Origin of the sequence: Cohnella faecalis, from assembly GCF_003570905.1 — a bacterium.
Lineage (GTDB): Bacteria > Bacillota > Bacilli > Paenibacillales > Paenibacillaceae > Cohnella > Cohnella faecalis.
Window position 1 is genome coordinate 1 of sequence record NZ_QXJM01000015.1, and the last position, 57,671, is coordinate 57,671.

Annotated in this window: 53 protein-coding genes and 4 pseudogenes (1 of these 57 running past the window's edge); 13 read left to right on the forward strand and 44 right to left on the reverse strand. The window is 53.8% G+C overall.

From position 1 onward, the window contains the following. From D3H35_RS33360 to D3H35_RS33385, 10 genes and pseudogenes are all read left to right on the forward strand, one after another. The coding region (locus D3H35_RS33360) for a dihydroxy-acid dehydratase domain-containing protein (RefSeq protein WP_267901331.1) at positions 1-607 on the forward strand (607 nt) is incomplete at its 5' end. Then, complete coding sequence (locus D3H35_RS33365; protein WP_199728451.1) at positions 604-996, forward strand: dihydroxy-acid dehydratase domain-containing protein; 393 nt, start codon at positions 604-606, stop codon at positions 994-996. The genes D3H35_RS33360 and D3H35_RS33365, both read left to right, overlap by 4 nt. Further along, positions 977-1,275, forward strand: a pseudogene (locus D3H35_RS35305) (dihydroxy-acid dehydratase domain-containing protein); the annotation flags it as partial. The gene D3H35_RS33365 and the pseudogene D3H35_RS35305, both read left to right, overlap by 20 nt. A gap of 102 nt (positions 1,276-1,377) precedes the next feature. Then, positions 1,378-2,010 carry a hypothetical protein gene (locus D3H35_RS35310; RefSeq protein ID WP_459178242.1) on the forward strand — a complete coding sequence of 211 codons (633 nt, stop codon included), beginning with the start codon at positions 1,378-1,380 and terminating at the stop codon, positions 2,008-2,010. A 23-nt stretch (positions 2,011-2,033) separates the two neighbouring features. Then, positions 2,034-3,211: pseudogene (locus D3H35_RS01870) on the forward strand (M20 metallopeptidase family protein). Between the two features lie 78 nt (positions 3,212-3,289). Beyond that, positions 3,290-4,204, forward strand: coding sequence for a GerAB/ArcD/ProY family transporter (locus D3H35_RS01875; protein ID WP_233567707.1), 915 nt, complete (start codon positions 3,290-3,292; stop codon positions 4,202-4,204). After that, positions 4,147-4,383: a hypothetical protein gene (locus D3H35_RS31885; protein ID WP_233567708.1), complete on the forward strand. Its 237-nt coding sequence runs from the start codon at positions 4,147-4,149 to the stop codon at positions 4,381-4,383. Before D3H35_RS01875 ends, D3H35_RS31885 begins: the two co-directional genes overlap by 58 nt. Beyond that, a complete protein-coding gene (locus tag D3H35_RS33375; protein ID WP_267901332.1) occupies positions 4,380-4,838 on the forward strand; it encodes a spore germination protein in 459 nt (152 codons plus the stop codon). The genes D3H35_RS31885 and D3H35_RS33375 overlap by 4 nt, the downstream gene beginning before the upstream one ends. Position 4,839: 1 nt before the next feature. Next, positions 4,840-5,417: pseudogene (locus D3H35_RS33380) on the forward strand (spore germination protein). After that, the gene (locus D3H35_RS33385; protein WP_267901333.1) at positions 5,392-5,859 is read left to right on the forward strand and encodes a spore germination protein; all 468 of its coding nucleotides are present in this window, start codon (positions 5,392-5,394) and stop codon (positions 5,857-5,859) included. Before D3H35_RS33380 ends, D3H35_RS33385 begins: the two are co-directional and overlap by 26 nt. 397 nt (positions 5,860-6,256) lie before the next feature. On the opposite strand, the gene D3H35_RS35315 is transcribed toward D3H35_RS33385, so the two are convergent. The 24 genes and pseudogenes from D3H35_RS35315 to D3H35_RS02000 form a co-directional block, all read right to left on the reverse strand. Continuing rightward, positions 6,257-6,679: a spore germination protein gene (locus tag D3H35_RS35315; RefSeq protein ID WP_158593902.1), complete on the reverse strand. Its 423-nt coding sequence runs from the start codon at positions 6,677-6,679 to the stop codon at positions 6,257-6,259. After that, complete coding sequence (locus D3H35_RS01890; RefSeq protein WP_119147526.1) at positions 6,676-7,713, reverse strand: spore germination protein; 1,038 nt, start codon at positions 7,711-7,713, stop codon at positions 6,676-6,678. The genes D3H35_RS35315 and D3H35_RS01890 overlap by 4 nt, the downstream gene beginning before the upstream one ends. After that, positions 7,667-8,803, reverse strand: a complete 1,137-nt coding sequence (locus D3H35_RS01895) for an endospore germination permease (RefSeq protein WP_233567709.1) — start codon at positions 8,801-8,803, stop codon at positions 7,667-7,669. The genes D3H35_RS01890 and D3H35_RS01895 overlap by 47 nt, the downstream gene beginning before the upstream one ends. 78 nt (positions 8,804-8,881) lie before the next feature. After that, entirely contained in the window at positions 8,882-10,084 is a 1,203-nt protein-coding gene (locus D3H35_RS01900; protein WP_119147527.1) for a M20 metallopeptidase family protein, read from the reverse strand. Beyond that, the gene (locus D3H35_RS01905; protein ID WP_119147528.1) at positions 10,084-11,847 is read right to left on the reverse strand and encodes an IlvD/Edd family dehydratase; all 1,764 of its coding nucleotides are present in this window, start codon (positions 11,845-11,847) and stop codon (positions 10,084-10,086) included. The genes D3H35_RS01900 and D3H35_RS01905 overlap by 1 nt, the downstream gene beginning before the upstream one ends. 30 nt (positions 11,848-11,877) lie before the next feature. Beyond that, on the reverse strand, positions 11,878-12,723 hold the full coding sequence (locus D3H35_RS01910) for an amidohydrolase family protein (protein WP_119147529.1): 846 nt from the start codon (positions 12,721-12,723) through the stop codon (positions 11,878-11,880). Between the two features lie 15 nt (positions 12,724-12,738). Continuing rightward, on the reverse strand, positions 12,739-13,635 hold the full coding sequence (locus D3H35_RS01915) for a fumarylacetoacetate hydrolase family protein (protein WP_119147530.1): 897 nt from the start codon (positions 13,633-13,635) through the stop codon (positions 12,739-12,741). Between the two features lie 724 nt (positions 13,636-14,359). Next, positions 14,360-15,121, reverse strand: a complete 762-nt coding sequence (locus D3H35_RS01920; RefSeq protein ID WP_119147531.1) for an SDR family NAD(P)-dependent oxidoreductase — start codon at positions 15,119-15,121, stop codon at positions 14,360-14,362. 39 nt (positions 15,122-15,160) lie between these two features. Continuing rightward, positions 15,161-15,817: an RraA family protein gene (locus D3H35_RS01925; RefSeq protein ID WP_119147532.1), complete on the reverse strand. Its 657-nt coding sequence runs from the start codon at positions 15,815-15,817 to the stop codon at positions 15,161-15,163. Positions 15,818-15,840: 23 nt separating this feature from the next. Further along, a complete protein-coding gene (locus D3H35_RS01930) occupies positions 15,841-16,848 on the reverse strand; it encodes a Gfo/Idh/MocA family protein (protein ID WP_119147533.1) in 1,008 nt (335 codons plus the stop codon). Beyond that, positions 16,845-17,849 (reverse strand): Gfo/Idh/MocA family protein, encoded by a 1,005-nt coding sequence (locus tag D3H35_RS01935; protein ID WP_233567710.1) that lies wholly within the window; start codon positions 17,847-17,849, stop codon positions 16,845-16,847. The genes D3H35_RS01930 and D3H35_RS01935 overlap by 4 nt, the downstream gene beginning before the upstream one ends. Beyond that, positions 17,846-19,150, reverse strand: coding sequence for a hypothetical protein (locus D3H35_RS01940; RefSeq protein ID WP_119147534.1), 1,305 nt, complete (start codon positions 19,148-19,150; stop codon positions 17,846-17,848). Before D3H35_RS01940 ends, D3H35_RS01935 begins: the two co-directional genes overlap by 4 nt. Positions 19,151-19,179: 29 nt before the next feature. Beyond that, positions 19,180-19,935 carry a hypothetical protein gene (locus tag D3H35_RS01945; RefSeq protein WP_119147535.1) on the reverse strand — a complete coding sequence of 252 codons (756 nt, stop codon included), beginning with the start codon at positions 19,933-19,935 and terminating at the stop codon, positions 19,180-19,182. A 93-nt stretch (positions 19,936-20,028) separates the two neighbouring features. Beyond that, positions 20,029-21,747, reverse strand: a complete 1,719-nt coding sequence (locus tag D3H35_RS01950; protein WP_119147536.1) for a type 2 periplasmic-binding domain-containing protein — start codon at positions 21,745-21,747, stop codon at positions 20,029-20,031. Between the two features lie 59 nt (positions 21,748-21,806). Beyond that, positions 21,807-22,703 carry a carbohydrate ABC transporter permease gene (locus D3H35_RS01955; RefSeq protein ID WP_325049987.1) on the reverse strand — a complete coding sequence of 299 codons (897 nt, stop codon included), beginning with the start codon at positions 22,701-22,703 and terminating at the stop codon, positions 21,807-21,809. Between the two features lie 24 nt (positions 22,704-22,727). Beyond that, entirely contained in the window at positions 22,728-23,678 is a 951-nt protein-coding gene (locus tag D3H35_RS01960; protein ID WP_119147537.1) for an ABC transporter permease, read from the reverse strand. Positions 23,679-23,709: 31 nt separating this feature from the next. Next, positions 23,710-24,699, reverse strand: a complete 990-nt coding sequence (locus D3H35_RS01965) for a zinc-dependent alcohol dehydrogenase (RefSeq protein WP_119147538.1) — start codon at positions 24,697-24,699, stop codon at positions 23,710-23,712. Positions 24,700-25,031: 332 nt separating this feature from the next. Beyond that, positions 25,032-26,447: an extracellular solute-binding protein gene (locus D3H35_RS01970; RefSeq protein ID WP_119147539.1), complete on the reverse strand. Its 1,416-nt coding sequence runs from the start codon at positions 26,445-26,447 to the stop codon at positions 25,032-25,034. A 555-nt stretch (positions 26,448-27,002) separates the two neighbouring features. Continuing rightward, positions 27,003-27,476: a translation initiation factor IF-3 gene (gene infC / locus D3H35_RS01975; RefSeq protein WP_119147580.1), complete on the reverse strand. Its 474-nt coding sequence runs from the start codon at positions 27,474-27,476 to the stop codon at positions 27,003-27,005. A 63-nt stretch (positions 27,477-27,539) separates the two neighbouring features. Then, positions 27,540-28,814: a methyl-accepting chemotaxis protein gene (locus D3H35_RS01980; RefSeq protein WP_119147540.1), complete on the reverse strand. Its 1,275-nt coding sequence runs from the start codon at positions 28,812-28,814 to the stop codon at positions 27,540-27,542. Between the two features lie 23 nt (positions 28,815-28,837). After that, a pseudogene (locus tag D3H35_RS01985) lies at positions 28,838-30,506 on the reverse strand (cbb3-type cytochrome c oxidase subunit I). 22 nt (positions 30,507-30,528) lie between these two features. Next, entirely contained in the window at positions 30,529-30,999 is a 471-nt protein-coding gene (locus tag D3H35_RS01990; RefSeq protein ID WP_119147541.1) for a cytochrome c oxidase subunit II, read from the reverse strand. Between the two features lie 6 nt (positions 31,000-31,005). After that, positions 31,006-31,143 (reverse strand): cytochrome c oxidase subunit 2A, encoded by a 138-nt coding sequence (locus D3H35_RS01995; RefSeq protein ID WP_119147542.1) that lies wholly within the window; start codon positions 31,141-31,143, stop codon positions 31,006-31,008. A 61-nt stretch (positions 31,144-31,204) separates the two neighbouring features. Continuing rightward, positions 31,205-31,618, reverse strand: coding sequence for a cupredoxin domain-containing protein (locus D3H35_RS02000; RefSeq protein ID WP_119147543.1), 414 nt, complete (start codon positions 31,616-31,618; stop codon positions 31,205-31,207). A gap of 212 nt (positions 31,619-31,830) precedes the next feature. Between D3H35_RS02000 and D3H35_RS02005 the strand changes: the two genes are divergently transcribed. Then, on the forward strand, positions 31,831-32,379 hold the full coding sequence (locus D3H35_RS02005; RefSeq protein ID WP_119147544.1) for a hypothetical protein: 549 nt from the start codon (positions 31,831-31,833) through the stop codon (positions 32,377-32,379). Positions 32,380-32,413: 34 nt separating this feature from the next. Here D3H35_RS02005 and D3H35_RS02010 read toward each other — a convergent pair whose 3' ends face one another. The 11 genes from D3H35_RS02010 to D3H35_RS02060 form a co-directional block, all read right to left on the reverse strand. Further along, positions 32,414-32,848 (reverse strand): Fur family transcriptional regulator, encoded by a 435-nt coding sequence (locus D3H35_RS02010; protein ID WP_119147545.1) that lies wholly within the window; start codon positions 32,846-32,848, stop codon positions 32,414-32,416. Between the two features lie 202 nt (positions 32,849-33,050). Beyond that, positions 33,051-33,530, reverse strand: coding sequence for a DinB family protein (locus tag D3H35_RS02015; RefSeq protein ID WP_119147546.1), 480 nt, complete (start codon positions 33,528-33,530; stop codon positions 33,051-33,053). Between the two features lies 1 nt (position 33,531). Further along, entirely contained in the window at positions 33,532-34,713 is a 1,182-nt protein-coding gene (locus D3H35_RS02020; protein WP_119147547.1) for a CaiB/BaiF CoA transferase family protein, read from the reverse strand. A 42-nt stretch (positions 34,714-34,755) separates the two neighbouring features. Continuing rightward, positions 34,756-35,343, reverse strand: coding sequence for a cysteine dioxygenase family protein (locus D3H35_RS02025; protein ID WP_119147548.1), 588 nt, complete (start codon positions 35,341-35,343; stop codon positions 34,756-34,758). 25 nt (positions 35,344-35,368) lie between these two features. Then, positions 35,369-36,088: a CoA-transferase gene (locus D3H35_RS02030; RefSeq protein WP_119147549.1), complete on the reverse strand. Its 720-nt coding sequence runs from the start codon at positions 36,086-36,088 to the stop codon at positions 35,369-35,371. Positions 36,089-36,102: 14 nt separating this feature from the next. Beyond that, positions 36,103-36,957: a CoA transferase subunit A gene (locus D3H35_RS02035; RefSeq protein WP_158593903.1), complete on the reverse strand. Its 855-nt coding sequence runs from the start codon at positions 36,955-36,957 to the stop codon at positions 36,103-36,105. 41 nt (positions 36,958-36,998) lie between these two features. Beyond that, positions 36,999-39,056, reverse strand: coding sequence for an ABC transporter ATP-binding protein (locus D3H35_RS02040; RefSeq protein WP_119147551.1), 2,058 nt, complete (start codon positions 39,054-39,056; stop codon positions 36,999-37,001). A 5-nt stretch (positions 39,057-39,061) separates the two neighbouring features. After that, a complete protein-coding gene (locus D3H35_RS02045) occupies positions 39,062-39,949 on the reverse strand; it encodes an ABC transporter permease (RefSeq protein WP_119147552.1) in 888 nt (295 codons plus the stop codon). 32 nt (positions 39,950-39,981) lie between these two features. Then, positions 39,982-40,905, reverse strand: a complete 924-nt coding sequence (locus D3H35_RS02050; protein ID WP_119147553.1) for an ABC transporter permease — start codon at positions 40,903-40,905, stop codon at positions 39,982-39,984. 18 nt (positions 40,906-40,923) lie between these two features. Then, positions 40,924-42,543 carry an ABC transporter substrate-binding protein gene (locus D3H35_RS02055; RefSeq protein WP_158593904.1) on the reverse strand — a complete coding sequence of 540 codons (1,620 nt, stop codon included), beginning with the start codon at positions 42,541-42,543 and terminating at the stop codon, positions 40,924-40,926. Positions 42,544-42,589: 46 nt separating this feature from the next. Beyond that, complete coding sequence (locus D3H35_RS02060) at positions 42,590-43,921, reverse strand: LLM class flavin-dependent oxidoreductase (RefSeq protein WP_119147555.1); 1,332 nt, start codon at positions 43,919-43,921, stop codon at positions 42,590-42,592. Between the two features lie 315 nt (positions 43,922-44,236). Between D3H35_RS02060 and D3H35_RS02065 the strand changes: the two genes are divergently transcribed. Further along, complete coding sequence (locus D3H35_RS02065) at positions 44,237-45,181, forward strand: LysR family transcriptional regulator (RefSeq protein ID WP_119147556.1); 945 nt, start codon at positions 44,237-44,239, stop codon at positions 45,179-45,181. 213 nt (positions 45,182-45,394) lie between these two features. Here the strand turns inward: D3H35_RS02065 and D3H35_RS02070 are convergent, their stop codons facing one another. The 6 genes from D3H35_RS02070 to D3H35_RS02100 form a co-directional block, all read right to left on the reverse strand. Further along, positions 45,395-46,450, reverse strand: coding sequence for an NAD(P)/FAD-dependent oxidoreductase (locus D3H35_RS02070; protein ID WP_119147557.1), 1,056 nt, complete (start codon positions 46,448-46,450; stop codon positions 45,395-45,397). A 118-nt stretch (positions 46,451-46,568) separates the two neighbouring features. Then, entirely contained in the window at positions 46,569-48,521 is a 1,953-nt protein-coding gene (locus D3H35_RS02075; RefSeq protein ID WP_119147558.1) for an AraC family transcriptional regulator, read from the reverse strand. A 621-nt stretch (positions 48,522-49,142) separates the two neighbouring features. Further along, positions 49,143-49,532 (reverse strand): hypothetical protein, encoded by a 390-nt coding sequence (locus D3H35_RS02085; protein WP_119147560.1) that lies wholly within the window; start codon positions 49,530-49,532, stop codon positions 49,143-49,145. Between the two features lie 192 nt (positions 49,533-49,724). Continuing rightward, the gene (locus D3H35_RS02090; RefSeq protein WP_119147561.1) at positions 49,725-50,030 is read right to left on the reverse strand and encodes a hypothetical protein; all 306 of its coding nucleotides are present in this window, start codon (positions 50,028-50,030) and stop codon (positions 49,725-49,727) included. A gap of 243 nt (positions 50,031-50,273) precedes the next feature. After that, positions 50,274-50,567 carry a hypothetical protein gene (locus D3H35_RS02095; RefSeq protein WP_119147562.1) on the reverse strand — a complete coding sequence of 98 codons (294 nt, stop codon included), beginning with the start codon at positions 50,565-50,567 and terminating at the stop codon, positions 50,274-50,276. A 1-nt stretch (position 50,568) separates the two neighbouring features. After that, positions 50,569-51,351 carry an RHS repeat-associated core domain-containing protein gene (locus tag D3H35_RS02100; protein ID WP_158593905.1) on the reverse strand — a complete coding sequence of 261 codons (783 nt, stop codon included), beginning with the start codon at positions 51,349-51,351 and terminating at the stop codon, positions 50,569-50,571. Positions 51,352-51,475: 124 nt separating this feature from the next. On the opposite strand from D3H35_RS02100, the gene D3H35_RS02105 reads away from it, so the two are divergent. Continuing rightward, the gene (locus tag D3H35_RS02105) at positions 51,476-52,105 is read left to right on the forward strand and encodes a YfbR-like 5'-deoxynucleotidase (protein WP_119147564.1); all 630 of its coding nucleotides are present in this window, start codon (positions 51,476-51,478) and stop codon (positions 52,103-52,105) included. A gap of 132 nt (positions 52,106-52,237) precedes the next feature. Here D3H35_RS02105 and D3H35_RS02110 read toward each other — a convergent pair whose 3' ends face one another. The 3 genes from D3H35_RS02110 to D3H35_RS02120 form a co-directional block, all read right to left on the reverse strand. Continuing rightward, positions 52,238-54,133, reverse strand: coding sequence for an AraC family transcriptional regulator (locus D3H35_RS02110; protein ID WP_119147565.1), 1,896 nt, complete (start codon positions 54,131-54,133; stop codon positions 52,238-52,240). A 15-nt stretch (positions 54,134-54,148) separates the two neighbouring features. Continuing rightward, on the reverse strand, positions 54,149-57,400 hold the full coding sequence (locus D3H35_RS02115) for a DEAD/DEAH box helicase (protein ID WP_119147566.1): 3,252 nt from the start codon (positions 57,398-57,400) through the stop codon (positions 54,149-54,151). A 72-nt stretch (positions 57,401-57,472) separates the two neighbouring features. Then, on the reverse strand, positions 57,473-57,671 hold the end of the coding sequence (locus D3H35_RS02120; RefSeq protein WP_119147567.1) for an NAD(P)H-dependent oxidoreductase. 353 nt of this gene lie beyond the right edge of the window; the window shows 199 of its 552 coding nt (coding positions 354-552); its start codon lies beyond the right edge, outside the window; the stop codon is at positions 57,473-57,475.

Below are 57,671 nucleotides of genomic sequence, written 5' to 3' on the forward strand. Positions count from 1 at the left end.
CAATTTTTACAACGCTCTCGTGTCGGCGGTTGAATACGGCGTTCAGGACAAAATTCTGTTCGGCTCCGATTATCCCTTCTTCACAACGGGCAAAATGATCGATTCGTTGCGAGCGATTAACCATCTAGCGAAGGAACGAATCTTCCTCGCGTGCCTGAAGAGTTCGTCGAAGCTATTATTCATAGGGATACTCCGGCATTCTCGGGCTGGCATAACGCGTCGGACATCAGAGGGGGAACACAGCCATGGGCGAACAAAAACGGGCAAGCGACGCAATCGCAGACAGTGCGAGCGCAGGCAAGCTGAAGAGCGAGGCTTATTTTCAGGAAAAGGATTTGTGGGGATTCATTCACGATCGTTCACGAAATCGATGGGCTATACGGAAGAGGACATCCGAAAACCGGTCATCGGCATTTGCAACACGTTCAGCGAGCTGAACAAATGCCATTCGCACTTTAACGAGCTGGTCGACTACGTCAAGCGAGGCGTCTGGCAGGCGGGCGGAGTGCCGATGGAGTTCCCGACCATCTCGATTGGCGAGCCCTACGTCAAGCCGACGACGATGCTTCTTCGCAATCTGATGGCGATGGACACCGAGAAGAGATGATGAAGGCGCACCCGATCGACGGCGTCGTGCTGATCGGCGGCTGCGACAAGACGGTTCCCGCCCAGCTCATGGCGGCGGCGAGCGCGAACATCCCGGCGATTGTGCTGACGGGAGGGCCGATGCTGAACGGCCGTCTCGGCGGCCGCAGCCTCGGCGCATGCACCGACTGTTACGGCTTCACGCTTGAGCACAAGGCCGGCAACATCACGGACGAGGAGCTGGCGGTAGCGGAGAACGCTATCTGCCGAAGCGACGGGCATTGCATGGTGATGGGGACGGCGAGCACGATGGCGTCGATTGCGGAAGCGATCGGCATGGCGCTGCCGGGGTGGCGCGGCCATTCCCGCGCCGGACAGCCGCCGCAGGCATATGTCCGAGAATACCGGTAAGCAGATCGTCGAGCTTGTCCGCCACAATATTCGCCCGCGCGACATAATGACCCGCGAAGCGATCGAGAACGCGATTACCGTTACGATGGCGAGCGGCGGCTCGACGAACGCGATCATTCATCTCGTCGCGATCTCACAACGGCTCGGCATGAAACTGCCGCTAGAAACGTTCGATGCAATTAGCGCGAAGACACCGTTCATCTTAACCTTCGCCCGTCGGGCCAATACCAGATGGAGGAATATTTCGAGGCGGGCGGCGTTCCCGCGCTAATGAAGGAGCTGGAGCCACTTCTTCACGGGGAATGCCTGACGGTAACGGGACGCACGGTGTCCGAAAATTTGCAGCATGCTCGCACGTACCTTCGGGACGTTATCCGCACGATGGAGGAGCCGCTCGACAGTCAAGGCGGCATCGCCGTTCTTCGCGGCAATCTTGCGCCGGACGGAGCGCTCATTAAGCAAACGGCCGTCTCCGCCCATTTGAAGAAGCATACGGGACGCGCAGTTGTGTTTGAGAGCCCGGCCGATTTGAATGCCCGCATCGACGATCCGGAGCTGGACGTAGACGAGAACAGCGTGCTCGTCCTGAAAAACGCCGGGCCGAAGGGAGCACCGGCGATGCCGGAAATCGGGCAAATTCCGATTCCGCAGAAGTTGCTCAAAAAAGGCGTCCGCGACATGGTTCGTATCTCCGACGCTCGGATCAGCGGCACCTCTTACGGAGCTTTGATCGTACATGCCGCTCCAGAGGCGGCGGTCGGCGGGACGCTTGCCCTCGTGCGGGACGGCGACGAAATCGAGCTGGATATCGCAGAGCGACGGCTTGTGCTGCGCGTATCCGACGAGGAGCTCGCCGAGCGGCGCAAGTCGTGGAAGCCGCCGGAGCCGCACTACGACCGGGGCTACGGCTTGCTGTTCCACGAGCGGGTGCTGCAAGCGAACCTCGGCTGCGATTTCGATTTCCTGCTTCCGCCCGAGCTTCGCAAGGAATACAAGGAAAGGATAGAAGATTGATGCGCATTAGCAAAGAGGAAATCATGGACGCGGCGAAAAAGCTGGAGCCCCGGCTGATCGCTTTTCGCCGCGATCTTCACGAGAATCCCGAGCTTAGTCTCGAAGAGACGGAGACGGCGGCGAAGGTAGCCGCCTTTTTGCGCTCTATCGGACTTTCGCCGAAGCTGGAAGTAGGGGGCCATGGTGTCATAGCCGATGTTGTCGGCTCAACGCCCGGCCCGACGATCGCGCTGCGTGCGGACATGGACGCCCTTCCGATCATGGAAGAAACCGGCTTGCCGTTCGCATCCAATCGTCCGGGTATTATGCATGCGTGCGGGCACGACGCCCATACGGCGATTGTTCTCGGAGCCGCCTCCATACTGGTCGAACGGAAGGAGCGGCTGGCGGGTACGGTTCGATTGCTTTTTCAAGGCGCCGAGGAAATCAACGCAGGAGCGAAAGCGATGATCCGGGACGGCGCGCTTGACGGCGTGGACGAAATCTACGGCTTGCATAATTTGCCGACTCTTGCCGTCGGAATGGCCGCGACTCGCAAGGGCCGCTGATGGGTTCCGTCGACCGCATCGAATTAACGCTCGAAGGGCGCGGAGCGCATGGAGCTATCCCCGATCAAGGAGCCGATCCGATCGTAGCCGCAGCTGCCGTTATATCCGGATTGCAGACCATTGTTAGCCGTGAAGTATCGCCATTCTCGCCGGTCGTCGTAACGATTGGCAGCATCCATGCCGGGCAAGCGAACAATGTGATTCCCCATCGGGCCGAGATGACGGGGACGGTTCGCGCGTTCGATCCGGCCGTGCGGCGGCAGCTGCCCGATCGTCTTCGGCGCATCGCCGTTCGAATAGCCGAAGCCCATCGCTGCGAGGCCGAACTTCGCTATATCGAGCAAGTGCCGGTTCTCGTCAGCGAGGACGGCTGTTTGGCGCATGCGCAGCGAACGATCGATTGGCTGCTGGGCGCCGAACGGCATGCCGAGGCGGCGCCTACGCTTGCGGGAGAAGATTTTTCAGTCTATCTGGAGAGCGTTCCGGGCTGCTTCTTCTGGCTCGGCTCGGGACCGTCCGACCGTGCGGAGGACGCCTACGGACTGCATCATCCGAAGTTCGATATACAAGAAGAAGCTTTGGCCGTCGGCTCCGCCGCGCTGGCTTCCATCGCTTTGCTGCGCGGGCAATCCAACCATTCGCTATTGCTTTAGCGTTCTCCGGCATAAAAATCGTTCAATCCGAACAAAATACGCGTGTTGCAATTTTTTCCATGAGGGATGTGACGCGCGTTGTCGGATTCGAACGGTAAAATCAATTTTTTTCAAGCCTGCTTGATTCTGATGCTTATGAACGGATTGGCGAATCACGTTATCGTCAATCCGATGATTCTCGACGCTTCCGGCCGCGACGCTTGGCTGTCCGTTCTGTGCGCGGGAACAGTGCTGATGCTATGGTTCATTCTGTTGACATGGCTCATGAAGCGATCGGGTCAACAGAAGCTTCAGCCCTGGCTGGCCAGCAAAACCCGCCCCGCCATTTCCTGGCTGCTTGTTTTGCCGATTTGCGTTCAGCTCTACTTAATCGGTGGAATGACGGTTGCCCATACCGCCATCTGGACGCTCACGAATTATTTGCCCAACACCCCGAAGCTTTTGCTCGTTGTCGCTATAACTTTGATTTGCGCTCTCTCCGCCATTTGGGGGATTCGGATTCTTGCCGTCACTTCGGCTATTTTGCTTCCATTCGTCATCGCGCTCGGATATTTCGTCAGCACTTCCAACTTGCCGCAAAAGAATTTCGAGCTGCTAAAGCCGATAGCCGAGCACGGATGGCCGCCCATCGTCGACGGTATGGTCTACGCGGGGGGCGGGTTCGTCGAGCTGATCGTGTTTCTCGTTATGCAGCACCGCCTGTCGACCAAAATATCCGTATGGAAAATGCTCGTTTTTGCCGCAATCTCCACCTATATTATGATCGGTCCGTCATCGGCGCGATTACGGAATTCGGCCCCGTTGAAGCGGCGAAGCAGATGGAATCGCCCTATGAGCAATGGAGGCTTGTCAAGCTTGGCAGTTACGTGGAGCACGTCGACTTTTTTTCGATCTACCAATGGCTGTCTGGAGCGATCGTACGAGTCGGCTTGTCGGTGTTTCTGCTGGTCGATATGCTGCCGATTCGTCAAGCTCGCGCCCGTAACTGGCTGATCATTGCCATTATTTTCAGCTTCGTGATCATTTCCATGATACCCGTCAATGAGTACACGTTTTATTTGTGGATGTACGAATACTATTTTCCGATATCGCTCCTGGTTGTTATGTCCGTTTTCTTCGTCTGGCTGTTCATTTCGTTGCTTGGCAGACCGGCCAAGAAGGAAGCGGCATGAGCGAGGCCCGTTCGAAAGAGGAGCCGAAATGGTCGGAAGATAGAGTCCGGGAGCTATTTCGAAATTCGGCCGACGTCATTGTTCAAAAATGTCAAATCGGCGACGATTCTTCAACCGATATTGTGCTTGCTTACAGCGACGGACTATGCGACAGCTCCCAAATCGGACTCGTCGTACTTCCGGGACTAAGCAAGCTGGTCAGCGAGAAAGGGACGTTGGACGACGATTCCGTATGGATGGCCGGCAAGCTTCCCCTGGTGACTTTTGACGAAACGCCAACTTCCGGACAATTGAGCGAGAGCGTCTTTCAAGGCGATCTGCTCATTTTCATTCTGCAATCCGGTACGGCATATCGGCTTAGCATAGGCAACCTCCCGCGTCGCTCACCTTCGGATCCAACACCGAAATTTCGATTAAGGGACCAAAGACGGCTTTGTGGAGGACATCGTCGTTAATGTGGCTCTGATTCGCAAGCGGATACGGAGCAGCGATCTGTGCAACGAAAGCTTCACGATAGGCAGAAGAACGAAGACGAGGATATCGCTTCTTTACTTTCACGACATTATTTCCCCTGACGTGTTGAAGGAGGTAAAAAGGCGCTTATCCCAAATAGACATCGACGGCATCTACGGCTCAGGCCAAATCGAAGAAATGATAGCGGATTCGAAGTATTCGATGTTTCCGCTGTTCGCATCGACGGGAAGGCCCGATTACACGGTGAACAGCTTGCTGGCAGGCCGCTTCGTTCTCATCGTGGACGGAAGCCCGCTGGCGCTGATCGGTCCCGCGGAGCTGTCGCTCATTCTGAAATCGCCCGAAGACATTCATTTTAATTACGCTTACGTATCTTTCGCCGGGTCGTAAGGGGGGCAAGCTTGTTCATATCCTTTTTCCTTCCCGGGATTTGGGTCGCCCTCTTGGCATTTCACCAGGATCAAATCCCATTCCGGCTCATGGCTACAATTTCCGTCGCGCGTTTTGGGTCTGCCCATGTCGGTGCAAATGGAAATGTTTCTGCTGCTCATGCTGCTTGAAGTGTTCCGCGAAGCGGGAGTGGCGGCTGCCAAGCTCCATCGGTCAGACGCTAACGTCGATCGGCGGTCTGATTATCGCGATGCCGCAATCCGCGCGGGACTTGTCTCCCCGTCGATCGTCGTGGTCGGAGCAATAACGGCCGTATCGGGTGTTACGCTGGTCAATCAGTCGCTGAGCACCATCATTAGCATTTTGAGGCTGTTCTTTTTCGCGATGGGAGCTTTTCTGGGCATGTTCGGTATCATACTGGGCATGATCGTGCTCGCCGCTTATTTGTCCCGGCTTCAATCGTTCGGGGTTGCATATATGGGGGCGCTGTCTCCTCCGCGATTCAACTCGATGCTGCGTTCTTATTTGCGCGTGCCTTGGCAATTCATGAAAAAAAGGCCGTTGTTTTTGAAGCCGGGCGACTCCGATCATCAGGGAGATGAGAAGGAATGAGGAGGTTGCGATTAATCGTCGGGGCGAGCCTGCTTCTTCTAGCCATACTCCCCGGCTGCTGGAATTCCAAAGACGTTCAAAATCTAGCTTACGTTACGGCAATCGGATCGATTACTCGGAAGATCAGTATCATATGTACATGCAAGTGCTTAATTTCACTAATGTCGCCAAAACCGAGAACGCAGAGCTAGGCAAGTCCATATGATAATGATCTTCCGAGTAAACGATCCCGATTGCCGTGTAAGGCTAGTTTTTGAAACGTCTTTTGGAATTCCAGCAGCCGGGGAGTATGGCTAGAAGAAGCAGGCTCGCCCCGACGATTAATCGCACCTCCTCATTCTTCTCATCTCCCTGATGATGCGGAGTCGCCCGGCTTCAAAAAAATAAGGACTTTTTTTCATGAATTGGCCAAGGCACGATCGCAAATAAACACGCAGCATCGAGTTGAATTCGGGAGGGAGATGGCCCCCAGGCATTCCTGATAAAAAAAGGCTTTTTTTTTCAAATAATAATATATGCAACCCGAACGATTGAAGCGGGACAAATAAGCGGCGAGCACGATCATGCCCAGTATGATACCGAACATGCCCAGAAAAGCTCCCATCGCGAAAAAGAACAGCCTCAAAATGCTAATGATGGTGCTCAGCGACTGATTGACCAGCGTAACACCCGATACGGCCGTTATTGCTCCGACCACGACGATCGACGGGGAGACAAGTCCGCGCGGATTGCGGCATCGCCGATAATCAGACCGCCGATCGACGTTAGCGTCTGACCGATGGAGCTTGGCAGCCGCACTCCGCTTCGCGGAACACTTCAAGCAGCATGAGCAGCAGAAACATTTCCATTTGCACGACATGGGCAGACCCAAACGCGCGACGGAAATTGTAGCCATGAGCCGGAATGGGATTTTGATCCTGGTGAAATGCCAAGAGGGCGACCAAATCCCGGGAAGGAAAAGGGATATGAACAAGCTTGCCCCCTTACGACCCGGGCGAAAGATACGTAAGCGTAATTAAAATGAATGTCTTCGGGCGATTTCAGAATGAGCGACAGCTCCGCGGGACCGATCAGCGCCAGCGGGCTTCCGTCCACGATGAGAACGAAGCGGCCTGCCAGCAAGCTGTTCACCGTGTAATCGGGCCTTCCCGTCGATGCGAACAGCGGAAACATCGAATACTTCGAATCCGCTATCATTTCTTCGATTTGGCCTGAGCCGTAGATGCCGTCGATGTCTATTTGGGATAAGCGCCTTTTTACCTCCTTCAACACGTCAGGGGAAATAATGTCGTGAAAGTAAAGAAGCGATATCCTCGTCTTCGTTCTTCTGCCTATCGTGAAGCTTTCGTTGCACAGATCGCTGCTCCGTATCCGCTTGCGAATCAGAGCCACATTAACGACGATGTCCTCCACAAAGCCGTCTTTGGGTCCCTTAATCGAAATTTCGGTGTTGGATTCCGAAGGTGAGCGACGCGGGAGGTTGCCTATGCTAAGCCGATATGCCGTACCGGATTGCAGAATGAAAATGAGCAGATCGCCTTGAAAGACGCTCTCGCTCAATTGTCCGGAAGTTGGCGTTTCGTCAAAAGTCACCAGGGGAAGCTTGCCGGCCATCCATACGGAATCGTCGTCCAACGTCCCTTTCTCGCTGACCAGCTTGCTTAGTCCCGGAAGTACGACGAGTCCGATTTGGGAGCTGTCGCATAGTCCGTCGCTGTAAGCAAGCACAATATCGGTTGAAGAATCGTCGCCGATTTGACATTTTTGAACAATGACGTCGGCCGAATTTCGAAATAGCTCCCGGACTCTATCTTCCGACCATTTCGGCTCCTCTTTCGAACGGGCCTCGCTCATGCCGCTTCCTTCTTGGCCGGTCTGCCAAGCAACGAAATGAACAGCCAGACGAAGAAAACGGACATAACAACCAGGAGCGATATCGGAAAATAGTATTCGTACATCCACAAATAAAACGTGTACTCATTGACGGTATCATGGAAATGATCACGAAGCTGAAAATAATGGCAATGATCAGCCAGTTACGGGCGCGAGCTTGACGAATCGGCAGCATATCGACCAGCAGAAACACCGACAAGCCGACTCGTACGATCGCTCCAGACAGCCATTGGTAGATCGAAAAAAAGTCGACGTGCTCCACGTAACTGCCAAGCTTGACAAGCCTCCATTGCTCATAGGGCGATTCCATCTGCTTCGCCGCTTCAACGGGGCCGAATTCCGTAATCGCGCCGATGACGGGACCGATCATAATATAGGTGGAGATTGCGGCAAAAACGAGCATTTTCCATACGGATATTTTGGTCGACAGGCGGTGCTGCATAACGAGAAACACGATCAGCTCGACGAACCCGCCCCCCGCGTAGACCATACCGTCGACGATGGGCGGCCATCCGTGCTCGGCTATCGGCTTTAGCAGCTCGAAATTCTTTTGCGGCAAGTTGGAAGTGCTGACGAAATATCCGAGCGCGATGACGAATGGAAGCAAAATAGCCGAAGTGACGGCAAGAATCCGAATCCCCCAAATGGCGGAGAGAGCGCAAATCAAAGTTATAGCGACAACGAGCAAAAGCTTCGGGGTGTTGGGCAAATAATTCGTGAGCGTCCAGATGGCGGTATGGGCAACCGTCATTCCACCGATTAAGTAGAGCTGAACGCAAATCGGCAAAACAAGCAGCCAGGAAATGGCGGGGCGGGTTTTGCTGGCCAGCCAGGGCTGAAGCTTCTGTTGACCCGATCGCTTCATGAGCCATGTCAACAGAATGAACCATAGCATCAGCACTGTTCCCGCGCACAGAACGGACAGCCAAGCGTCGCGGCCGGAAGCGTCGAGAATCATCGGATTGACGATAACGTGATTCGCCAATCCGTTCATAAGCATCAGAATCAAGCAGGCTTGAAAAAAATTGATTTTACCGTTCGAATCCGACAACGCGCGTCACATCCCTCATGGAAAAAATTGCAACACGCGTATTTTGTTCGGATTGAACGATTTTTATGCCGGAGAACGCTAAAGCAATAGCGAATGGTTGGATTGCCCGCGCAGCAAAGCGATGGAAGCCAGCGCGGCGGAGCCGACGGCCAAAGCTTCTTCTTGTATATCGAACTTCGGATGATGCAGTCCGTAGGCGTCCTCCGCACGGTCGGACGGTCCCGAGCCGAGCCAGAAGAAGCAGCCCGGAACGCTCTCCAGATAGACTGAAAAATCTTCTCCCGCAAGCGTAGGCGCCGCCTCGGCATGCCGTTCGGCGCCCAGCAGCCAATCGATCGTTCGCTGCGCATGCGCCAAACAGCCGTCCTCGCTGACGAGAACCGGCACTTGCTCGATATAGCGAAGTTCGGCCTCGCAGCGATGGGCTTCGGCTATTCGAACGGCGATGCGCCGAAGACGATCGGGCAGCTGCCGCCGCACGGCCGGATCGAACGCGCGAACCGTCCCCGTCATCTCGGCCCGATGGGGAATCACATTGTTCGCTTGCCCGGCATGGATGCTGCCAATCGTTACGACGACCGGCGAGAATGGCGATACTTCACGGCTAACAATGGTCTGCAATCCGGATATAACGGCAGCTGCGGCTACGATCGGATCGGCTCCTTGATCGGGGATAGCTCCATGCGCTCCGCGCCCTTCGAGCGTTAATTCGATGCGGTCGACGGAACCCATCAGCGGGCCCTTGCGAGTCGCGGCCATTCCGACGGCAAGAGTCGGCAAATTATGCAAGCCGTAGATTTCGTCCACGCCGTCAAGCGCGCCGTCCCGGATCATCGCTTTCGCTCCTGCGTTGATTTCCTCGGCGCCTTGAAAAAGCAATCGAACCGTACCCGCCAGCCGCTCCTTCCGTTCGACCAGTATGGAGGCGGCTCCGAGAACAATCGCCGTATGGGCGTCGTGCCCGCACGCATGCATAATACCCGGACGATTGGATGCGAACGGCAAGCCGGTTTCTTCCATGATCGGAAGGGCGTCCATGTCCGCACGCAGCGCGATCGTCGGGCCGGGCGTTGAGCCGACAACATCGGCTATGACACCATGGCCCCCTACTTCCAGCTTCGGCGAAAGTCCGATAGAGCGCAAAAAGGCGGCTACCTTCGCCGCCGTCTCCGTCTCTTCGAGACTAAGCTCGGGATTCTCGTGAAGATCGCGGCGAAAAGCGATCAGCCGGGGCTCCAGCTTTTTCGCCGCGTCCATGATTTCCTCTTTGCTAATGCGCATCAATCTTCTATCCTTTCCTTGTATTCCTTGCGAAGCTCGGGCGGAAGCAGGAAATCGAAATCGCAGCCGAGGTTCGCTTGCAGCACCCGCTCGTGGAACAGCAAGCCGTAGCCCCGGTCGTAGTGCGGCTCCGGCGGCTTCCACGACTTGCGCCGCTCGGCGAGCTCCTCGTCGGATACGCGCAGCACAAGCCGTCGCTCTGCGATATCCAGCTCGATTTCGTCGCCGTCCCGCACGAGGGCAAGCGTCCCGCCGACCGCCGCCTCTGGAGCGGCATGTACGATCAAAGCTCCGTAAGAGGTGCCGCTGATCCGAGCGTCGGAGATACGAACCATGTCGCGGACGCCTTTTTTGAGCAACTTCTGCGGAATCGGAATTTGCCCGATTTCCGGCATCGCCGGTGCTCCCTTCGGCCCGGCGTTTTTCAGGACGAGCACGCTGTTCTCGTCTACGTCCAGCTCCGGATCGTCGATGCGGGCATTCAAATCGGCCGGGCTCTCAAACACAACTGCGCGTCCCGTATGCTTCTTCAAATGGGCGGAGACGGCCGTTTGCTTAATGAGCGCTCCGTCCGGCGCAAGATTGCCGCGAAGAACGGCGATGCCGCCTTGACTGTCGAGCGGCTCCTCCATCGTGCGGATAACGTCCCGAAGGTACGTGCGAGCATGCTGCAAATTTTCGGACACCGTGCGTCCCGTTACCGTCAGGCATTCCCCGTGAAGAAGTGGCTCCAGCTCCTTCATTAGCGCGGGAACGCCGCCCGCCTCGAAATATTCCTCCATCTGGTATTGGCCCGACGGGCGAAGGTTTAAGATGAACGGTGTCTTCGCGCTAATTGCATCGAACGTTTCTAGCGGCAGTTTCATGCCGAGCCGTTGTGAGATCGCGACGAGATGAATGATCGCGTTCGTCGAGCCGCCGCTCGCCATCGTAACGGTAATCGCGTTCTCGATCGCTTCGCGGGTCATTATGTCGCGCGGGCGAATATTGTGGCGGACAAGCTCGACGATCTGCTTACCGGTATTCTCGGACATATGCCTGCGGCGGCTGTCCGGCGCGGGAATGGCCGCGCACCCCGGCAGCGCCATGCCGATCGCTTCCGCAATCGACGCCATCGTGCTCGCCGTCCCCATCACCATGCAATGCCCGTCGCTTCGGCAGATAGCGTTCTCCGCTACCGCCAGCTCCTCGTCCGTGATGTTGCCGGCCTTGTGCTCAAGCGTGAAGCCGTAACAGTCGGTGCATGCGCCGAGGCTGCGGCCGCCGAGACGGCCGTTCAGCATCGGCCCTCCCGTCAGCACAATCGCCGGGATGTTCGCGCTCGCCGCCGCCATGAGCTGGGCGGGAACCGTCTTGTCGCAGCCGCCGATCAGCACGACGCCGTCGATCGGGTGCGCCTTCATCATCTCTTCGGTGTCCATCGCCATCAGATTGCGAAGAAGCATCGTCGTCGGCTTGACGTAGGGCTCGCCAATCGAGATGGTCGGGAACTCCATCGGCACTCCGCCCGCCTGCCAGACGCCTCGCTTGACGTAGTCGACCAGCTCGTTAAAGTGCGAATGGCATTTGTTCAGCTCGCTGAACGTGTTGCAAATGCCGATGACCGGTTTTCGGATGTCCTCTTCCGTATAGCCCATCGATTTCGTGAACGATCGGTGAATGAATCCCCACAAATCCTTTTCCTGAAAATAAGCCTCGCTCTTCAGCTTGCCTGCGCTCGCACTGTCTGCGATTGCGTCGCTTGCCCGTTTTTGTTCGCCCATGGCTGTGTTCCCCCTCTGATGTCCGACGCGTTATGCCAGCCCGAGAATGCCGGGAGTATCCCTATGAATAATAGCTTCGACGAACTCTTCAGGCACGCGAGGAAGATTCGTTCCTTCCGCTAGATGGTTAATCGCTCGCAACGAATCGATCATTTTGCCCGTTGTGAAGAAGGGATAATCGGAGCCGAACAGAATTTTGTCCTGAACGCCGTATTCAACCGCCGACACGAGAGCGTTGTAAAATTGCCAAGGACGGCTACCCAGAGCGGAGACGTCCATATACATATTCGGGTGCTTGCGGACGACCGAGATGCATTCGTCTATCCACGGATGTCCCATATGCGCCACGATCATTTTCAAGTTCGGGAATGCGCGGGCGATCGGATCAAGCATCGCAGGCCGGGAAGCGTCCAAATAGCCTTCCGGCACGAACGAGGTTCCCTGATGCCATAGTATCGGAACGTTCAGCTCTTGCGCCTTCGCGTACAAAGCAAAATGCTCCTTCGCATCCGGATAGAAATTTTGGTAGATCGGGCCGAGCTTGAGCCCCTTCAAATTCAGTTCGCGAATGGCGGTTTCGAACTCGGCCACGCCATTCGGATCGTTAGGGTCGACGCTCGCGAAGCCGAACAGCCTGTCCGGATCGGAGGCGCAATATTCGGCCACGTATTCGTTCGGCACGACGAGTCCGGTCGCATGGGCGGCCATCGCCAGCACGATTGCACCCGAATACCCCTCCATATGAACTCTATGCTGCTCTGGCGTTGCCTCGATGTTCATGCTCGACCCCCACGCTCTTTTGATGGCGGCGTCCGTCGGTCCTTTAACCATGCCCGGCCCGAACAGATGAGTATGGCAATCGAAAATGCGGCTCATGCGGCTTCCCCCCCTTTATTCGCTGACCATCCGGTTCGTTATCGAGCCTAGCTTTTCAATGCTCACCGTAACGACGTCGCCCGGTTGAAGATAAATTTGCTTCTCCTTCGGATAGCCCATAACGACTCCCTCGGGCGTTCCGGTCAACAGAATATCTCCCGGCGATAACGTCATGCACTGCGAGACGTAGCTGACGATTTGCTTGCAGTCGAAAATCATGTCCGACGTATTCGAGCTCTGGCGAATTTGTCCGTTAACCGTGCAGCTAATGTCCAGTTGGTTCGGATCCCCGACTTCGTCCTTCGATACGAGGTAGGGACCGATCGGTGAGAAATAGTCGCAAGATTTGCCTGCTAGCCACTGACTCGTTCGCAATTGCAAATCGCGCGCGGACAAATCGTTGGCGGCGGCGTAACCGAATACGTAATCGAGCGCCTCTTCCTCGCCGACGTATTTCGCCGTTTTGCCGATTATGATCGCAAGCTCGGCTTCGTAATCTACCTGCTGCGAGGTGCGGGGCAGAGGCACCTCGTGTCCGTGACCGTTGAGCGTATTGGCGAACTTGTTGAACAAGATCGGATAGGCCGGAAGCGGATTGTTCGTCTCTTCGGCATGACGGCGGTAATTGAGGCCGATGCAAATGATTTTGCCGGGGTCCGTGACAGCAGGTCCCCAGGTTATCGTTTCTTCGTCCTTCAAGTAGGGTGCGGCGTTATTTTGCAATTCGTCGACGAACCGCCTCAAGGACGCGAACGCCTTATCCCCTCCGCTCAGTACGCGTCGAACCGTCGTCGGAATGTCGGCTTCCTCCGGAGCTAATGCGGCAACCGCCGCCTCGACATCCAGAATGCCTCGTTCCGTCCGAACGCCCATTCGATATTCGCCGTTATAAATAAACGTAAGAAGCTTCATGCTGAGTATCCTCCTTGTTTATGTTCAAAAGGGACGGCTTGGCAAAGTAAGCTTTCGCCCGCCGCCGATCAAGTTACTCTAGCGCCGCAGCTTCCACCTGTAACCCGCCAGAGCCTGCCTATTTCAGCCACTCTAGCGCCGCGACTACCTGTAACCCGCCGGAACCTGCCTATTTCAGCCACTCTAACGCTGCGTCCACCTGTAACCCGCCAGAGCCTGCCTATTTCAGCTACTCTAACGCCGCGTCCACCTGTAACCCGCCGGAACCTGCCTATTTCAGCTACTCTAGCGCCGCGTCCACCTGTAACCCGCCGAAACCTGCCTATTTCAGCCACTCTAACGCTGCGTCCACCTGTAACCCGCCAGAACCTGCCTATTTCAAGCTACTCTACTGCCGCGACCACCTGTAACCCGCCAGAACCTGCCTATTTCAGCTTCTCTAGCGCCGCCTCCACCTGTAACCCGTCAGAACCTGCCTATTTCAGCTACTCTAACGCCGCGACCACCTGTAACCCGCCAGAACCTGCCTATTTCAGCAACTCTGTGGCCAAGCGCTCCGCTCAGCTGGCGTCTCTTAATCGATGCAACAGCCGTACTTGGATCGGCAGATTGCTTCAAGTACCCTTCGACGAACGGAGTTCAAACGCATTATTCGCTCCCCCTTCTTTCCCCTTAGGCCGCAATGAACGGCTTCCTCCTCACAACACTTGCTCGATATCCGCCGCTATAGCTCGCTACCGTTCGCGAGATGCCCGCCGTCGACTTTGACCGTCGATCCGGTTACGTACGAAGCCTCATCCGAGGCGAGGAACAAAAAAACGTTCGCCACTTCCTCAATCGTCGCTCCTCGCTTCATCGGCGTATACTCCGAATAAGCCGGCAAATTCGACTGTTCGCGAAGCTGCCGGTCGAGCGGCGTATCGACGAAGCCCGGCGCGACCGCATTGACGCGAATGCCTAACGGCGCAAGCTCTACCGCCATCGATTCGGTCAGCAAAATAACCGCCGCCTTCGAAGCGTTGTAATGAGCCAACTCGCCGCTGGCCGCAAGACCGTTTTTCGAGCTCATATTGACGATGGCGCCGCCCGTTCCTTGTTCGGCCATCCGCCTCGCAGCCAACTGTCCAAGCCGAAAAACGGCGCGAACGTTAATGTCGAACACAGCATCCCAATGGTCCGCCGAAATGTTCAGGAACGACTCCCGAAAAGCGATTCCGGCGTTGTTCGCAACGATATCGATGCCTCCGAACCGATCGAATGCACGAATAGCCGTCTCTTCCAGCTGCCTCAAATCGCGAAGATCGCATACTTCCATCGCGACCCGGTCTCCGAATTCCCGAAGCTCCTTCATCGCAGCGCCAAGCTCGTCTCCGCTTCGGTCAAGAAGGACGACCTTGCCGCCTTCCTCCAAAAATCGCTTCGCGATTCCTAGCCCGATCCCTCTGGCCGCGCCGGTAACGAGCGCCCGTTTCCCCTGCAATCTCAAGCTCGATCACCGCCTTGGACGCCCCTCAATCGGCTCCGCCTACAGGACGCCATACTTGTCATACACTTGACGCAGCGTGCGGCCTGCCAGCAGCTCGTCCCGCGTATGATTTTCGCGAGTGGCTTTATCCAGCGCACGCTCGAACACCTCGCCAACCAAATCTTTCGGAATGACGACGATGCCGTCGCGATCTCCGAAGACGACGTCTCCCGGATTCACTCGGACGCCGCCGCACAGAACCGGAACGTCATAGTCGATGACGATTCCGCGCCCTTGGGAGTCGACCGGCTTCGTGCCCGTCGCGAATACCGGGAAGCCGAGCTCCACTATTTTGGCTGTGTCGCGGATGAGACCGTCCACGATTGCGCCGCGCGCTCCGCGTACTTTCGACGCGGTCGAAAGCAGCTCTCCCCACAGCCCGTTCTGCTTTGACTCGTTCGTGCAGCCGATGACGACATCTTCCGGCTTGACGCTGTCCACCGCTTCGATTTCCTTGGCGTAAGGCTGATCCGGAATATAATGCACGTCGACCGACAAAATCGTCTTCGCCCGTCCCGCTAAGACCCAATTCGGATCGATTGGGTTAATATTCTCGCGCATAACCTGGTTGCGGTGGCCGAGCTCGTCGAGAGTATCGGAAATGACCGCCGCATAGAGAGATTCCGTCATTCGGTCGAACAATTCTTTATCGTTCATTGGATGTTCCTCCAAATTGAAAGTTAGTTTTCTTTGACAGAGACCGGCTTGCCCAGCACAGCCGATTGGTAAGCCCGCAGCGCGACCTCCGTCGATTTGAGGCCGTCTTCGCCCGTCACCGGCACAGCTTTCCCTTCCGTCAGAGCCGTCACGAACGCCTCCATCATGATCGCGTTCATATCGTCGCCCCAGAACTGCCATTCGCCTTTGCCGGATGCCCGTCCGTATACGTTGTTCTTCTGATTGAAAGCATCGATGGAGATGACGCCTTTCGTGCCGATAATATCCATCGTGACGTCGCCCCAAGTCGGAAAGCCGGGATTGCGCGACCAGCTCGGATCGAGCACGGCGAACACCCCGTTCTCGAAGGTGACGTGCACCATGCCGGCGTCGTCGATCGTCCGCTTCCGCTCCGGATCGAACAGCGTATCCGCATAGGCGTATACGTTCTTCGCCGGAGAGCCGGTGAACCAATTCATAAGATCCATCACATGGACGGTATGATCGAGCACCGCCCCTCCGCCAGACAGAGACCGATCGGAAAACCAGGCCGGGTCCGGAAAGGAGCCTCTGTTTGTCGCTTTGAACGATATGATGTCTCCGATGTCGCCCCGTTCGAGCGCTTCCTTGGCGCGAACGACCGGCGTCAAAAACCGGCACGGAAACGCAGTCATCAGCTGCACGCCCGCTTCGCGGCAAGCCGCAATCATCCGCTCCATTTCGCTAACGCTCACGCCCAGCGGCTTCTCGCACAGCACATGCTTACCCGCATGAGCGGAAGCTATCGTAAGCTCCGCATGACGAACGTTCTCCGAGCAAATAACGACGGCGTCGATCGTCTCGTCCGCGAGCAATTGATTGTAATCGGCGTAAAAAGGAATCGAGTGGCGTCTTGCCAGCTCTTGCGAGCGTTCGGGAACATCGTCGGCTATACCGGCGACGATGGCATTCGGCATTCGCAGCAGACCGTCCAAATAATCGAACGCGTGGCTGTGCGCAAAGCTGATCAGGCCGATTTTCAGCTTGGTCATCGCAGTCCATCCTCCTCCTCTGAAGGCTTCTCCGGCAAGCCGGAACGAACCGATTTCAACGCCGCTTCCGCCCAGCGGATCGCCAGAAGCGCGTCTTGCGCCGTGACGATCGGTTTCTCGCCGGATCGCAAGCATTCGAGAAAATGGCGAAGCTCGCGATAGTAAGGGTCCTGCAGCATGACGGATTGCGGAGTTTCGACGAACGCCGAGCCCGAGCCGGCCGGCGCGGCAGAGCGAACGCGCAAGCTTTCGGCGTCCGAGCTGTCCGCGCGGACGATGCCGCCGGCGCTCGCGTATTCGAACGCCGTATGGAACGGCCCCGGATACCCCCAGAACGCTTCGAGCTGAGCGATCGTGCCGTTCCGGAAGCGAAAAGTAGCGGCAGCGTAATCGAGATCGTCCGTCACCCGATTGAACGCGTATACTTCGACCGCCTCGCCGAACGTTCCCAATATATAATCGATATCGTGAATCATCAGATCGAGAATGACGCCCCCGCTTTTGTCGGTTTCCTTGAACCATGGCTGAACGAGCGCCGGATGGCTTCCGGCGCGCTTCGCATGGTACACGCCTCCGCGATCGCCGCCGAACAACTCCACTTTCTCGGCCAACTGAACGTATTGCGGAAAAAAACGCACAACATGGCCGACGAACAGCCGAACTCCATACTCTTCGCATATCCGCAGCGCTTTGGCCGCTTCTTCCGAGGTGAGCGCGATCGGTTTTTCGCAAATGACGTGAACGCCGTTCTCCGCCGCCTGCTTAACGAGCGGCACATGCAAATAAGTAGGCACCGCGATGCTTACCGCATCGGGCTTCGCTTGCTCCAGCATTTCCTGAAACGAGGTAAAATGGGGGGCTCCCGTTGTTCGCCCAAGCGAAGCCGCCGCTTGCTCGTTAATATCGCAAACGGCTACAAGCTCGGCTTCGGGCATAGACATGTACCTGTCGGCATGAATCGTTCCCATGCCGCCGCATCCGACTACCGCTACTTTCGTCACGTTGACATTCGCTCCTTTCGGCTATCGATGATCAAGTTGCCATCCAGATGTTTAATCCGATCGTTCTGCTCCGGCAGTCCGTTGCGGTCGACATCCAGCTCGACGTTCGCTGCGTGCAGCATGTAGCCGCCGTCCTCGAACGCACCCAGCGCCGCCTCGAATCGGCCGCCTTCGAAGGTCGCTCCGTTCGCGACATAAGTGTTGCTCTTCCCGCCAATCGTATAATGACGAGTAACCGAATCCTCCGCGCGGCTCGTATAATCGAACAGCCTCCACTCGGCGGCTCCGCCGTCCAAGCCATCGCGCCGAAAGAACGCCCGCTCCGAATTCGTTCCCGAGACGACAGCACCGGAGCCGACATCCACGCGCTGGGCTCCGTCGCCGATCAGCATGAAACCGGTATCGCGCATCGACCCTCCCCGCACGCTTAACATCTCGCCCGCGACCCGGATCGGCGCCGATTGAGGCCCCGCTCCGTTCAGCCGGCAATGCTGGAATCTCACGCCGCCCTTCCCTTCCAGCCTATTGCCGTCGATCGCATCGAAGACGCAGTTACGGAAAGTCAGCTCCGCGTCGACGTTGTCGTGCGACAATCGGCGGTGCTTCGTCAGAGTGAACGAGCAATTTTCGATGATGTTCGGCCGCTTGGACCGCGACGATACCTGCATGAACTTGACCATCGCCTCGGCGGTGCAGTTCTTCATCTGAAGACCGTCCGCATTGAGCCAGAAGGAGCCGGTATCAGCTGAGTTTTCCACCCCTTCGCGAACGAAAACGTGCACGTCCTCCAGCGTCAAATCGGTTATTTTGCGAAAAGCCAAAAACCAGGAGCCGACATGCTTCTTCACCGTTATTCGCTTGGCGCTCTCGCCCCAGGTCGGACCGCTGTTGCCGAACGACATCAGGCCCGAATTGCCGACATACGTCAAATCGTGCTCGTATTGCCCGTGCGTCACATAGGCTCCCAGATCGTCGCCGTCGGCGTGGCAATTTTCCACATAGCAATAAGCGGAGCCGGTAAAATCGTTCAAATGCCGCCCGTTGCTCGTCAAGCAGTCCCGGACATGACCGTACAGACAGTAAATTTGCTGCGTCAAATAGCCGGTTCCCCCGATGATCACCTCGGTCGGATTCGTCAGCTTGCACCTCTCGGTAACGTAATGGCTGCAATAACGGCGCATAATGACCGGCCAGAACGTGCCGTATGCATCGATGCCGACCGCATCGCAGTTGACCGCGAATTCGTAAGCGAGCGGCTGCGAGCCGGTCGTATCCGTCGCGCCCGCGCCGTGGAACGTCATGTTGCGGACCGTTGCCCGCGATACCGGATTTATTTTCTTGTAAGTAACCGTTCTCCCGCGGACAGCGCCCAGCCGTTCTTGTAATCGAAGCGAACGTGCGTTGCGTCCGCGATTTCCGTCACGCGGACCAGCTTGTCCAGCTCCCGCTCCGCGCTGCCGGACAGCCGGTTCGATTGGGCGATCCACCAATCTCCAATCTGGAAAACGGACGAGTCGGCAACCTCGAACAGCTCCTGCATTTCCTCCAGCCGTTCCGTCAGAGCAAGAGTTTGGACAATGCCCGCCTCCGAGCCCTTGAACAGGAGGACGGCGGAGAACGGATCGTTGCTCGCCGCCTCCTCGATTCCGTCGGTATATACGGCAAAGCCGTTGAAATCGAGTTCGATGCCGCTTCGTTCGAATCGATGCCTGCGAACGAGCTTGAGATCGGAACCCGCTTCTATTCGATAGATAGTGTCGTCGTTGACCATCGCATCCAGCGCATCGTCCGCCGCGTTTTCCGCACCGAAAATACCGAATGCTCGGAAATTTCCGATTCCTTCATGAACGAGCAGCCATCGGCCCGGCCCGCCGCCGTCTTCCGGCGCATGCACGGTGCCTCCGTTATCGGCTGCGACGCTATGCTCCGACCATCGGACGAGCTTGCCTCCCGGATCGCCTGCTTCATGGTAGCCGTCAACCCAAACGACGGTTCCCGGAGCTCTATGCTCCTTACGGATGGCTTTCAATGCAAGCACGTTCGGCACGCGAAAGACGAAATCTTCCGCTTCGTTCCATACGTCCAACCTCATCACCCCGTCATTTTCCATGCTCGCCCTAGATAGAGAGGAGAGTCGACAACTTCGACTCTCCGCCCCTTCCGTTATGAGTCGATGGGTTTATTGGCCCGCATCGAATGTGATCGTCTTGCCTTGAGCCGCAGATACCTGCTCCGCATAGTAAGTGAAAATATCTTTGGCGCCGTACTTGTTCATCAGCTCTTGACGGTACTTCGGCCAGTTCGACGCGTCTTTCTCGTCGTAGATGATTTTGACCTGCAGAGCGTTCATTTGCTTGCGAAGCGCGCCGAGATCCATTCCTTCCTTGATGACAAGGCTCGTGCCGACGGACGGCAAAATTTTGTAAGACAGCATCGTATTAACGATTTCCTTGTCGCGATCCGTAATGTTCGGATCCATAACATCGATTCCATACGCTTCCGGACCGGAAATCGGCGTGAACCATTGGTACACGGACAGGAAATTGCCTTTGTCGGTTACGTTCGCTTTGATAGCGTCCTGGTTGAGTGTAATTTGCGTGCCGCTGCGGGTATATTCGGTCCCTTCGCGACCGTAGTGGGTCGTCAGGAACCCTTCTTCGCCGGACAGCCAGTCCAATATTTGCGTTGACTTCGCGACTTCGGCGTCGGACGCCTTGGAGCTGATCAAGAACGGATTGCCCGGAACCGGCTCGATGAAGACCCCCGTCTCCGCGAACGGATCGAATGCGACCCAGTTGGTGTTGGCATTGCCCGTAATTTCTTTCGTTTTCGCTTGCAAGCCTTCCGCATTGTTATCGAATGCGATGTTTTTGCCGAAGCCGAGAACGATGCCCGCTTTGCCTTGCTCCGCTTTCTCCAATTGCTGGCCGTTCTTGTTCAGCAGCCAGTCCGGATCGACGACTTTGAGCGCGAGGAGAGCTTTCGTATCTTCAAGCGTCTTCTGCATGCGCAGGTCCGTCCGGGTATCGATGAATTTGTCGCCTTCGATTACGAAGTCGCCTATGAGACCGTTTTTGACGTAAGTAGGAAATTCCATAGACATGTTCGTACCGTTCCCATATGCCGTGAACCCGTAGGTGTCGTTCTTCTTGTTGCCGTCCGGATCGTTGAATGTGAAAGCTTTCATCACTTCGACCATTTCGTCGTACGATTTCGGAATTTGCAGGCCCAGCGTGTCGAGCCAGTCTTTGCGGATATAGTACGAACGATAATAGTTCTTCTCGTAAGGAATCGGAGCGCGGGCGAATTTGCCTTGAACCTGGTACTTCGGCAAATCCTCTTCCTTCATCCAATATTTGAAGTAGTTCGGCATGGTCGCCGGAGTAACGACGTTCGTCATTTCTTTCGCTACGCCGTCCTTGATATATTGGTTCGAGGTAATGCCGTCGACGAAGAAGACGTCGGGAATGTCGTTCGATGCGATCAAGGAGTTCAGCTTGTTCGTAAAATCGTTGCCGAGCGGCATGTAATCGATCGCGAGGTCAACGTTGAATTTTTCGTCGATGATCTTCTTCACGAAGTCCGCATCGCCCTTGGGCAGCTGGGCATCCGCGGATGCGGTGACGAACCAGTTGAGCTTGACTTTCTGCTCGGCCGGCGAGGAAGATGCCGTACCCGACGGTTTGGAGCTGGAAGATGGAGAAGCGTTGTCACCGTTGTTGTTGCTGCATGCCGAGACGACGAGCGCCATAGCCGTCAATCCCATCAAGACTGAGCTGCTGCGTTTCATTGACATTACCCCCTGCACGATGTTTTGAGCTTGCTGTCTCTTGCTGCTGCATCCTTGCTTTCCGTAAGTCTCGCGTCTCGCGGCCGTCGCCAGCGGCGGAACGGCCATCCGGCATACCCCCTTTGCGTAATCAACGTTCCTTGCGCAATGCCGAGATCGCTGCGAGCTCAGCCTTTTACGGCTCCGAGCAGCATCCCTTTGATGAAATATTTTTGCAGAAACGGATACACGACAATGACGGGAATAATAGCTACGACGACGGTCGCCATCTTGATCGATTCCGGCGGCAGCGCGCTTAGCTGGGATTGCGGAACCGCAAGCTCCTGGCTGACGCTCGGCGTGACAATCATATTCCGCAGAACGACCTGCAGAGGATACAGATCGCGGTCGTTCAAATACATGATGCCGGCGAAATACGCGTTCCAATGGTTGACCCCGTAGAAAAGGCCCAGTGTCGCAATAATCGGCATCGACAGCGGCAGCACGATTTTGAAAAGCGTCGCCGCGTCGCCGCAGCCGTCTACTTTCGCCGCTTCCTCGATTTCCGAAGGCAACGACTCGAAATACGTCTTCATGATCAGCATATTGAAGGTGGAGACGAGTCCCGGAATAATAAGCGCCCAGATCGAGTTCATCAGCCCCGTCGCCTTGACGGTCAGGAACGTCGGAATGAGTCCGCCGGAGAACAGCATCGTGAACACGATTCCGAGCAGCACCGCATTGCGGCCGGGAAGATATTTTTTCGACAGCGGGTACGCCAGCAGCGTCGTGACGAACAGATTAAGCGCCGTTCCGACGACGGTAATGAGGATCGTAATGTTCAACGCCTTCGGAACGGTTGCGCTGCTGAAGATCGCATCGAACGCCTCGAAAGTAATCGTCTTCGGAATGAGAAGGAACCCCCGTTGCGAAGCACCTCCGAATACGGCGTGATGGATACGACGCATACGTAATAGATAGGGAAAAGCGTTGCCAGGCCGAACAACGTTAGAATCGTATAGATCCCGATGTCCGTAATGCGGTCGGACAACGACTTTCTGAATAAATAAGTCACCTCGTGCCACCTCCGCTTGATGAGCGTCTATGCGTTACCAGATACCGGAGCCGCCGAACCGTTTGGCCAGCTTGTTCGCCCCCAGTACGAGCGTGAATCCGATCACCGATTTGAATACGCCGACCGCGGCCGGAACGCTGAAGTCCATCTGCTCGATGCCCCGGCGGAATATCCAGGTGTCGAGAATATCGCCGGTGTCGTATACCCGCACGTTGAGGAAGATGTAGACTTGCTCGAACCCGGCATCCAGAATGGAGCCCAATCGAAGGATAACGAGGAGCATGAACACATCCCGTACCCCCGGAAGCGTAACGTGCCAGAGCTGACGCCACCGTCCCGCTCCATCCATGGCCGCCGCCTCGTACTGCTCGCCGTTGATTCCCGCCAGAGCAGCGAGATAGATGATGGCGCCGTAACCCGTGCTTTTCCAAATATCCGTGGACACGAGCAGCGATCGGAACAAGTCGGAATTCGTCAGAACGTCTACCGAGCCCCAGCCCATATCGCGGAAAAAGGTTGTCACGAGCCCGGAGCCCGGAGCGAAAAAGGAGAACATGATACCGTATACAATAATCCATGAAATAAAATGCGGCCCGTAAGTTAACGTCTGGATCGTCTTCTTGAACCAACGAACCCGTATTTCATTCAGCATGAGCGCGAGCAGCAAATCCGGCAGCATATTGAATACGATCCGGTAGAGGCTGATCAGCACCGTGTTCTTCATTAGGACCGGAAAGTCCGGCGAGTTGAATACTTCTCTGAAGTTGTCCAAACCTACCCATGGACTTCCCGATATGCCCTTCATCAGGTTGTAATCCTGGAAGGCGACGACAAGGCCGAACATCGGCACGTAATGATAAACGATGTAATAAATGATCCCTGGGAGCATGAAAAAGTACAGCCACCGGTATCGCCAAAAGGTCCGTGACCATTTCGGCTTCGTCCGTCCGGCGCCTGTGCCGGCCGTCACTGCCGCTTCGCTCATCGTATCCCTCACTCCTCGTCAGCTTCCGGGTTTAGTCGAATCGAACGACGATTCCCATCATTTTTTGCGGATTGCGCTCGTAACGGGTATACAGCTCGGGCAGTTCGCCGAAGGCAACCTGATCGGTGATAAGCGATTGGACGTCGATGCGCCGCTCTTGTATCATTCGCAAGAAATCCTGAACGTTGCGGCCTTCGGTCCAACGTACGTAGCCGATCGGATAATCGAAGCCGAGCTTCTCGTAGTCCGCTTCGTATCGGCCGGGGCCGCCGGCTCGCGATATATGGATGCTGGCTTCTTTGGCAAACAGCAGATCGCGGTCAAATTCCCCGCCGGTATCCCCGACGATGACGACTTTTCCCCGGTCGCGCAGCCAATGAAGCGAAGTATCGATCAAGCTTTCCTTCCGGTTGCTGGCGCATACGAGCACGGCGTCCGCACCCTTGCCTTCCGTCAGGTCGGCAAGCAAATCCTTCATCTTGCTCTCGTTGTCGCAAACATGCGTCATACCGGTCGATACGAGCATGGCTCTGCGTTCCTCGAGAGGCTCCAGGCCGATAACTCTGTAATTGGAGGCATGTGCGATTCGGGCGATAATTTGGCCGAGAATGCCTGCGCCGGCGACGATTGCCGTCTCTCCGAACCGAAGATCGGCCTGGCGAAGCGCGTGAATCGCAATGGCGCCGATGCCGCAAAAAGCCGCTTCTTCGTCGGATACCCCGTCCGGAACCGGAACGGTCAAATGCTTGGGCGAGAGCATAATTTCGCGATGCGCCGGAGTACCGTAGCAAGCGACGCGTTGGCCCGGCTTTACGTGAGTAACGCCCTCTCCGACTTCCGTCACGATACCGGTCGCGCTGTATCCTAACGGAGCTTCCGGATTCGTTCGAATCATTAAGAGCTCCGTGCCGATACTGACGGATGAGTAAGTAATTCTGACTTTGACATACTGCGGTTGGATTGGTGGTTCCGGCAAATCGACGAAGACCGCAGATCCGTTTCGGCTTTTGAGAGCTCTCATACGTTCCTCCTGATTTACATCTAATTTACATCCATCATTTGTAAATCATTTTACTGTACATTTGATGTACATCTGATGTACTGATTATATACAGCTAACAAACGGAGCGTCAACCATAAATCATCCGAAACGAACCGTTTTATCGAACTTTTCTATTTTTGAAGCCGCTAATTTAGTGAGAAAACGAAAACAATTAGGGTTTTTTAGTACATTTTGTAAGCGTTTTCAAATTTGGACGTCGTCTTTCCCGAAAATAGAAAAAGCCCCTGCTCCAGAATAACCGGGGCAAGGGCTGCGGGACATGCGCAATATTTTCCATTTTAATCGCAGCTTTAAGTCTTTTTTTCCGTTGCTCTTTCGTTTCCGGCTGCCAGCAGCTCCTTCAGCTTTTCATGCAGAGCAGGTTCGTCGAGCATGTCGGACCAATGCTCCTTCAGCCATCGGGTGAACAACCGCAAATCCTGCATTCGCAATCCGATATCGCGATGATAAGCGAAAGAAGGGAACATTTCGCGGAACATCGAATAGCGGGAAGGACGCTTCAAGCCGTTCTCCGCAGCCATTTCCGCCGATTTTTTTCTCGCCGGGATACTGACCGTCCTCTCGCGGATCAAATTTTGCGCATCGGCGGAAGACAAGTAATCGACGAACCTTCTCGCTGCTTCCTTCGAGTTGGAATGGCGGACCAGAGCCGTGCCGATCGTAAGCAGCAGCGTTCTTTGCGCGTCCCCCTTGCGCAAGCTCGGAAGCGGGCAAATGTCGTAATCCAGCGACGACAGATGCGCGAACTCGTTCAGATTGAAATACGTGGACAAAATAATGGAAACCTGTCCGTCGATAAACAAGCGAATCGTCTCGTCGTTTCCCTGCGCCAAGTAGTTCGGGAAGACGTCGCGGTTGCCGACGAGCTCGTTGAGCGTCCGCAAGGCGCTGACCGCCTTCGGAGGCAAAGCCTCGCCCGCTTGATGTACCCCTGGTGTATTCGCCGTTCCTTGCAGCAAAAAGACCGAATACCGGTTCTCCGACGCGGGCACGAAATAAATGCCGTGCCGCCCTCTTGCCTTGGCCAGCTTCTCCCCGGCAGCGAGCAGATCGCTCCAGGTCCAGTAGCTGTCCGGCTCATGTAGGCCGGCCTCGCGGAAATGACTTTTGTTATAGCAGACGACGACAGGCGAGAAGGAGACGGGCTTCGCGTAGAGAGCCCCATCGAATTCGAACGCCTCTTCCGTAATCGGATAAAGCTCGGGATCGGATTCGATTTCCTCAAGCAGAGGCGCAAGATCGGCCTCCGTCCACTCCTGGAATTGCGGACTGTTGAAGGCGACGATGTCCAGCAGGCCGTTCGAAATCATCTCTTCGGCCGATTGAACGTAGCTGAGGTGATTGAGCGATATGCGGCGGACGTGAATGCCGGGGTTGAGGCGGCCGAACTCCGCGATCAGCTCGTCGATCAAAAAATCGGTCGTGAGCGAAATCGAGCAGCCGAAATTCAATGTAATCGTCTCTTTGGCCCTTGGCGTCACCATGCTGCCAACCCGGTCAATCTTGACGATCAGCCCTTCCTCGACAAGCTGGTCGAGTCCTTTGCGTATCGATTTGTTGCTTAATTGAAACTGCTCGGCCAAAGAGCTTTCGGCCGGCAAGTACGTTCCATCTTGACGAATGCCCGTGATGATGTCCGTTCGGATCACGTTGACGAAATGATCCAGCCTTTCTTGAAACGATGATCTGTCTGATTTATAACTCATGTATGATTTCTCCTATTTATCTACTGTGGACATCAGTACATATTTTCAGACATTTCACATCAAATGTCAACTATGGCCAGGTCATCAAGCTCTCTGGTCGGCACTTTCGAGCAATGTCGATTGCCCATTTCCGAATGCCGATACGCGTTCCGGCCGCTTATTGACTTAGGTATAGAACAATTGCGGATATGTTCCTACCTCTTCCTTTTTGGCTCCAACTATAGAACAACTGCGGATATGCTCCCACCACACTTACTAGCTCCGGCTATAGAACGATTTTTTCGTCCTATATCCCTCTTGCGCTGCCTCTTGGCGCCGAATAAGACGAACATTTCGCGTAATTCCTGCCACTACGTCACTTTAAAGGTAGCCACCGAGGAAATAAAACGATTCTGTCGTCTTATTCCTCCGCTGCGCACAAAGCCAATGACAATAGAACGACTTTTTCGCGTTATTTCGTTAGCAGGAGCACCCAACGAAAAAAATAGGCCGAGCCGGGATCCCCTCGACTCGACCTTATACGCTGCGCTTTATCGACCAGCCCAGCCTACCGCGCTACGCCGGATCCAACTGCACCGCCGCTTGCTTGCCGCTGAGCTGAATGCCTGTCTTCGGCTTGCCCGATGAGCTCAAATCCTTGATTAGCCGCTGAAGCAGCTCCTTCGCTTTCGTCCCATCCTTGCCCTGCGCCTTAATGACGAGAAAGACGGAGCCGCCGGACTTCAATATCCGTTCCGCCTGCTGCCGCTTCGTCTCGAGATCGTGCTCCTCGGTTTGCGGAGTGAGGCGAACTTCCTTCAGCTTCGGTTCCCGTTCCTTCTTCTTTTCCTTCTGTGCTTCCTCTTTGGCCGCTCCCGAGCGCATCAGCTTGCAAGGCGGAGGACTGCTCATTAGCGATAAGGCTATTAAATCCACCTTCAAGCTTTTGGCCATCGCGAGCGCTTCGGACGTCGGGACGATTCCCAAATCCTCGCCGTTCAAGCCGGTAAGATGAACCTCGGACGCTTTAATCTTCTCGTTGATTAAGATGGTCGACACCCTTTCCACGCAAGTAAATTCATGGTCAAAGTGTACTAGCCGCCCATCCTCCGGTCAAGCGAGAAAAAACGCCGCCTTGCTGCGCAATTCCGTCGACTTGGCCCGCAGCGAGTCCGTCGAAGCGGCTATTTCCTGCATAACGGCCGTCTGCTCCTGGGACGCGGAGAACACAAGCTGCGCTCCGTTCCGGATTTGATCCGCCACGCGGGCGACACGACGAGCCTCCTCCAGCTGCTCGGTCGCCTGCCGCGCTTGCGCCGTCATTCGATCGGCCATCGATTCGACGATGGCGGACACTTGCTCCGCTTCCTGATGAACCTCGTGAAAAGCGGCGGCGAACGCTTCCCCTTGCTTCGCTTCCCGCTCCGACACTTCGGACTGCGAGCGAATATGGACGACGGCGCGGCCAACCTCCGCCTGAATGGCCCCAATCAGTCCGCGAATGTTTTTGACGGCAACGGCGCTTTCGTCCGCAAGCGATTTGACCGCTTGGGCGACGACGTCGAAGCCTTTTCCCTCATCTCCGGCTCTGGCCGCTTCGATCGAAGCGTTCAGGGCGAGCAGGTGAGTCTGCTCCGCAATATCGCCGACGACCGCCGAAATCGTACCGATCTGATTGGCGTATCCGTTCAGCTTCTCCACGACATCCATGGCGTCCCGGTTCAGCTCGGACAGTTGATGCATGCCCCCGACAAGAGAGCGGAATACCTCTTCGCTCTGAACGGCCGCACGATTCATATGCTTCGTTCGCTCTTTCGCGGCTTCCGCCTCCGAGCTCATTCGGCCGGCAGCCTCGGAGAGCGCCTCGGCATCCTGGCGCATCCGTTCCGCCGACTCCGCTTGAATTTGCGTTCCGGACGTGATCGTCTCCGATTCGTTCGTCATCTGCTCGATTTGCCCGACCGCCTGTCCGATCGCTTCCTGGAGCTCCTTCACATGAACGTCCGTCAGCTTAGAATTGTCCTGAATTCCCGCAATAATCGTTCTTAATTGACCGAGCATTCGTTCGAAAGCTTCGCCGAGCGCCTGCATCTCATCATTGGAGGCAGACGCAGCGACTTTGACGCCGAGATCGCCTTTTGCCGCTTCCTGAGCCGCCCGGGTTAACGCCAGCAGCGGTCGAAGCAGCCATTTTGCCGCAAAAAATCCGAAAAGTCCCGTCCAAAAAATACCGAAAGCAAGCGTCAAAAGAACGAACAGCCAGCCCGGCAAAAAGGAAAACGAATCCTTGAGCACCAGAAGAAAAAACGCGCTTGTGCCGTAAGTAACCGCCGAAGCGGCCGTAATGCCGATGACCATTTTTTTCACTATGCCGATCTTTGGTGTCATGAGGTTGCCTCCAAAAATGTCGATTACCAAGTCACCCACGGCTTCGAGCCGGGGCCCGAATTCATAAGCATATCGACGAACGGAATCGTATACGCGAATAAGATTAGGACGACAACGAGCCCGATCCACACTCCCCAACGCTCGAACAGCTTCGGCGTCGGCTGCGCGGCGTCGGCGACTTCGCCCAGCGGGTATTCCGTGCTTCCTTTTGGCGCGCGGGCAAGACCGATGACATTAATAATCATGAGGACGACCGCTACGAACAGAATCATGCCTCCGATCGCCATCGCGACGTGATACGGCATCCATAAGACGGAATCGGGATGGTCATTGTACGTCGTATAAGCGGTGCGCCGAGGCGATCCGAGCAAGCCGACCGTATGCATGGAGCCGGACATGAACAACATTCCGATCAACCATAGAATGGTCTGGTAAATGCCGAGCCGGTTCATTTTCGGAGTCAGCACGCGATTCGTAACGACGGGTATGAGCCAGTAAGTGATGCCGAAAAAAGTAAGAGCCACGCTAGTCGCCACCGTCAGATGAAAATGCCCCGTCACCCACAGCGTATTATGAACGACTTGGTTCATTTGGTTGCTGGCGTTAATAATGCCGCCCGCTCCGGCGGGAATGAAGACGAGCATCCCCATGAACGGAGCGAAGAAGCGAACGTCCTTCCAAGGAGCACCTTTGCCCAACCGAACAGTCCCCTCGTTCCTCTCGCTCTTCCGTTCGTCTCGAACGTTGCGAACAAGGAGAAGGCGGTCATCAAGGACGGAATAACGACCATGAAGGTCAGAATAACCTGGATGTATTTCCATACCGGCGAGATACCCGGCTCCATAAGCTGATGGTGAAAGCCCACCGGAATAGAGAAGAGCAGCAACAGTAGAAACGAAAGTCTCGCCAATGCGTCGCTGAATATTTTCCCGCCGATGATCTTCGGAATGATGACATACCAGCAAATATATGTCGGCAGCAGCCAAAAATAGACGAGCGGATGACCGAAATACCAGAACAGCGTGCGGCTGATCATAACGTCGATCGTGTCGACCCAGCCGAACGACCACGGAATGAATTGCACAAGCACCGTCGCCGCCACTCCAATCGTCGCAATCAGCCACATGAGCATCGTTACGACGGCCATGAATGCGAACAGCGGCGACAGCTTATCTTCGTTCGTTTTTTCCAATGCCGATATTGACCGAAAATACCGAACCCGCTAACCCAGCTGCCGAACACGATAAGCGCCAGAGCAATATAGAAATAGGGCGAAGCTTTCATCGGAGCGTAGAACGTATAGAGCACGGTCGCTTGATTCAGCAAAATCACGACGGTAGCGATAACCGTTCCGAGCGACATAAGCCAAAATCCGATCCAGCCCATCTTGAGAGTATGCGGCAGAAGCTTACCTCCGAGCGACTTCGACACACCCGAATATAAGAAGCCGATTATAAAATAAGTGGTGAAAATAAGCGCCATCAAAACGCCGTGAGCGGTGAGCAACTGGTAATAGCCGATTCCGGCGGGCAGCGTAATCATGCCGCCTCGAACGAGTCCTTGGAGCACGCCGGCTATGCCTCCCAGAAGCAGCGCTCCGAACGCGAAGAAAATATGCGCCAGCACGAGCGCCGAATCGTTCCGGTCGAACGAAGGCTCGATCGCCTTCGTCCCGCTAGCATTCGTGGCCATCATCGGATCATCCTCTCTCTTTCTACTTCACGATTAACGTGGTCGACATGTATTCGTGTCCGATTCCGCAATATTCGTTGCACAGAATCAAATACTCGCCCGGCTTCGTAAACGTGTAGGTCAGATGGTTCACTTCGCCGGGGACGACCATCATGTTGACGTTCGTGCCCGGAATTTCGAAGCCGTGGACGACGTCGCTGCTCGATATTTGAAAATGAACGGTCGCCCCCGCGGGAACTTCCATCTTCTCCTGGTTGAAGCCGAAGGTGTAAGCGACCATGACGGCGTTGTATTCGTTGTCGCCGATTTTTTCCAAGCCGGGCTTGTCGAAGGGCGCCGTCTCGCTTACTTTGTCGGGATCGATCTTATGCTGATGGCCGGACGGAGGCTGCATTCCCATCGCGAACGCGCCTACCCCAATGACGCCGAGAAACACGATAAGCATGGAAACGCCGACGATAAGCCATATTTTTTCCAGCCGATGGATGTGCAATGTCGTCTACCCCCTCGATACGAATAAGAAAAATACAGCCAACCAAGTAACGACTATGAAACCGGCAAGCAGAAGGACGGATACGAAAGTTCCCTTCAACGACGGCTCTTCCCGGTTTTCGGACGGAAGGCGGTCTTTGCTCATGCGCGATCCCCCTCTTTTCCTGTTAGTGATCTTCATCTTGAGCAGGCGGCTCGATTCTTGCTCACTCGACGATTAATTTACCGGTCATTTTCGTATGTCCGGCTCCGCACATGATCGAGCACAAGAAGTCGAATTGTCCGGTTTTGTCGGCGACGAACGAGATGGTTTCGCCGTTTTTGATTTCCTGATCGTAGCCGCTGATTTTGACGGCGTGGTTGCCCTGCGAATTTTTGAGCGTGATTTTGACGGTGTCGCCCTTGGACACTTTGATTTCCGTCGTGTCGAATTCGAAGTTTTTGGCGTTTAGGGTGAACTCCTTCACCGCTCCGGCTGCTGCCGCATCGGTATTGGCGGGCGTGGACGCCGACGGTGTCGGTTGGGCCGATTGTTCGTTTGCATTATCCGATTTGCCGCACGCGGACAGAACGAGTACCGTCGCCAAAACAAAACTTAAACCTGCAACCCACTTTTTCATTTTCTTTTCCTCCAATTAAGTTGGGAATGACCTTCTGATCCCATCTTAACGGCGAAAGGTTGGCGCCACTGTGACTTCTGTCACAAGGAATTTGAACTTTTCGGACACAAACTTATAACAAAATTGTCACTTGGAAAGCGGTTATGTGAGGAACGTACTGCGCTGGGGGAGCGATATTGAGGTGAAGAGCGGGTTGGTTCGGCAGGGTTGTGATGCTTTGCGGCACAATTCTGGCGGAGGACGGACTCGTCGGCGGTGTTGTGATGCTTTCAGTCACAATTCTAGCGGAGGACGGCTCGTTCGGCGGTGTTGTGATGCTTTCAGTCACAATTCTAGCGGAGGACAGCTCGTTCGGCGGTGTTGTGATGCTTTGCGGCACAATTCCGGCGGAGGACGGCTCGTTCAGCGGTGTTGTGTTACTTTGCGGCACAATTCAGGCGGAGGACGAACTCACCGGCGGTGTTGTGTTGCTTTCAGTCACAATTCTAGGGAAGGATGGCTCGTTCGGCGGTGTTGTGACGCTTTGCGGCACAATTCAGGCGAAGGACGGACTCACCGGCGGTGTTGTGATGCTTTCAGTCACAATTCCGGCGGAGGACGGACTCGGCGGCGGTGTTGTGATGCTTTCAGTCACAATTCTAGCGGAGGACGACTCGTTCGGCGGTGTTGTGATGCTTTCAGTCACAATTCAGGCGGAGGACGGACTCACCGGCGGTGTTGTGTTACTTTACGGCACAATTCCGGCTCGGCATACCGCCTAGAATAAAAAAAGCCGCAAAGGATAGTCCTCGCGGCTTACTGGGATTGGACCTGGCAGCTTTCGCAAATGCCGTATACTTCGAATCGATGGCTGAGAATCTTATATTGGCCCGGCAAATTCATCTGCTGCTCCATCGGGCAATAGTCGAACGTCAGCGTCTTCTCGCAATTAACGCAAATGAGGTGGTGGTGATGATGATCCACGCAGCTGCCTCTGAACTTGAGACCGCCCTCCATGAAATAAAACTGCTCCAAAACGCCCATTTCGCTCAGCATACGGAGGTTGCGATACACTGTGTCGAAGCTGACGCTCGGGTATTTGACGCACATTTGATCGTAGACGTCTTTCGGGGACAAGTATCCGTCGTGATCGGCGAATATTTGAACCAGTGTTCGGCGTTGATCGGTTATTCTCCAGCCGTTCCTGGTCATGACGGCGAGCATTTCCTGAACCGTGTGGCTGTGGGACATTCTATTTCCCGCCCTTTCCTGGCAGTAACGCATGATTACATACGCATATTTTATTACTTTAACAAAATTTCTCCTTATCGTCCATCGCCCGCATGCGCTTCAATGACTCTCGGCGCACAACAGAAAAACAGCCGATTGCGTAATCCTCGGCTGTTTCCTCGCTCATTCTCCACGCCTTGCTGCTCTATCCGCAAAGCTGTTGCTACCCCTCCGCCGCAATTCGCGCCGCCTTCGTCCGCTCGATCTGAGCGAGATGCGTTCTCGAATGCCGGACGAAGCTTTCGAACAATTCGTATAGAGGAACCTCTTTCCCTTCGTTCAAGCCGATCCGATTCCAATCCGCCTCGGACAATCGCCCGTAGTACAGGACATTATAAGCCAAAATCGAATCCAGCGCGCTCAGCAGCCTATCGATCGATTCCTCGTTCGACTTGGCTGTCGAAACCCATGCGTCTTGATCGTACAGCACGAAAGACGGGTTCGGCTCGGCCACGATTTTGCGGATGCGCACCGAATGGACGAGGCTAGAATCGACCAGATGCGCAACCACTTCCTTAACGCTCCATTTGTCGGGAGACGGCTTCCAGCTTAGCTGTTCGTCCGTCAGTCCTTCTACGCTGCTTCGAATCCATTCCGATGTTGCCTTATAATCCGCGAACGAACGCAACAAAGTTTCACTCACGTTACTCTACTCCCCAATCTTCGTATAGTTGTCCGTTATGCTGCCCCCGCAACGGAGGCGATCTGTAAACTTGAAAATCGAAGCCCGACAGCTTGACCGGATAACCGACCGTCGTCGTGGCCGTTCCGTTAGGAAGCGGCAGCTTATGAAGCAGGCCGGATTCGGCAACCGCGGGATCTCGCAAAATGTCCTCATAGTCGTTAATAGGAGCGCACGGCACTCCTCTCCGGTCGAATTCGGCGAGCCATTCGGCGGAAGTGCGGCGAGAGAACTCGGCTTGCAGCAAGTTGGCCAGCTCCTTCTGATGGCGCGCCCGCAAGCTCTGATTCGCAAACCGGGGATCGCCTGCCAGCTCTGCCTGTCCGATCGCATCTGCGACTTCCCTCCATAGCTTGTCGTTGCCTGCGGCGATGACGAACGGTTTGTCGCTCGCTTCGAAGCCTTGGTACGGAGCATTGCGGGGATGAGCGCTGCCAAGCCGCTTGGGAGCGACTGAATTGCCGTAATATTCGCTCGTCTGGAGCGCCGAAATTCCAAGCGCGCTTGCCAGCATGGAGGTGTCCACATAGGCGCCTTTACCGGATCGGGAAGCTTCGTACACAGCGGCTACTACCGTAAAAGCAGCGTACAACCCAGCCGCGAAATCGGCTACCGGAACGCCGCTTTTCACCGGCGCGCCGCCCTCTTCGCCCGTGACGCTCATCAGTCCGCTTATAGCTTGGATCGTGACGTCGAATGCCCCTTTTTGCGAATAGGGACCTTTCTGGCCGTACCCCGATATCGAAGCGTATACGAGCTTTGGATTTTCCTTAGCGAGCGTCTCGTAATCGAGTCCGAATTTTCGCAGCACGCCGGGCCTGAAATTTTCCACGATCACATCGGCTTTAGCGCTCAACTTTCGAAGGCGATCCACCTGCTCCGGCGATTTGAAATCGACCTCGATGCTACGCTTGTTCCGATTCAACGAGCTGAAATTGGCGCTGAACGCTTCTTCATCTTCTTCTTCTTCGTTCGTGAAGAAGGGAGGCCACTCCCTCATCCCGTCTCCGCCGTCCGGACGCTCGACCTTCACGACATCGGCTCCCAAATCGGCGAACAGCTGGCCGGCAAAAGGCCCGGCGGCGATTTGACCGAATTCCAACACTCTGAGTCCCGATAAGGGTCCTCGGCTCTGATCAGACATGATTTATTTCCTCTCTGCGATAGGGTGTCGTCCAATGCGGATTCAACCGTAGACCGGCGCTTCGTTATCGTGACGGGTCACGACGTCCCTCGATTGTCCGGTTGCCACATCATGAATATGGCGAAGCTGCTTGCCGATATCGGTGCCGTAAATATGCACCGTTACGGCGATCTCGTCAAAAGGATTGGACACTCCGTGAATATCGTGATCCGGCGGATAGACGAAGGTAATATCTCCTTGATCCGCCCTAACCTCGGCTATCTCTTTAATGGCATATTGCGGTTGACCGTCTTCTCCGACATCGAATCTGCGATACCTCTTTTCGATGACGGAGCCCCGGTAGATGCCGACGAGCCCCCATACGAGATGATCGTGCACGGGCGCTGTCTGGCCGGGCCCCCATACAAAAGCGATCACGGAGAAAGCTTCGTTCTCCGGCCGATACAGCAAATACTGGGCGTATTTGTTCGGCAGAGGCTTCCGGTAATGCTCCGGCAGCAGTTGATCGTCCGTCAGCAGCTCCTGCAGCAGCGGCCTCACTTTATCAATAATGGCGCGGTAGTCCGTCTCTTCGCTTACAATTCCGGCAATGCTGCTCTCCAACCGTTTCCAATCGTACCGTTCGCCCAATCCTTTCTCCTCCTCTTGCCTCTAGTCAAAAACCGGTCAAGCTTGCGGCGTATTCGGGGTAAATCAATCGCAGCCGCTCGCGGACAACCTCCCGCAACACGCGGCGTTCCTCGTTCGTCGGCGACGCCGTCTCGCTTACTTCCGCTTCCGCCTGCAGCTCGAAGCCTGTGTTCGCCCGAACGGTTTCCGGGCTGACTCCCTGAGCGACGCTCGACAGCTTCAGCGCGCCGTCCGTCCCGGCGGGACGAAGCGTGCCCAACGGAGTGAACACCCCTGCCAGACTCCCTCTGCGAAACACCCCCGGCCCCGACCTCGAAGCGGCGGTCCGAAAATCGAGCTCGTCCGGAAATCCTTTGACGGAATGCTCCGTCTTGAACAATAGAATACGGCGGCAAACCGAGTAGACGACGGCAGCTCCGGCTCCTCCGGGCAAACGAACTTTGGGCGTGCGGTAATCGCCGATGGCTTGCAGATTGATGTTGCCGTAACGGTCGATCTGGGCGCCGCTCAAAAAGAAAACATCCGCCCCGCCGCGCTGCATCCAGTCGAAAAACTCCTTCGTCCCTTCGAACGGCCAATCCGGCTGCCCCAGAATATAGACCGATGCGTTCGGCGCATGCAGCTCTTTCGCCAACAAAGCGGCGGCTGCGGGAATCGGCGAATGGTTGCCTACGGCAATCGCCTCTCCGTCGCGCAGCTCTCTGGCAAGCGAGCATATCAAATAAAGTTCCGATGCGGAAATCATATCCCTTACAGCTCCTATGACGGGACGGCCGTCCCAATCGCGTCCCGATTTCCCGGATCGCGAACCATTTTCGATAAATAGCTTTCAAAAGCTTGCTCCGATTTCGAAGCTGCCGCGTAGTCGCGAACATAAGCGGCGTCCTGCGCATAATAGCCGGGACAGCCCGTCGGATAAGCTCCGTTTGGCGCATGTACGACAGCGGACAAATAAAGAGATGGAATGAAGGACCCCGAGCCTAGGCTCAGCTCGCCTCTACCGACGACTTCTTCGACGGTGACGATCGTTCGTTTGGCCGCTTGCGCCAAAAGCCGGTTGTTCTGCGACGAGCTCGCCAGCACGTTCCCGTCGACGTCCGCCTGGAATGCGTGGAAGACGGCAACGTCCGGACGCAGCGCCGGAACGACGGCAATCGTCTCTTTCTCGTCGAATGGATTCGTTATCGCCCGGAAATCGTCCCGAACGTTCATATAATCCGTTCCGATCAGCCCGCGCACCGGCATGAACGGAATTCCCGAAGCCCCAGCCTGCAGCGCGGCAGCCATCGTCGGGCAAGCATGCTCAAGACCTGAAATCCGCCCCGTCTCGAACGCTCGGCGAAAATGCGGAGCCAGTCCATGCTCCCCAAGCGTAATCTGGGAATATTCCACTCGCTCGACTGCTCCCGCCCCGATTAGAAGATCGGCGTTGATAGCGGCCGAGCCCACGCATACAAGCTTCAAACTTCGCTTGCCCGAGCGGATCAGTTCCCGGATGAACGACATCGGAGACATCTCCATATGCCCGGTCATCGCCAGCTCGGCGCTGTCTTCCACGAGCTTTGCCGCTTCTTCCATGGAGACGAACTTGGAAGAAAAACCGCGATTCTTCACTCGAAAATCTTCCTTTCCCGCGCCGTCTTCATCCCGGCCGTTCATAACGGTTCATGACAAGCGGCCCAATGATCGGGGCCGACTTGGCGCAGATCGGGCTCTTCGGACCGGCACCTCGCCGATGCCGCAGGGCAGCGGGTATGAAATCGGCAGCCGGACGGAGGAGCCGAAGGCGACGGCATTTCTCCTTGAATCGGAACGAACGCTTTCTTACGGCTCGGATCGGGAACCGGTATGGCCGATATTAGCGCAAAAGTGTAAGGATGGGCGGGATGCCGGAACAATTCGTCCGCAGGAGCGACTTCGACCAGCTTGCCGAGATACATCACGCCGATTCGATCCGAGATGTGCCGAACGATATTCAAGCCGTGCCCGATAAACAAATAAGTAAGACCCAAACGGCGCTGCAAATTCTGCATGAGATTGATGACCTGGGATTGCACAGACACGTCCAGCGCCGATACGGCTTCGTCCGCGACGATGAACTTCGGGTGCAGCGCGATAGCGCGGGCAATGCCTATTCGCTGCCGCTGACCGCCGGAAAACTCGTGCGGATGACGATCGTACCAAGCCGGGTTCAACCCGACCAGTTGCATAACTTCTTCGACCTTTTCCCGCTTCGCTCTTCCCCGCAAGGATTCGTGTACCCAGAACGGCTCTCCGATAATATCGCCGACTTTCCATCTGGGATCGATCGAACCATAAGGATCCTGGAATACGATCTGCATCTCCCGGCGCATAGCCTTCCAATTCCGAAACCTCGGATTAAGCAAATCCTCCCCTTCGTAACGGATTTCTCCGTCCGTCGCCTTTTCCAGATTCAACAGCACTCGTCCGAGAGTCGACTTGCCGCACCCGGATTCGCCGACAAGGCCAAGCGTCTCTCCCTTGCGGATTTCGAACGACACGCCGTCTACGGCCCGAACGTATCGCCTGCTTCCCGGCAGCAGGCCCCCGCCAGCCAGCGGAAAATATTTCTTGAGCGACCGAACCTCCAGCAGCGCTTCGCCTGACGGTTCGTTGACTCGGTTCACCGACTCAGGCTCCTCGCTCCGCTCCGTGACGACGATGCCGATGGAAGCCGCAGCCTCGGCGTTCCCAATAACCTGATCCGAGTGCCAGCAGGCGACCTCCCGGCCGTCCCGTTCGACGAGCGGAGGCTCGCTCTCCGCGCAGCGCTCCGTCGCGTATGGGCAGCGCGGATGAAAACGGCAGCCAGACGGCAAGTCCGAAAGGCTCGGAATCGTTCCTTCGATCGAATACAGAGGAGAATCGCGGTCATTGTCCAGCGTGACGATCGAACGGAGCAGCCCTTCCGTATAAGGATGATAAGGGCGCTCGAACAGCTCCCGCGTCGTCGATTGCTCGACGATTTTCCCCGTGTACATGACTGCGATTCGGTCGGCGATTTCCGCCGCGATTCCCAGATCGTGCGTAATGAGCAAAATCGACATGTTGTACTCGTCCCGAAGCTCGCGCAATAAATTCAATATTTGAGCTTGGATCGTAACGTCGAGCGCCGTCGTCGGTTCATCCGCGATGAGCAGCTCGGGTCCGCAGGCAAGGGCAATCGCGATCATGACTCTCTGCCGCATTCCGCCGGACAATTCGTTCGGATGCTGCTTCATTCGAAGCTCCGGATCGGGAATGCCGACCTTGCGCAGCAGAGAAATCGCTTCTTCCTTCGCTTTCGCTTTGCTCGTCCTTTTGTGCCTCCGGATAACTTCCGTAATTTGATACCCGATCGTAAAGACGGGATCGAGCGCAGTCATCGGCTCCTGAAAAACCATCGCTACCTTTTTTCCCCGCAGCTCGCTGATTTCCCGTTGGGATAAGCCGACCAAGCTCTGCCCGTCCAGCAGCACATCGCCATGGGTAATCCGTCCGTTGTCGTAATCGATCAAGCGCATAACGGACAGCGAAGCGATCGTCTTGCCGCTGCCGGATTCGCCGATCAGACAGACGATTTCTCCGCTGCCGATCTGCAAGCCGATCTTGTCGACGACCTGCAAGCTTCCGCCGTTCTTGTTCTTGAACTCGACGGACAGCTCCTTCATATCGAGCAAGGGCGTCGCGGACTTGTCGGGTAATGCGTTCATTGTTTTCACCTTCTTCCGCTTTTCGGATCCAATCGGTCCCGAAGCTCGTCGCCAAGGACATTAACCGCAACGACCAGACATGTAATAGCCAATCCGGGAAACGTCGCGATCCACCAGGCGACAGTCAAATAGCTGCGGCCCTGCGACAGCAGGAAGCCCCAATCGGGAATTTCCCCGATCTCTCCAAGTCCCAGAAAGCTCAAGGAAGAGCCCATCAGAATCGAGCTGCCGATTCCCATCGCGGCCATGACGAGCAAGGGAGAAAAGCAGTTGGGCAGCACGTGGCGGAGCATGATTTCCGTATTCGAAGCTCCGACGGCGCGCGCCGCATCGATGAACGGGCGGCTTTTGACGGTGATGACCTGCCCTCTCACAACTCGCGCATATCCCGGAATCATGGCGACGCTTACCGCCAATATGACGTTCAACTGGCTGGACCCAAGCGCCACCGAGATCGAGACGGCCAGAAGGATGCCGGGAATGGACATGACGACGTCGATCAGCCTCATGAACAAGGAATCGATCCATCCTCCTCGATAACCCGCCAGCAAGCCGATCAACGAGCCAATCAGTCCGCCGATCAGGACGGACCCGATTCCGGTCAATAGCGACTGACGGCTTCCGTAGACGATAATCGTGAACACGTCTCGGCCGAACTGGTCCGTACCTAGCCAATGCCCGGCGGACGGACCGTTCAAGATGGCGTCGACGTTCATGACGAGCGGTGAATACGGCGCGATCCATTGAGGCGCAATTGCGCACAGCGCCAAAAAGACGACGGCTAATCCGGCCAGTCCGAGCACCAGCCCCGTCCACGATATTCTCCATCGCATGCGGACGCGGATCAGTCTGCTCGAACGGCTCGGACGCAACGTTACGGATTCCGCATTCATCGCTTTCACACCCTTTCATAGCCTAAATTCAGTCAAGCTTTGCTCCTCACTCGGGGATCGACATACGAATAGGAAAGATCGACCGCGAGATTCACGAGAATATAAAAGATGGAAGCGAACAATATCGCCGCCTGCACGACGGGTATATCCTTCTGCATGATCGCGTCTACGACGACTCTGCCGATGCCTTGCCGGGAAAAGACGGTTTCCGTGACGACCGAGCCCGACAGAAGCTCTCCGATCAATATTCCGGTCAGCGTAATCGTCGGAATCAAGGCGTTGCGAAGAATATGGCGGTACAGCACGCTTCTCTCCGACAAGCCCTTGGAGCGCAGCGTCACGACGAAGGGCTCTCCAAGCACTTCCAGAATGCTGTTCCTCACCATGCGGGCCAGCGCTCCCGAGCATGCGAAGCCGAGGCAGCATGCCGGAAGAACGAGCTGCTCGAAGCTGCCGTTGCCGATAGCCGGAAGCCAGCGCAAGCTGACGGAAAAGATGAGAATCAACAGGATGCCGAGCCAGAACGTCGGCATGGAAATGCTGAACAAGGTCAGCGTTCTAATGACGTAGTCGAGCAGCCGATTACGGTAAACCGCCGACAAGATTCCAAGCGTGATTCCTAGCGCGAGGGCGACGATGACGCTGGCCGCGGTCAACGTTAGCGTCGCCGGAAACTGCTCAAGCAACCGATGAAGAACCGGTTCCTTGCTAATGAAGGACACTCCGAAATCGCCCCTGACGATGCCCGACATATAATCGGTGTACTGAGTCAGCAAAGGCCGATTCAGACCGAGACTTTCATGAAGCTTGGCGATCGTCTCCTCCGTCGCGGTCTGCCCGACGATAAGCTCCGCCGGATCGCCGGGCAATACGTTCATAATGAAGAAGACGAGCGTGAGCGAGCCCCATACGACGAACACGGACGCGATCAGCCTGCGCAGAATCGAATTCCACATAGCCTCGAACCTCTCAACTTATTTTTTCAACCAGGCGTCATAAAACAACGGGAATCCGTGAGCGTCGAACGCCAATCCTTGCAGCGACTTCGATGCGCCGACCGTATACGGGAACACGTAGACCGGAATAACCGTCGCTTGGTCGAAAATACGTTTTTGGGCTTGCTTGTAGATGGCGACGCGCTTTTCCCGATCAAGCTCGCCGTAGGCTTGATCAAGCAGCTTCGCAAGCTCCGGATCGTTGAAGTCGAAATAGTTGGCTACCGAGCGGAATACATCCGGATCGGCGCCATATTGGCTTCCAATCCAAAGATCGAAATCGCCCGTCTTGGACCGTTCCGTATAAGCGCCTACCGACAACGAAGTTATTTTCAGCTCTATGCCGTTTTTCTTCCATTGGTTTTGCACGAGCGCCATAACGTCCATTCGTTTTTCGCGATTCGCGTAGAAGTCGATCATTTCCAGACTGAGCCGCTTACCGTCTTTGACGCGGATGCCGTCGGAGCCTTTTTTCCATCCCAGCTCGTCCAGCGCCTTGCCCGCGTCCTCGATGCTCGACTTCCATTCGTCTTTCAATGAAGCGTCCGATCCGAGCAGGGACGGCGAGAGATACGTATAAGCGCGGTCATACGTGCCCAGATAGACCGTTTTGACGATGCTATCGAGATCGAGCGACGTTCGCAGCGCTTCCCTGACCTTGACGTCGGTCAGCAGAGGACGCTTCGAGTTCAAGTGGATCGCCGGATTATAGTTCAGCATTTCCGCCTGATAGATTTGGAAGTTCGGATCGCTTTTGAAGGACACGATGTTTTGGGGCGGGATAATATCCGCTGCCTGCACGTCCCCGCTCTGCAGTACTCCGACCCTTGTTGCTTCTTCCGGAATGACCTTCACGACGATTTTGTCCAAATAGGCCGCTCCCGTGTGCTTGGCGGAAGACGGCGGCCAATTGTAATCCGGGTTCTTCTCCAGCACGTACTCCGTCCCAGCCGTATAGCTCACGAATCGGAACGGACCGGTGCCAACCGGATGATGGCTGAATTCGTCGCCGTATTTTTGCACCGCTGCCGGAGAGATAATGCCCAGGTTTTCCTTGGACAAATTCGTCAGGAATGGCGCGAACGGCGTGGCAAAATGGATCTTGATCGTATACTCGTCAATGACTTCGGAGGATGTGTAAGAGCCGATATCGTTCTTGGCTACTCCCGGCGCCTCCAGCTTGCCGATCCTGTCAAAGTTGAACTTGACCGCTTCGGCGTTGAACGGCGTCCCGTCGTGGAATTTGACATCTTTCCGCAGGTGGAACGTGTAGCTCTTATTGTCCGGCGCGATCTCCCAGTCGGTCGCGAGCCACGGCTTGAACGTGTGATCCGGCTGCTCCTCTACGAGACTGTCGAAAATGTTCCGCTGAATACGGGAGTTTTGCGGGCTGCCCGTCTTTTGCGGGTCCAAAATATCGTTCGCGATAACGGTACTTAACGCAAAATTCAGTTGACCGCCTGCCGTCGGCGTGCCCGCTGCCGCCGAAGCGGACGCTTCGGCGCTCGTCGGCTCATTGCCGGATTGGCATCCCGCCAGCACGAATGCGGCCGTCAATATGGCTGTCAATCCTTTGATCATCTTGTTCTTCGCTTTCATATCCACCCGTCCCGTCGATTTTCTCGTTCTTAGTTTTCGGACCGCATCAACCGTATACCGTTTCTTTTGCATAGCGATTTTCAGGAATTTTCAAGCCCAGATGCCCGCGAAGCGTATCGTGCTCGTACTCGGCGCGGAACAGTCCCCGCTGCTGCAAAATCGGAACGACATGCTCTACGAAATCCTCTAGGCTGGTCGGTAAGTTTTCCGGGCTAATAATGAAGCCGTCGGCTGCGCCCGCTTCAAACCATTGCTGTACGATGTCCGCCACTTGAACTGGCGTTCCCGTAAAGATGCTTCGCGGAGTCGCGACAGCCAGCGCCACTTGGCGAAGGGTCAAGTTCTTTTCCTTGGCTTCCTTTTTGATGAATTCCGTAAAGCTCTTATGGCTGTTCAAGCCGATGTCGCCCAAATCCGGGAACGGCTCGTCCAGCGGATATTGGGAGAAATCGAAGTAGCTGAACGGTCTTCCGAGCGCAACAAGAGCGTTTTCGATGGTGACCAGGCCAAGCTTCTCTTGGTATCTGCGTTCCGCCTCTTCTTCCGTAACTCCGATAATCGGGCTAATTCCCGGTAGGATAAGAAGCTCCTCCGGAGCTCTTCCGAAGCTGGCTGCGCGTCGCTTCATATCTTGGTAGTAAAGCTTCGCATCCTCGATGTTCCCATGTCCGACGAAGATGGCGCTGGCGTGCTTCGCTGCGAAATTCCGGCCGTCCTCCGAGGTGCCCGCCTGAAAAATCACCGGCTGGCCTTGTTTGGATCGAGCGATATTAAGCGGACCTTTCACCGAGAAAAACTCGCCCTTGTGATTCAATTCGTGCAGCTTGCCGGGCTCGTAGAATACTCCCGCCTTCTTGTCTCTGACGAAGGCGTCGTCCTCCCATGAATCCCACAGCCCTTTCGTAACCTCCAGATACTCATCCGCAAGCCGATAACGAACATCGTGATCCAGATGCTTATCCTTACTGTAGTTGTCCGCCGTCCCTTCCAGAAACGAGGTTACCACGTTCCAGCCGGCGCGCCCTCCGCTAATGTGATCGAGCGACGCGAACTGTCTGGCTACGGTGAACGGCTCGCTGTAGCTGACCGTCAGCGTCCCGACCAAGCCGATCTTGGAAGTAACCGCCGCAAGCGCGGACAGCACCGTAAGCGGCTCGAAGCGGTTCAAGTAATGAGGCGTCGACTTTGGCGTTATGTAGACGCTGTCCGCCACGAAAGCGAAATCGAATTTTCCCGCTTCCGCTTTTTGAATCTGGCGCGCATAGAATGGGAAGTTCGTCCCCGCATCCGTCACCGCGTCCGGATGCTTCCAGTTGTCCCATCCCGTTCCTACTCCGTGAAGCATCGCTCCAAGCTTTAATTGACGTTGACTCGCCATGTTAATCTCTCCTTTGTTTAATTATTAGTTTTCCGATAAAATTACTTGTTTTTATGATAGACGGTTGCAGCGCGTTTGTAAAATTGGATTGTCTGAACGGTAGATTCACTTTTTATAAATCAACTGCTTCGCGCTTCCATGATCTGCATTCGACCTCCCGCGAACGCCGGTTTCTTTTAAATCTAGTAAACCAGTTGGTTTAATTGTAATTTGTGCTAAGATATTTATAACGGATTACTCTCCTTTTGTACAATTGAAAAAAAGAAAGAGTTCGTTCAGTTTTTATGAACCGACTTTCAAGGTGAGGGCTGCACAGTGGATATTCGAACAATCAAAACGTTTCAGACCATCGTCAAGCACGGAAGCTTTCAACGAGCGGCGGATGAGCTGCAATACAGCCAATCCACCATTACGATGCACATTCAAAAATTGGAGACCGATGTGGGATTGAAGCTTTTGGAGCGAGGGAAAAAGCTGCGGCTGACGGAGGCCGGACGGTTGTTGAACCAAAAAGCGGACGTTCTTCTGAAGGACTACGACCATTTGAACTCCTCCATGGCGGAGCTGGTCCAAGGGGAAGCGGGAGTCGTGAGGCTCGGAGTGATGGAGCCGACGGCAAGCTATCGGCTTCCGGCTATTATCGGACCGTTCCTTCAGCAATATCCGAAGGTTCAGATTAGCATTCAAATCGGCAATACGACCGTTCTCCACCAGATGCTGGAGGAGGATCAAGTAGATTGGGTCATCTGCACGACTCCGGACACGGGAATCGGCCACCTGTTCGAGCCGCTGTTCGTCGAGAAGCTGGGCTTGCTCATGCCGGACAGTCACCCTCTAGCGGTCAAAGAAGCCATCTATCTTCGGGACCTTCAGAATGAGAACCTGCTCGTGACGACTAACGTCTGCCCTTTCCGCCGCAAGCTGGAGAGCTCCCTGCTTGAGAAAGGCGGGAGCCCCTACAACGGGATGGAGATCGGCAATATGGCCGCTTTGAAGTTCTATGTGCAGGCAAGCTTTGGCCTCGCTGTCGTGCCCTATATTACGGCGGTTCCCGCCCCTGCTGGAACCGTGCTAAGAGAGATCGAGGATTTGGATTCCGGCCTCGTTACCGGATTGCTGCGCAAGGAATCGGGAGCCGTATTGAGCTCGGCTTCGATCAAGCTGATCGAATGCTTGCGCGAAGGACTGACGAAGCCTCTTCAGCCGATCGACTCTGCTGCGTCACCTATCTTTCCTTCAATTTCTTCCCGCAATGTATGAGGTTTGGAAGGCCCGTGCAACTGTCTGGGACGAACAAGATACGATGCAAATTAAAACGGAGCCCAACCTCTTTTTCTCGATGGTCGGACTCCGTTTTATTTAAGCCAAAAATAACAAAACCCGCATCCTCGTCCGGTTGTGAACTTGCATGGTGGAGCCAAAGTGAATCATGCTTTCCCAATAAAATGAGTTCTGCTCCTGAAGTGCAGCAAGCTAAGTTCGCTGTTCATACAAATGTTTAACCAGTTTTTGGTTTCTCTCTTTAAATATTTCATGATGCGAAGAAACTCGTCCTGTCTCCTCCGCCCCCGGCTCGATATATTGTTTGGCTTTGTTCACTGCATTGGCCGCGTCCTGGAATGCGCCTGCGATTAAGTGAAGCTTACCTTCATGATGCAAAATATCTCCCGCCGCAAACAGGCCTGGAACCGATGTCTCACTCATGGGATTGCCGTCAATAAAGTACTCGTCCTTCATTTTAATATTTAGATTGTTTTTCGATGTCAGCTCTTTATCCCGTTCATAACCGTGATTAATGATCACATCATCCACCTTAAGCACAGTTCGAGCGCCTGCTTCGCTATCGACCAACTCTACCTTCTCGATGTTTTCGTGATTTTCCCCGGCAATCAGTTTGTCAATTGTTGTGTTAAGCAAGCATTCAACGGAACTGTCAAATAGACGGGCCACATCTGCTTCATGCCCCTTCAACATATCTTTCCGGTACGTTAAGTATACTTTTTTCGCAATCGGCTCCAATTCATTGGCCCAATCAACAGCGGAGTTCCCACCGCCGGAAATCAATACGGTTCTTTCCTTAAAACGTTCGAGCGATTTGACGACATAATGCAAATTGCCCACTTCAAACCGCTCCGCACCTTCCACTTCCAATTTAATCGGCTTTATAATACCGCCGCCAATCGCTAAGATCACTGTTTTCGAAAAATGGGTTTGACTCGTTGCCGTTCGAATGACAAATAAACCGTCTTCATTTTTATTGATTGAGGTGACCTTTTCTCCCAGTACCACATCGGGATCAAACGTCAACCCTTGTTGAACCATCTGCTCAATCAACGCAGCCCCGGGAATCGGCGTCAGCCCTCCGACATCCCAAATCATTTTCTCCGGATATACGTTGACCTTTCCGCCCAAATAAGGCTGAAACTCAATGATTTTGGTCTTCATTCCTCTTAAACCGCTATAGAAAGCAGAAAAAAGTCCCGCCGGACCGCCGCCGATAATCGTTACATCATACAATTCCGTATTCATCTCGTCCTCCTCCTGATCAAAATTTGTTCCATTTCTTGCATGTCCGAATAGCTAAAGCACGTTGCCAATCAACAACCGATTGATTCGCAACGTGCTCCGTTCAATGAACAAGGAGGCACTATTCCTTCGCGCCATCTAACAAAATGCGCTCAAAAAAGTCGAGTTGTCCGTTTAATGAAATTGGATCGCTGAAATAAAACGAGGGTTCATGAATATAGTAAACGCGTTTATTCTGAACGATAGGTAGCGTTGCATATAACGGATCGTCCAAAATCGTCTTTCTTTCCTCTGTCGGACCAGAGATAAATACATAATCTCCTAGATAATCGGGCAATAGCTCCTCGGAAAGCTGTACATATCTCACATCGTTTTTACTTAACTGATCTTCTAAGATTTTCGGGTATTTCAATCCGAGCGACGTATACAACACTTCCGTTCCGCGACCGAAATTGGGTCCGTAAATATACAATTCCTTGGTGTAATCGCCAATAACACTCACGGTTTGAGAGGAATCGAATTCTTCTTCAAATCTTTTCTTTGTAATGGCAAGCCGGTTCTCCCAATTCGCGACTTGCTTTTGCGCTTCGTCAACCTTGCCTACAATCTCACCGATGTCGAGAAGAGTTTCAAGACGATTGGTTCGCTTCGTTAAATCGAAAACAACGGTAGGCGCAATTTCTTTCAGCTTATCAATATTCGGGTTAGTCGAATCGGTAATAATGAGATCCGGATTGAGCGCCAAAGTTTGCTCAACGCTTTCTTGAGTCAGCAATTCTGCATCCTTGACTTGATCCCCTATAAACTTGCTTTCCTTCGCATTCTCAAAAACACCAATCGGCGTAATCCCTAAACTCAGGAAGTGACCCGGGTAGTGCCATGTCGCAACAACGACTCGCTTGGGATTGGCGGGAACTTCAACCTCGCTACCCAAATCGTCTACAAATATTCTTGTCTCGGATGCGTTGCTGATTGGATTCGTTGCAGCTGCTTGACTTGCCCCGCTCTGCTCCGTCGCCCCCGTATTCGTCGTTGCCGCCCCTCCTGAACAAGCGCTGAGCAATAAAGCAAAACATAAGCATAGAGTCGCTAGCATAGAGGGTTTTGTTACTTTAACCATCGATAAGTCTCCTTTTTTCTTTCCATGATAATGAAATTCATTATCAATATAGCACCAAAGCCATTCCCAATCATTAGCGTAATTGCTCCTCATTATAGGATAATCTGCTACTTTCCGTTTGTTCTGATACTGAGTTTTGAACCGACTGGGGGTGATGCCGCTATATTTTTTGAAGAGACGAACGAAATAGGATACATCTGCATAACCCACCCTGGAAGCAATCTCTTGCAGCGTTGCATCTATCGTTAGCAGCATGCTCTGCGCTTTTTGCATCCTTATTTGGATCACGTAGTCGATCAGACTCTTTCCCGTCTTTCGCTTAAACTGCTTACCCAAATATGAAATACTGTAATTGAACTTTTCTGCAACCGAAAGCAATGTAATGGGGGAGTTATAATTCTCCTCTATATAATAAACGGCTTGGTCTACCAGGTCTGGCTTGAAGGGATGAATTTCCCAATCCTGTTGTTGCCGCAAGAGCTCGTATACGAATTGATAAAATAATGCTTTGACATGGAAGTGTTCAAGTTCCCCCTGTTTATTCCATTCCTGATACATCTTTTGAACTTTGTCCAGCAAGTTGATAGGATAGGATGGCGCAAAAACGTACTGCATTTGAAACGGATTGCTCTTTTCCATCAACTCCAAAAGGGTATGACGAATGGGCAAAGGCAACGCCGCTTTATAGAGAATTAAATAATATTCGAACTCCTCTCCTACACGGTTGATGTCGATACATCCGCCCCTTCCGCTATGCAACACGTGATAATGCTCCACATCATGCATCTTGCCGTCCAATATTACACGCGCTTTGCCTCGAACCGAATAGAGAAAACCGCTTGCGGGCAAACGATAGGAACGAAGCTCTTCCCCTTTCTTCATCTGAGTATAACGAATATCTAATACTCGGATGGAGGCGGTTTTCCATAATCGCAAATGGTCATTCTGATTCATTGAACTCACGCAACCTTTACTGTTGGTAGCAACGTCTATCGATTATCCGGCAACACAGACAAGTTATCGACTCGGATTCATTAACATTATATGTGATAATCATTCTCATTTTCAATGATTCCTGCGGAATTCCTGACCCTCGCTACACGCAAAAAGCCGACCTCACGCGGTCGGCTTTTTCTTGGTGGAGGCGGTAGCAGTCGTTTTTCCAAGCGCATCGGTAACGGCAACGAGTCGGTTTACGCATCGTAGCCATACACAGTTTGGTTGCCGTTCGGATCGGTTTCCGCGATCAGATTGCCCGCCGCATCGTATTGAAAGGTCATAATCTGACTGCTGACCCCTGCCGCACGAGTCGTAACTGCAATTTCGTTCGATACAGCCGTACGACCGTTCTTGAAAACGAGCTAGTTTCTTCGCACCACTATTAAAATTCGTTCCTGACACGCTCGACTGATACACTTCGAACCTGTCTACTTTTTCAGACGTCGGACACTTGAGACCATTTCAACATAAACGAAGTGTCGGTAATGGACTCGGCCGGATATGGAATCATTCGGCACTGGGTAGCCCCTCAAGAAAAAACCTTGAAAGGCATGTAGCCAATCAAGGTTTATCATATCAACCAATAAAATCAACACTTAATCTATCCACCCGAATTTGTACGTATTGATTATGAAGATATCCATAATCAAAAAGAAACTCCCTATCAATCTCAAATAATATACCTGTACCTACATCTATAGTACCACTATCAATATTCAAAATACCGCTAATAAAATGCGAAAAACCATTTTCTATCTGTTTGATACCATTTCCGTCTGAATCAGCCTGAGAAATTATGAAGTCATCCAGAATAGACAATTCAATTTCAATAAGATACTGCCCTCCCTTATCTATCTCAAAGGGGCAGTTATTGATAAAAGCCACGATTCTTTGTCCGTGTATTTCAAGAACGGCTTCCTCTTCAATTAGCGGACTTAATTCAACTAGTTTTGTTGTGTATTGCATGAAAATGCTACCTCCTTATTGCAGATTAATAGTCATATCGTGTTTGTTGTTATTTAGCAATTTCCACAGATCTTCTCTACGTTTCACATGATACGTTGTAACCATCACCATTGGCATTGGTTATATGTGTTATTGGTTGAATTATCGGTTCATTAGGCACTGGGTACCAATCAAGGTTAAAAGTTATTTATACTATGAGATAAACTCGGCTACACTTCGACATAGTTCTTTTAATAATCCATGGTTCTCCCTTTTAACAGCATACATATAATTCCAGACAAAACTATCCGAGTCGTACACAAGCACAAATTGAAAATTATCAGTTTCCAATAAACAAGCCTTTTTAAACTCATCCTCAGTTTCCTTAACAAGTCTGACTTCCTTAATTTCCAAATACTTGTCTAATATTAACTTAAAATCCTCACGCTTTGTTAACTCATCAAAGATCAAGTCAATATCCCCGTTATCGAGAATCACTTCTGCTATTTTTAACTTCATAGATTCCCTCCATCATTCTAGTCCAAGTGATTTATTTACACTTGACCTGGACCTTTGAGATGCGTTAATAATCTCTTCCCATAGTGCGTCACCTTTTAAACCTTTATCCGAATACTTTTTAACAACCTGTTCCCATGTTAAATTCGGTTGACTCCAAAACAACTCATTTGCTCCCTCAATATCGGCCATTAATTCTCTAGCTTGTGTTCGATATTGATTTCTTAATTCAGATGCTTGTCTAGCCTATTGCTCCAATGTTGCATTTTTGTTTAATAGACTAGGTATCTTTGATTCTTGTTCTAAGTACCAGGTCCGTGCTTCCACATCACTTAAAGAGTATTTGGGGATACCGTTAATAGTATTTCCCGCACCCTTACCCACATCTTTCGCAACTTCCTTCTCCACCATCTTACGACCGGCGTTCGCTGCCTCTGCCGCCTCTTCGGCTGCCCTAATGGCTTTGCCAGCTTTTCCGATTGGCAACAACGTCGTTGCAGCAAGAAGTTTCTCTTGAATTGTCGTGCAGTCATCGACCATATCATTGATGTCGTCGACGAGAGCGTATCTGCACTCGGGCAGTCGAGCCTAAAGCTTTGTTTTTTCTGTCGATCCAATCCAGACCCTGTTTCAAATTATTTTCGTAGTTATCGATGTACTTCTGACTGAAAGGCAGCCATTCCGGTCCGTCGTGCCACGCCTTCCATACATGGCCGGACGGATCCGTGTAGACCATCGGATTGTTGCCGACATACACGTACAAGTTCATGGTCAGCGGATTGCTAAGCTGCCCTGGGTACGTGTCCTCCGTCAAAAACCGTCCTATGGCAGGATTGTAGTAACGGCTTCGTAAATATTGAAGTCCTGTCACATCCGTGTATTCGCCCGCGTACAGATAAGGATTGTCCAACGTTCCAGTCGCAGACGTGACGCGTCCCCATGGATCGTAACGATAGCCGCTTGCTATTTCGCCAGAAACGTCCAACAAGGCGCGGGTATCTCCATGCCCGTCATACAAGTAATAATACGTATTGGCCTCATTCGGCAAGTAGCTGGTCGAGCCGGAGCCGATGACATGTCCGATGCGCTCCAGACCGTAGACATTGCGAGCTCTCATCTGCCCGCTCTTGTCTGCCTCCAGTTCGATCTGATCGCCACTCCAGTAGAACTTCGTCGTTCCGTACACCGCATCAACGACGCTCGTCCGGTAGCCATCTCCATTATAGCTATAGTTCGTAGCGTAAACGGAATCGGTGCAGGCTTCAAACTTATAATTTGCGATGTGCCTCCGGCCGGATTCAAAAAGGACGGCAATATCAGCCATGCCGCCGATTAACGGAAATAAGTTAGGGAATACTAGGTATTCGCACCCGTTCCTTTCAAGTTGATCGTCCGTTAACATAATGAATCTATAATTAACGTAAATATCGAATAAAGGAGATCATAATTTGGGAATACACACCTATTTTCAGTCGTTAAACGATTTGGAACGCATTATTCGCTGCCCGGGTCGATTCAAGTTCGAGGAGCACAGCGTGTCGGCTCATTCGTGGAAGGTTGTTCAATATGCCAAAACATTGGCCGACATCGAAGAAAGCAAAGGAGTCGCCATCGATTGGAAGAAGCTGTACGAAATAACGAGCAGCCACGATTACGGCGAAATCTTTATCGGGGATATTAAAACGCCCGTCAAGCACTATTCGCTGGAGCTAAGAGCCATGCTGCAAAAAGTGGAGGAAGGCATGATCGCCCATTTCATTGACGAGCACATTCCGGAGGAATTCAAGCCGATCTTCCGCAGGCAATTGCGCGAAGGGAAGGACGATTCGGTGGAAGGTCTTATATTGGAAGTGGCAGACAAGCTGGATCAAGTCTACGAAGCTTTCACGGAATTGCAGCGAGGAAATACGGAAAAAGAATTTATCGTCATGTATCGAAGCGCTCTGATCAAAATCAAAGGAATCCAGCTTCATTGCGTCGACTATTTTTTGAATCACATTTTGCCCGATTTGGTCAAAGAAGGATCGCGCTCTCCTATCGACATTGCCAAGATTACGGATGAAGCGTTAGCATCGTAGCCTCATCGCTGATTGCCCATTCTGCGACTCTCCCCCTTATGTTAGTCCCCTGCATTTTTGCTCTCCCTGATGTTTCTTTCCAAAATAAAAACCCGACCGAAGAGGACGGGTTTCTTGTGGTGGAAGCACCTTTTATTTGTTGCCTTCAATCAGCAAATTAGCGATGATATCCAACTGCTTCTCTACTGCAATCGGATCGCTGGGCAGAAATTGTTTGAAATCAATATTGTAAATCTTTCCTGCTTTCCCTGCCGGCGAGCTTTGAATAAGCTTTTCTAAGTCCTTCAAGTCTTTCTCTGCTCCTTCATTTACAGCCAAAAATAACTGGGTGCCTATGAATTCGGGGATCACCTCGGCAGATATTTCCCATGTTTCTCCATTAATGACGTCCGTCTTTACTTTTTCGTTTGGCTTCAAACCCAAATACTTGTAAATAATGTTGCCTCCCATATTGGTATCACCGTAAATAAATAGCGCACCGGGACGCACATTCAAAATCGAGAAGGTGTCATCAGCCCCAATAAACGGGCTAATCTTTTCCTTGTATTCGGCTATTTTTACCGCAAATGCCTCATTCCATTGCTGCGCTTCCTTCTGCTTGCCGAGAATATCGCCAAACATTTCTACATCCTTGACCGGATCGTTGTACTGCTCCACAACAATGGTCGGTGCGATCCGGTTCAGCGTTTCGTACCCGCCCTCCACGGCTTCCGCGAATGGTGCCGTTGTAACAATCAGGTCAGGCTCCAGCGACAGAATCTTCTCAGCATCTGGCGGAACTCCAACATCTGCAATATCGGAAATATCGCTTAACAGCGGATTATCCAGAATATAGGTAGTTGAGCCAACCGGCTTTACCCCAAGCGCCATCAGTTCGCCCAAATGAAAGAGACTGACCACACGCTGAGGCTTCACAGGAATTTCCGTTTGGCCTTTCAAATGCTTGTAAATACGTGTTTCTCCAGCCGCGCTGTCCGCAGAGGCGTCTGCCGAAGCAGGCTGTGAGGCTGGCGTTGCTGAATTGCTTCCTGTCTGACATGCATTCAGAAGCAAGGTTGTGCATAATAGCATCATTGCTCCGAATGCCGGTCTTGAAAATCTGAACATCGATGTGTCCCCTTCCCCAACCAATTGATAATAACTCTCATTCTCATTATGGGAAATGGGCTTTTGAGACACAATAGATGATTTTAACAGACTCGATGGATTATGCTGAACCGTCTGCCGATTGTTCTCTCGGAACTGAAGCGGAGAGCAGCCGGCATGCTTTTTGAACAAACGGCTGAAATAATAGACATCCGCATAACCAACGCTTTTCGCTATTTCCTGGATACGAGCCTCCGATCTTTTCAGGAATTGCTTCGCTTTATTAATGCGTACATGAATCAGGTATTCAATCGGACCGGCTCCGATCTGATTTTTGAACAAGCGCGACATGTAGCTCGCACTGCAACCGAAAATCCCGGCCAATTCCTCGGCTGTAATCGACTCTCTGTAATGCTCATGAATATAGTGAATCGCTTCGGTTACGACGTTCGGTCTGTTGTCTTCCGTTGCTGACGTGCGGATTTGCCGCATGACCTCGTACACAAATGGAAGAAAGGCAGACTGCGCCTGCAGCTTGTCCATCGGAGTTGCTTGCTGCCACAGGCGATACATCGTTTGACACTTTTCCTGCAGCGGCAGCAACGCATAAGGAGTGTATGAATACGAAAAATGGAAGCTCTCCCGATCCTCCGGCGAGGCGCAATCGGCTTTATACAGAATCAAAAAGCAGGAAAAATCGTTTCCAAGCGGCACAAAGCCCAGCTCCGCATCCTGTCCTCCGTGCAGAATGTGAAGCGAACGGGTTCGATAGACCGTCCCGGACAGACTCACTCTCGCCTCTCCATGGGTAATAACTACGAAGAAGCTGGCAGGCGCCGCATAGCGATCAGGGACAGTTCCATTCTTCACAGAAAGCTGGCGAATATCCAGCAGTTTAACGGCGGCTCGGCTCCACCGTTCGATGTGGGCTTCCCAATCCATACGCACTCCTCCTCTCTATTCAATCTTAAGAATTTCAAGAATTTCCTGCTCCGTCAAGGAAGACAGCTCCTCTTGGCCCGGCCGGATCACTTCATCGATGAGCTTCTTCTTTCTCGTCTGAAGCTCGTACATTTTGTCCTCCACCGTCCCTTGAGCGACGAGGCGAATAACTTGCACGACTTTTCGTTGCCCGATCCGATGCGCGCGGTCGGCCGCTTGCTGCTCCACGGCAGGGTTCCACCACAGATCGTAGAGAATAACGGTATCCGCACCAGTCAGGTTCAATCCGGTACCGCCGGCTTTCAACGAAAGCAGGAACAGCTCCCTTTCTCCGTCGTTGAACCTGTCGCACAGATTGACGCGTTCGGCGGCAGGCGTATGGCCGTCCAAGTAAAAATACGGCACTCCCCGGCTCACCAGCTCGCGTCCGATCAAGTCCAGCATCTCCGTAAATTGCGAAAATACGAGAGCCCGCCTGCCCGCGCTGCGGCATTCTTCCACGAGTTCCAGCAGCTGCTCGAATTTGGCCGAGCCCCCCTCGTAATCTTCCACGAACAAAGCCGGATGGCAGCACAATTGACGCAAACGGGTTATGCCGGCCAACATTTTGATCCGGACTTTGCCAAAGCTTTCCGTGTCCAGATGCTTCAACGCTTCCTTCCTCAGCTTGGCCAAGTAAGCCGCATACAGCTTTTTTTGATCCGGAAGCAATTCGGACGCCTGCAACGTTTCGATCTTTTCGGGAAGCTCCTTGAGCACGTCCGTCTTCAATCTTCGCAGCAGGAACGGCCGAGCCCGTCTGGAGACGGCCTCTCTGCTCAGCTCGCCGAACTCTCGCCTGCCGGGAAACAGCTCGGGAAACACCGCGTCGAAAATCGACCACAGCTCCTCCAGTCTATTCTCGATAGGAGTTCCGGAAAGCGCGAACCGATAGCGGGCTTCCACCGTCTTCACGGCTTGCGCGGTTTGAGTGGCATAATTTTTGAACGTCTGCGCCTCGTCCAATATGAGCGTGTGGAACGGCCGAGTCGCATACCATTCGATATCTCTGCGCAAGAGCGGATAGGAGGTAATAATAACGTCCGTCCTCGATGAATGGTTCAGCGCTTTATTGCGCGCCTCTTTGGTTCCATCGGCAATAACCGCGCGGATTTCCGGTGCGAACTTCTTGAGCTCGTTGCGCCAATTGTAGACGAGAGAAGCGGGAGCTACGATCAAAGCGGGAACCTTCTCCTTGCGGATCTCCGGCAATACGGAGACGAGGAAAGCGATGCTTTGCAACGTTTTGCCGAGTCCCATATCGTCCGCCAATATGCCGCCGAATCGGTAATGAGCGAGCGTCTTCATCCACTGAAAGCCGAACTTCTGATAATCTCTCAGGACGGAAACGAGCCGAATCGGCACCGAAAAATCGAAATTGTCGGGGTTTCGCATATTTTCGAGCAGCCGGCGGAACGACTTTCCGAACTTGACGGCATGGCCTTCAAGCTTGGAGTCGAGCAAACGAAGTCCTCGCAGCGCCGGAAGACGGAATGCGTTGCCGATGGCGTCGAGCTGCCGAATGCCCACTTCGTTCATGAAAGCGATCATTTCTTGAAACTCCGCCGTTTCCAGCGGCAGCAGCGCTCCGTTCGGCAGGCGGTGATAATTGCGTTTTTCCTCCAACGATTGCAACACGTTCTTAATTTCCGACTCCGGAATTCCTTCGATATCGAACCGTACATCCAGCCAATCGGTTCTCTCGTCCGCGTCAACCGTCACTTTGGGAGGGGAATTCCCGATATGAAGCCTTGTTTTGACGGCTGAAGTGGCATACACCCTAAGCAGCTTTTCCAGCTCGGGAACGACGCGGTACAAAAACTCGTATTCCGCCTCCTCGTCCTCCATGAAGTACCCGGCTTCCGTCTTGGCGAAGGAGCTTTGCTCCATCAACTCGAGAATTTGCCCTTCCCGCTCCCCGTCCCTCATGACGATGTGGTCGGTACCGCGCCTCCGATCGTTCTCTTCCAACGGATTAACAATCAAATCGCCGTATTGAAATTCCAGCCCCGCAACGAGACGATCCCTCACCCTATCCAAATACAGTCGGGCCTGAAGAGGCGTGTGAACGATGCGGTCGGATACGGATTGGGCGATATGGACGCTGCCCAGCTTCTTCAGGCCGGGAATAACCTTCTCCATGAAAGGCTCTATCTGATTCCGGGAAATCCGAATACGATGCTTTCGCGTCGAATCGAGCGTCTGCTTCAGCTCCGAGAGACGTTGGCACGATTCCGGCTTCAGCTTCAACAGATTGCCTTCGAATAGAACGACGCCGTAGGCATCCATAACCGTAATGCCGTCTAATCCCTGGACATCGAGCAGGTATGCGTCATCCTTCTCCCGATCGAATGCAAAGCGAATCGGCAGCGGCTCGTCGGACAGACGGAAGCCGTCGTACGTTCGGTCGTCCTGTTCGAGCTTGACAGCCGGAGCGGCGGCAAGACGAGGATGCAGCGCCGACCAAGCGGACGGAGGAACAAGAAGCATCCTCTCGCCGCTTATGCCGAAGGCTTGGGCTGTCGCTGCGTCAGAAGTGTCGCGGTACAGCTTCTCGTTGCGATAGATCGAGATCAATTGACGAAGGACCGCATCGTTGTCCGATTGAAAGCTGTGCCGCATCGGGTCGTAAGCGAACGACTTGGAAAAGACATACGTCTCCCCTCTGTCCACCCGCTCCAAAAAATCCCTAAGCTTCTGCACGGCAAAAAGCCGTTTCGGTCCGACCTTCAGCTCGATTCCGAGCATGAACTTGCAATAGCCGTAAGCAACGGGCTTGCATGTAAACTCAACGTCCAGAGGCTCCCTCGTATCGAACAATGCCCGCGTCCCGCTAGGCGGACGCAATGTCTTATCGCCGAATAACCCCAGCATTGCGCTTACCAACGCCGCATCGTTATCCGTCTCCGCCGCGCCTGACACCGACTTGCGTCCGATGTCCGGCTCTATCGATTGAATATGCAGCAGCGCGGCAGCGATGTGAGAGCAATATTTATTGTATGAGGCTAACGAAGGGCAGCTGCATTCCGCCTCAACGTTACCGTTGGAGTCAAATTCGATCCTTACGTCATAAACTCCGTTTCCTTTTACCGAAGCTTCATAAATGCCCAAACCGGGGGCAACGTTCGTAAAAGTTACTTTTCCCGCGCGAAAATACTCTTCTCCTCGCTCGTAGGAGAGCCTATCGCACAACGTTTTGATTGTCTGCTTGGTCAATTGACTGCCCATATCGAAATCCATCCCAGCCGAAATCGTGATATGACCATGATACCAGAATTCCGGCCGAAGATGAGCGTAAGCTTATACCAAGCCGATTTCCCGCAAATGAGCGCGCAGGCCGGATACGAATTTGTCGATAGACGGATTTTTGATAACGTCGTAGCATGCGTAGCTTTTCAGCGGCTTCATGCCGATATAGCGCTGCGTCCGGTGCAGGTGCGCGAGCGCGTCTTCCAGCCCGCCGCCTTGGAAAAACTGCGACGGATCGTTGAAAGCGTGC

Excerpts from the sequence above, each read along its gene's own strand:
- D3H35_RS02095 (WP_119147562.1), bottom strand. The coding sequence starts at position 50,567 with ATGGTCGATGACTGCACGACAATTCAAGAGAAACTTCTTGCTGCAACG.
- D3H35_RS33385 (WP_267901333.1), top strand. The coding sequence starts at position 5,392 with ATGTTTCTGCTGCTCATGCTGCTTGAAGTGTTCCGCGAAGCGGGAGTG.
- D3H35_RS02005 (WP_119147544.1), top strand. The coding sequence starts at position 31,831 with ATGCTTTGCGGCACAATTCTGGCGGAGGACGGACTCGTCGGCGGTGTT.
- D3H35_RS01960 (WP_119147537.1), bottom strand. The coding sequence starts at position 23,678 with ATGAGCGAAGCGGCAGTGACGGCCGGCACAGGCGCCGGACGGACGAAG.
- D3H35_RS35310 (WP_459178242.1), top strand. The coding sequence starts at position 1,378 with ATGGAGGAGCCGCTCGACAGTCAAGGCGGCATCGCCGTTCTTCGCGGC.
- D3H35_RS02090 (WP_119147561.1), bottom strand. The coding sequence starts at position 50,030 with ATGAAGTTAAAAATAGCAGAAGTGATTCTCGATAACGGGGATATTGAC.
- D3H35_RS02010 (WP_119147545.1), bottom strand. The coding sequence starts at position 32,848 with ATGTCCCACAGCCACACGGTTCAGGAAATGCTCGCCGTCATGACCAGG.
- D3H35_RS01970 (WP_119147539.1), bottom strand. The coding sequence starts at position 26,447 with ATGAGTTATAAATCAGACAGATCATCGTTTCAAGAAAGGCTGGATCAT.
- D3H35_RS02100 (WP_158593905.1), bottom strand. The coding sequence starts at position 51,351 with ATGGCTGATATTGCCGTCCTTTTTGAATCCGGCCGGAGGCACATCGCA.
- D3H35_RS01890 (WP_119147526.1), bottom strand. The coding sequence starts at position 7,713 with ATGAGCGAGGCCCGTTCGAAAGAGGAGCCGAAATGGTCGGAAGATAGA.
- D3H35_RS02070 (WP_119147557.1), bottom strand. The coding sequence starts at position 46,450 with ATGAATACGGAATTGTATGATGTAACGATTATCGGCGGCGGTCCGGCG.
- D3H35_RS01910 (WP_119147529.1), bottom strand. The coding sequence starts at position 12,723 with ATGAGCCGCATTTTCGATTGCCATACTCATCTGTTCGGGCCGGGCATG.
- D3H35_RS02110 (WP_119147565.1), bottom strand. The coding sequence starts at position 54,133 with ATGGATTGGGAAGCCCACATCGAACGGTGGAGCCGAGCCGCCGTTAAA.
- D3H35_RS02030 (WP_119147549.1), bottom strand. The coding sequence starts at position 36,088 with ATGATTTCCGCATCGGAACTTTATTTGATATGCTCGCTTGCCAGAGAG.
- D3H35_RS02075 (WP_119147558.1), bottom strand. The coding sequence starts at position 48,521 with ATGAATCAGAATGACCATTTGCGATTATGGAAAACCGCCTCCATCCGA.
- D3H35_RS01965 (WP_119147538.1), bottom strand. The coding sequence starts at position 24,699 with ATGAGAGCTCTCAAAAGCCGAAACGGATCTGCGGTCTTCGTCGATTTG.
- D3H35_RS02115 (WP_119147566.1), bottom strand. The coding sequence starts at position 57,400 with ATGGGCAGTCAATTGACCAAGCAGACAATCAAAACGTTGTGCGATAGG.
- D3H35_RS01930 (WP_119147533.1), bottom strand. The coding sequence starts at position 16,848 with ATGACCAAGCTGAAAATCGGCCTGATCAGCTTTGCGCACAGCCACGCG.
- D3H35_RS02085 (WP_119147560.1), bottom strand. The coding sequence starts at position 49,532 with ATGCAATACACAACAAAACTAGTTGAATTAAGTCCGCTAATTGAAGAG.
- D3H35_RS01905 (WP_119147528.1), bottom strand. The coding sequence starts at position 11,847 with ATGGGCGAACAAAAACGGGCAAGCGACGCAATCGCAGACAGTGCGAGC.
- D3H35_RS33375 (WP_267901332.1), top strand. The coding sequence starts at position 4,380 with ATGAGCGAGGCCCGTTCGAAAGAGGAGCCGAAATGGTCGGAAGATAGA.
- D3H35_RS02060 (WP_119147555.1), bottom strand. The coding sequence starts at position 43,921 with ATGGCGAGTCAACGTCAATTAAAGCTTGGAGCGATGCTTCACGGAGTA.
- D3H35_RS02040 (WP_119147551.1), bottom strand. The coding sequence starts at position 39,056 with ATGAACGCATTACCCGACAAGTCCGCGACGCCCTTGCTCGATATGAAG.
- D3H35_RS02055 (WP_158593904.1), bottom strand. The coding sequence starts at position 42,543 with ATGAAAGCGAAGAACAAGATGATCAAAGGATTGACAGCCATATTGACG.
- D3H35_RS01900 (WP_119147527.1), bottom strand. The coding sequence starts at position 10,084 with ATGCGCATTAGCAAAGAGGAAATCATGGACGCGGCGAAAAAGCTGGAG.
- D3H35_RS02050 (WP_119147553.1), bottom strand. The coding sequence starts at position 40,905 with ATGTGGAATTCGATTCTGCGCAGGCTGATCGCGTCCGTGTTCGTCGTA.
- D3H35_RS01950 (WP_119147536.1), bottom strand. The coding sequence starts at position 21,747 with ATGGCCGTTCCGCCGCTGGCGACGGCCGCGAGACGCGAGACTTACGGA.
- D3H35_RS33365 (WP_199728451.1), top strand. The coding sequence starts at position 604 with ATGATGAAGGCGCACCCGATCGACGGCGTCGTGCTGATCGGCGGCTGC.
- D3H35_RS01940 (WP_119147534.1), bottom strand. The coding sequence starts at position 19,150 with ATGACGTTCCACGGCGCGGGCGCGACGGATACGACCGGCTCGCAGCCG.
- D3H35_RS01925 (WP_119147532.1), bottom strand. The coding sequence starts at position 15,817 with ATGAACGATAAAGAATTGTTCGACCGAATGACGGAATCTCTCTATGCG.
- D3H35_RS02000 (WP_119147543.1), bottom strand. The coding sequence starts at position 31,618 with ATGAAAAAGTGGGTTGCAGGTTTAAGTTTTGTTTTGGCGACGGTACTC.
- D3H35_RS01980 (WP_119147540.1), bottom strand. The coding sequence starts at position 28,814 with ATGACACCAAAGATCGGCATAGTGAAAAAAATGGTCATCGGCATTACG.
- D3H35_RS02045 (WP_119147552.1), bottom strand. The coding sequence starts at position 39,949 with ATGAATGCGGAATCCGTAACGTTGCGTCCGAGCCGTTCGAGCAGACTG.
- D3H35_RS02020 (WP_119147547.1), bottom strand. The coding sequence starts at position 34,713 with ATGTCTGATCAGAGCCGAGGACCCTTATCGGGACTCAGAGTGTTGGAA.
- D3H35_RS01995 (WP_119147542.1), bottom strand. The coding sequence starts at position 31,143 with ATGAGCAAAGACCGCCTTCCGTCCGAAAACCGGGAAGAGCCGTCGTTG.
- D3H35_RS01915 (WP_119147530.1), bottom strand. The coding sequence starts at position 13,635 with ATGAAGCTTCTTACGTTTATTTATAACGGCGAATATCGAATGGGCGTT.